The 45,000-nt window shown below is 60.3% G+C and carries 41 protein-coding genes, 1 tRNA gene and 2 rRNA genes (2 of these 44 cut by a window edge); 19 read left to right on the top strand and 25 right to left on the bottom strand.

Features of this window, described 5'->3' with window-relative positions; genetic code table 11:
• Positions 1-107, top strand: the final stretch of a protein-coding gene (locus tag C2U30_RS15255) for a gamma carbonic anhydrase family protein (RefSeq protein ID WP_103244715.1). 433 nt of this gene lie to the left of the window's left edge; 107 of the gene's 540 nt are visible here — the last part of the coding sequence; its start codon lies beyond the left edge, outside the window; it ends in the stop codon at positions 105-107.
• Between the two features lie 77 nt (positions 108-184).
• On the opposite strand, the gene polA is transcribed toward C2U30_RS15255, so the two are convergent.
• Entirely contained in the window at positions 185-2,938 is a 2,754-nt protein-coding gene (polA, locus tag C2U30_RS15250) for a DNA polymerase I (protein ID WP_103244039.1), read from the bottom strand.
• Between the two features lie 401 nt (positions 2,939-3,339).
• Here polA and elbB point away from each other — a divergent pair, with 401 nt between their 5' ends.
• Positions 3,340-3,990 (top strand): isoprenoid biosynthesis glyoxalase ElbB, encoded by a 651-nt coding sequence (gene elbB / locus C2U30_RS15245; protein WP_103244038.1) that lies wholly within the window; start codon positions 3,340-3,342, stop codon positions 3,988-3,990.
• A gap of 72 nt (positions 3,991-4,062) precedes the next feature.
• Here elbB and C2U30_RS22795 read toward each other — a convergent pair whose 3' ends face one another.
• The 4 genes from C2U30_RS22795 to fieF form a co-directional block, all read right to left on the bottom strand.
• Entirely contained in the window at positions 4,063-4,272 is a 210-nt protein-coding gene (locus tag C2U30_RS22795; protein WP_010672454.1) for a cell division protein ZapB, read from the bottom strand.
• Positions 4,273-4,493: 221 nt separating this feature from the next.
• Positions 4,494-5,774, bottom strand: coding sequence for a hypothetical protein (locus tag C2U30_RS15235; protein ID WP_010672453.1), 1,281 nt, complete (start codon positions 5,772-5,774; stop codon positions 4,494-4,496).
• Between the two features lie 21 nt (positions 5,775-5,795).
• Entirely contained in the window at positions 5,796-6,575 is a 780-nt protein-coding gene (cysE, locus tag C2U30_RS15230; RefSeq protein ID WP_010672452.1) for a serine O-acetyltransferase, read from the bottom strand.
• 8 nt (positions 6,576-6,583) lie between these two features.
• A complete protein-coding gene (fieF, locus tag C2U30_RS15225) occupies positions 6,584-7,495 on the bottom strand; it encodes a cation efflux pump FieF (RefSeq protein ID WP_043155671.1) in 912 nt (303 codons plus the stop codon).
• A gap of 87 nt (positions 7,496-7,582) precedes the next feature.
• Here fieF and C2U30_RS15220 point away from each other — a divergent pair, with 87 nt between their 5' ends.
• The 3 genes from C2U30_RS15220 to trmL all read left to right on the top strand — a co-directional run bounded on the left by C2U30_RS15220 (position 7,583) and on the right by trmL (position 10,162).
• On the top strand, positions 7,583-8,275 hold the full coding sequence (locus C2U30_RS15220) for a response regulator (protein ID WP_103244037.1): 693 nt from the start codon (positions 7,583-7,585) through the stop codon (positions 8,273-8,275).
• Positions 8,272-9,627, top strand: a complete 1,356-nt coding sequence (locus C2U30_RS15215) for an ATP-binding protein (RefSeq protein ID WP_103244036.1) — start codon at positions 8,272-8,274, stop codon at positions 9,625-9,627. Before C2U30_RS15220 ends, C2U30_RS15215 begins: the two co-directional genes overlap by 4 nt.
• Positions 9,628-9,697: 70 nt before the next feature.
• Positions 9,698-10,162 carry a tRNA (uridine(34)/cytosine(34)/5-carboxymethylaminomethyluridine(34)-2'-O)-methyltransferase TrmL gene (trmL, locus tag C2U30_RS15210; RefSeq protein ID WP_103244035.1) on the top strand — a complete coding sequence of 155 codons (465 nt, stop codon included), beginning with the start codon at positions 9,698-9,700 and terminating at the stop codon, positions 10,160-10,162.
• A gap of 31 nt (positions 10,163-10,193) precedes the next feature.
• On the opposite strand, the gene dinF is transcribed toward trmL, so the two are convergent.
• The 4 genes from dinF to lexA form a co-directional block, all read right to left on the bottom strand.
• Positions 10,194-11,564 carry an MATE family efflux transporter DinF gene (gene dinF, locus C2U30_RS15205; RefSeq protein ID WP_103244714.1) on the bottom strand — a complete coding sequence of 457 codons (1,371 nt, stop codon included), beginning with the start codon at positions 11,562-11,564 and terminating at the stop codon, positions 10,194-10,196.
• A gap of 14 nt (positions 11,565-11,578) precedes the next feature.
• A complete protein-coding gene (locus tag C2U30_RS15200; protein WP_103244034.1) occupies positions 11,579-12,205 on the bottom strand; it encodes an SCO family protein in 627 nt (208 codons plus the stop codon).
• A gap of 190 nt (positions 12,206-12,395) precedes the next feature.
• A complete protein-coding gene (locus C2U30_RS15195) occupies positions 12,396-12,686 on the bottom strand; it encodes a hypothetical protein (protein ID WP_010672445.1) in 291 nt (96 codons plus the stop codon).
• Between the two features lie 350 nt (positions 12,687-13,036).
• A complete protein-coding gene (lexA, locus tag C2U30_RS15190) occupies positions 13,037-13,663 on the bottom strand; it encodes a transcriptional repressor LexA (protein ID WP_010672444.1) in 627 nt (208 codons plus the stop codon).
• A gap of 204 nt (positions 13,664-13,867) precedes the next feature.
• Here lexA and plsB point away from each other — a divergent pair, with 204 nt between their 5' ends.
• Complete coding sequence (gene plsB / locus C2U30_RS15185; RefSeq protein ID WP_010672443.1) at positions 13,868-16,291, top strand: glycerol-3-phosphate 1-O-acyltransferase PlsB; 2,424 nt, start codon at positions 13,868-13,870, stop codon at positions 16,289-16,291.
• A 44-nt stretch (positions 16,292-16,335) separates the two neighbouring features.
• Here the strand turns inward: plsB and C2U30_RS15180 are convergent, their stop codons facing one another.
• The 3 genes from C2U30_RS15180 to C2U30_RS15170 all read right to left on the bottom strand — a co-directional run bounded on the left by C2U30_RS15180 (position 16,336) and on the right by C2U30_RS15170 (position 19,209).
• On the bottom strand, positions 16,336-17,673 hold the full coding sequence (locus C2U30_RS15180; protein WP_041205253.1) for an IS4-like element ISAeme15 family transposase: 1,338 nt from the start codon (positions 17,671-17,673) through the stop codon (positions 16,336-16,338).
• 124 nt (positions 17,674-17,797) lie between these two features.
• The gene (gene ubiA / locus C2U30_RS15175) at positions 17,798-18,661 is read right to left on the bottom strand and encodes a 4-hydroxybenzoate octaprenyltransferase (RefSeq protein WP_010672442.1); all 864 of its coding nucleotides are present in this window, start codon (positions 18,659-18,661) and stop codon (positions 17,798-17,800) included.
• Positions 18,658-19,209, bottom strand: coding sequence for a chorismate--pyruvate lyase family protein (locus C2U30_RS15170; protein WP_029313450.1), 552 nt, complete (start codon positions 19,207-19,209; stop codon positions 18,658-18,660). Before C2U30_RS15170 ends, ubiA begins: the two co-directional genes overlap by 4 nt.
• A gap of 145 nt (positions 19,210-19,354) precedes the next feature.
• Here C2U30_RS15170 and C2U30_RS15165 point away from each other — a divergent pair, with 145 nt between their 5' ends.
• On the top strand, positions 19,355-19,786 hold the full coding sequence (locus C2U30_RS15165) for a flagellar basal body-associated protein FliL (protein ID WP_103244033.1): 432 nt from the start codon (positions 19,355-19,357) through the stop codon (positions 19,784-19,786).
• A 56-nt stretch (positions 19,787-19,842) separates the two neighbouring features.
• Positions 19,843-20,013, top strand: coding sequence for a hypothetical protein (locus tag C2U30_RS15160; RefSeq protein WP_010672439.1), 171 nt, complete (start codon positions 19,843-19,845; stop codon positions 20,011-20,013).
• A 57-nt stretch (positions 20,014-20,070) separates the two neighbouring features.
• On the opposite strand, the gene C2U30_RS15155 is transcribed toward C2U30_RS15160, so the two are convergent.
• From C2U30_RS15155 to C2U30_RS15145, 3 genes are all read right to left on the bottom strand, one after another.
• Positions 20,071-20,415: a DUF2799 domain-containing protein gene (locus C2U30_RS15155; RefSeq protein WP_080988608.1), complete on the bottom strand. Its 345-nt coding sequence runs from the start codon at positions 20,413-20,415 to the stop codon at positions 20,071-20,073.
• Between the two features lie 162 nt (positions 20,416-20,577).
• Positions 20,578-20,700 (bottom strand): hypothetical protein, encoded by a 123-nt coding sequence (locus tag C2U30_RS23055; protein ID WP_010672437.1) that lies wholly within the window; start codon positions 20,698-20,700, stop codon positions 20,578-20,580.
• Positions 20,701-20,965: 265 nt separating this feature from the next.
• The gene (locus C2U30_RS15145) at positions 20,966-21,988 is read right to left on the bottom strand and encodes a LacI family DNA-binding transcriptional regulator (RefSeq protein ID WP_069651471.1); all 1,023 of its coding nucleotides are present in this window, start codon (positions 21,986-21,988) and stop codon (positions 20,966-20,968) included.
• A gap of 252 nt (positions 21,989-22,240) precedes the next feature.
• Here C2U30_RS15145 and C2U30_RS15140 point away from each other — a divergent pair, with 252 nt between their 5' ends.
• From C2U30_RS15140 to C2U30_RS15125, 4 genes are all read left to right on the top strand, one after another.
• The gene (locus tag C2U30_RS15140) at positions 22,241-22,684 is read left to right on the top strand and encodes a PTS sugar transporter subunit IIA (RefSeq protein ID WP_005307534.1); all 444 of its coding nucleotides are present in this window, start codon (positions 22,241-22,243) and stop codon (positions 22,682-22,684) included.
• 35 nt (positions 22,685-22,719) lie between these two features.
• Complete coding sequence (locus C2U30_RS15135; RefSeq protein WP_042879175.1) at positions 22,720-23,007, top strand: PTS sugar transporter subunit IIB; 288 nt, start codon at positions 22,720-22,722, stop codon at positions 23,005-23,007.
• A gap of 60 nt (positions 23,008-23,067) precedes the next feature.
• The gene (locus tag C2U30_RS15130; protein WP_011704190.1) at positions 23,068-24,324 is read left to right on the top strand and encodes a PTS ascorbate transporter subunit IIC; all 1,257 of its coding nucleotides are present in this window, start codon (positions 23,068-23,070) and stop codon (positions 24,322-24,324) included.
• A gap of 215 nt (positions 24,325-24,539) precedes the next feature.
• Complete coding sequence (locus tag C2U30_RS15125) at positions 24,540-25,604, top strand: glycosyltransferase family 9 protein (protein ID WP_103244032.1); 1,065 nt, start codon at positions 24,540-24,542, stop codon at positions 25,602-25,604.
• On the opposite strand, the gene C2U30_RS15120 is transcribed toward C2U30_RS15125, so the two are convergent.
• From C2U30_RS15120 to rfaD, 5 genes are read right to left on the bottom strand one after another with little or no spacing between them, the layout of a single operon-like run.
• The gene (locus C2U30_RS15120) at positions 25,555-26,634 is read right to left on the bottom strand and encodes a glycosyltransferase family 9 protein (protein WP_103244031.1); all 1,080 of its coding nucleotides are present in this window, start codon (positions 26,632-26,634) and stop codon (positions 25,555-25,557) included. The genes C2U30_RS15125 and C2U30_RS15120 overlap by 50 nt on opposite strands.
• The gene (locus tag C2U30_RS15115) at positions 26,634-27,314 is read right to left on the bottom strand and encodes a glycosyltransferase family 25 protein (protein WP_103244030.1); all 681 of its coding nucleotides are present in this window, start codon (positions 27,312-27,314) and stop codon (positions 26,634-26,636) included. Before C2U30_RS15115 ends, C2U30_RS15120 begins: the two co-directional genes overlap by 1 nt.
• Positions 27,311-28,528, bottom strand: a complete 1,218-nt coding sequence (locus C2U30_RS15110) for an O-antigen ligase family protein (protein WP_103244713.1) — start codon at positions 28,526-28,528, stop codon at positions 27,311-27,313. The genes C2U30_RS15115 and C2U30_RS15110 overlap by 4 nt, the downstream gene beginning before the upstream one ends.
• A 6-nt stretch (positions 28,529-28,534) precedes the next feature.
• Complete coding sequence (locus tag C2U30_RS15105; protein ID WP_103244029.1) at positions 28,535-30,295, bottom strand: polysaccharide deacetylase family protein; 1,761 nt, start codon at positions 30,293-30,295, stop codon at positions 28,535-28,537.
• A 49-nt stretch (positions 30,296-30,344) separates the two neighbouring features.
• Positions 30,345-31,304 (bottom strand): ADP-glyceromanno-heptose 6-epimerase, encoded by a 960-nt coding sequence (rfaD, locus tag C2U30_RS15100; protein ID WP_039041134.1) that lies wholly within the window; start codon positions 31,302-31,304, stop codon positions 30,345-30,347.
• 154 nt (positions 31,305-31,458) lie between these two features.
• Here rfaD and C2U30_RS15095 point away from each other — a divergent pair, with 154 nt between their 5' ends.
• From C2U30_RS15095 to C2U30_RS15075, 5 genes are all read left to right on the top strand, one after another.
• On the top strand, positions 31,459-32,103 hold the full coding sequence (locus tag C2U30_RS15095; RefSeq protein ID WP_103244028.1) for a TetR/AcrR family transcriptional regulator: 645 nt from the start codon (positions 31,459-31,461) through the stop codon (positions 32,101-32,103).
• A 183-nt stretch (positions 32,104-32,286) separates the two neighbouring features.
• Positions 32,287-33,477 carry a glycine C-acetyltransferase gene (locus C2U30_RS15090; RefSeq protein WP_041212107.1) on the top strand — a complete coding sequence of 397 codons (1,191 nt, stop codon included), beginning with the start codon at positions 32,287-32,289 and terminating at the stop codon, positions 33,475-33,477.
• A gap of 89 nt (positions 33,478-33,566) precedes the next feature.
• Positions 33,567-34,592: an L-threonine 3-dehydrogenase gene (gene tdh / locus C2U30_RS15085; protein WP_010672427.1), complete on the top strand. Its 1,026-nt coding sequence runs from the start codon at positions 33,567-33,569 to the stop codon at positions 34,590-34,592.
• Positions 34,593-34,811: 219 nt separating this feature from the next.
• Entirely contained in the window at positions 34,812-35,264 is a 453-nt protein-coding gene (locus C2U30_RS15080) for a c-type cytochrome (protein WP_039041132.1), read from the top strand.
• An 84-nt stretch (positions 35,265-35,348) separates the two neighbouring features.
• A complete protein-coding gene (locus C2U30_RS15075) occupies positions 35,349-37,652 on the top strand; it encodes a putative bifunctional diguanylate cyclase/phosphodiesterase (RefSeq protein ID WP_103244027.1) in 2,304 nt (767 codons plus the stop codon).
• On the opposite strand, the gene rep is transcribed toward C2U30_RS15075, so the two are convergent.
• Entirely contained in the window at positions 37,639-39,651 is a 2,013-nt protein-coding gene (gene rep, locus C2U30_RS15070) for a DNA helicase Rep (protein WP_043155654.1), read from the bottom strand. The two genes, C2U30_RS15075 and rep, sit on opposite strands and share 14 nt — an antisense overlap.
• 152 nt (positions 39,652-39,803) lie before the next feature.
• On the opposite strand from rep, the gene C2U30_RS15065 reads away from it, so the two are divergent.
• Positions 39,804-41,024 carry a cysteine desulfurase gene (locus C2U30_RS15065; RefSeq protein WP_103244026.1) on the top strand — a complete coding sequence of 407 codons (1,221 nt, stop codon included), beginning with the start codon at positions 39,804-39,806 and terminating at the stop codon, positions 41,022-41,024.
• A 13-nt stretch (positions 41,025-41,037) separates the two neighbouring features.
• Entirely contained in the window at positions 41,038-41,472 is a 435-nt protein-coding gene (locus C2U30_RS15060; protein ID WP_199767282.1) for a SufE family protein, read from the top strand.
• Between the two features lie 21 nt (positions 41,473-41,493).
• On the opposite strand, the gene tcdA is transcribed toward C2U30_RS15060, so the two are convergent.
• From tcdA to C2U30_RS15040, 4 genes are all read right to left on the bottom strand, one after another.
• Positions 41,494-42,330 carry a tRNA cyclic N6-threonylcarbamoyladenosine(37) synthase TcdA gene (gene tcdA, locus C2U30_RS15055; RefSeq protein WP_103244024.1) on the bottom strand — a complete coding sequence of 279 codons (837 nt, stop codon included), beginning with the start codon at positions 42,328-42,330 and terminating at the stop codon, positions 41,494-41,496.
• 147 nt (positions 42,331-42,477) lie between these two features.
• A tRNA-Asp gene (locus C2U30_RS15050) sits at positions 42,478-42,554 on the bottom strand.
• Between the two features lie 98 nt (positions 42,555-42,652).
• A 5S ribosomal RNA gene (gene rrf, locus C2U30_RS15045) occupies positions 42,653-42,767 on the bottom strand.
• A gap of 123 nt (positions 42,768-42,890) precedes the next feature.
• Positions 42,891-45,000 (bottom strand): 23S ribosomal RNA (locus C2U30_RS15040) (it continues 779 nt past the right edge of the window).

Here is a 45,000-nt window from a genome sequence, read left to right as displayed (position 1 = left end):
ATCCCGTCAAGCAGGCCCGCCCTCTCAAGCCGGCCGAGATCGCCTTCCTGAAGACTTCGGCCGACAACTATGTGCTGCTCAAGGATGAATACCTGCAAGAGGCCTGACCCTGCAGCCACAAACAGGAAGCCCGGCATGATGCCGGGCTTCTCTTCTTATATAGCTATGTGACCATCAGACAGGATCAGTGGGCCTGATCCCAGTTGTCACCGGTGCCCGCTTCCACGACCAGCGGCACATCCAGTTCGGCCGCACCCGACATCTTCTCCTTGATGAGGGCGATGTACTCTTCCAGCTTCTCTTCGCGGATCTCGAACACCAGTTCATCGTGTACCTGCATCAACATGCGGATCGACTGGTCTTCAATGCCCCGGATCCAGCCATCCACGTTGATCATGGCCCGCTTGATGATGTCGGCAGCCGTACCCTGCATGGGGGCGTTGATGGCGGCCCGTTCGGCCGCCTTGCGCAGGCCCGCGTTGCGGGACTTGATATCCGGCAGATAGAGGCGACGGCCAAACAGGGTTTCGACATAGCCCTGGACGTCCGCCTGCTGGCGGGTACGCTCCATGTACTCCAGCACACCCGGGTAGCGTTCGAAGTAAAGATCCATGTACTTCTGCGCTTCGGCGCGACCGATCCCCAGCTGCTTGGCCAGACCGAAGGCACTCATGCCATAGATGAGACCAAAGTTGATCGCCTTGGCACTGCGGCGCATGTCGCTGGTCACCGCATCGAGCGCGACGCCGAATACCTCGGCGGCGGTCGCCTTGTGGATGTCCTTGCCCTCGGCGAAGGCGGTCAGCAACCCCTTGTCACCGGAGAGGTGGGCCATGATGCGCAGCTCGATCTGGGAGTAATCCGCCGCCACCAGCTTGTAACCGGCGCACGGAATGAAGGCCTGCCGAATACGGCGCCCCTGTTCGTTGCGTACCGGGATGTTCTGCAGGTTGGGATCGGTGGACGAGAGCCGACCGGTCGCCGCTACCGCCTGATGATAGGAGGTGTGCACCCGCCCGGTCTGCGGCTTGATCATCAGCGGCAGCTTGTCGGTGTAGGTGGACTTGAGCTTGGCCAGCCCACGGTGCTCCATCAGCAGTTGCGGCAGCTCATAGGTCTCCGCCAGCTCGGCCAGTACCTCTTCCGCAGTGGATGGCGCTCCCTTGGGGGTCTTTTTGATGATCGGCAGCCCCAGCTTGGTGAAGAGGATTTCACCCAGCTGCTTGGGCGAGGAGAGATTGAACTCCTGCCCGGCCAGCTCGTGGGCCTGCTTCTCCAGCTCTGCCAGACGCACTTCGATCTCCTGGCTCTGCTGATGCAGCAGCTTGGGCTCGATGGTGGTACCGAGTCGCTCCATCCGCGCCAGAACCGGCAGCAGCGGCAATTCGATCTCGCTGAATACCTTGGCAAGTCCCGGCTCGGCAGAGAGCTTGCCCCACAGCGCCTGATGCAGACGCAGGGTGATGTCGGCATCTTCCGCCGCATAAGGAGCAGCCTGCTCCAGTTCGATCTGGTTGAAGGTGAGCTGCTTGACCCCCTTGCCGGCAATGTCCTCGAACGAGATGGTCTCGACGTTCAGATACCTGCGGGCCAGGGAATCCATGTCGTGGCGGCTGGCGGTAGAGTTGAGCACATAGGATTCGAGCATGGTGTCGTAGGCGATACCCTGCAGCTCGATGCCGTGGTTGAGCAGCACGTTGTGATCGTACTTGAGGTTCTGCCCCACCTTGAGACGGGCCGGATCTTCCAGCAGCGGCTTGAGCTTGCCCAGCACCACGGCCTCGGTCAGCTGCACCGGCGCCCCCAGATAGTCGTGGCCGAAGGGCACGTAGGCCGCCTTGCCCGGCTCGATGGCAAAGGAGACGCCAACGACGCGCGCTTCCATATAGTCGAGACTGGTGGTCTCGGTGTCGAAGGCAAACAGCGGCGCCGCCTGCAACCGTGCCAGCCACTCATCGAATTCGGCCTCATCCAGGATGCAGCGATAGTCGGTTTCGATGGCGGCTGCCGGGGCGGCGCCTTCCTCATCACTTTCGGCTTCGCTCTCCTCAGCGCCACCGGACTCCAGCTCTTTGATCAGGTTGCGCAGCTCATACTCGCGATAGACCGCCAGCAGAGCCTCTTTGTCGATGGGGCCAAGCTGCAACTCTTCCAGGCTCTGCTCCAGCGCCACATCGGTCTTGATGGTGGCCAGCACATAGGAAAGGCGCACCTGCTCTTCCTGCTCGCGGAACTTGTCGGCGAACGCCTTGGAGCCACGGAAGCCGAGCGCAGCCACCTTGTCGAGGTTGGCGGCGATCTCGTCGATGCTGCCTATCCCCTGCAACAGAGCCAGTGCGGTCTTCTCGCCGACACCTGTCATGCCGGGAATGTTGTCCACCTTGTCCCCCATCAGCGCCAGGTAATCGATGATGAGCTCGGGCGGTACGCCGAACTTCTCGATCACCCCTTCCCGATCGGTCTTCACATCCTTCATGGTGTCGATCAGGGTGACATGGTCGGAGACCAGCTGCGCCATGTCCTTGTCGCCGGTGCTGATGAGCACAGGCAACTGTTTCTCGGTCGCCTGACGGGCCAGAGTGCCGATCACGTCGTCAGCCTCCACCCCTTCGACCATCAGGAAGGGGAAACCCATCGCCTTGATCATCTGGTGGATAGGGGCGACCTGGCTGCGCAGATCGTCCGGCATGCTGGCGCGTGTTGCCTTGTATTCGGGATAGATGTCGTCACGGAAGGTCTTGCCCTTGGCGTCGAACACCACGGCCACGTGGCAGTCAGGGTACTGCTTGCGAAGGCTGCGCATCATGTTGGCCATGACACGGACGGCGCCGCTAGGCAAGCCGGTCGAGGTGCGCAGATCGGCCTGCTGCGAGGCAAAGAAGGCGCGGTAAAGATATGAAGAGCCGTCGACCAGAATAAGAGGATTGCTAGAGGCCATGAAAATCGTCCTGCCAAGAATAAACAGCCGCTAGGATGCCACAGGGCCCGCACCACACCAAGGGGACTCCCACCATCACCCCGGCGCACCGGTGGGGCACATTGCTGTGGATAACTCTGTGCTCAAAAATGGCACCATTGCATCACGGCCGTGACAAATCTGTGGATTAAAACAAAAAATATCTTTTAAAACATTGCGTTGAGAACATGAAAACTCAACATGACACACTCATCATGATCTCGATCAATGTGGAAAAAAATTCAAGGGGGGTACTGAGGCAGGATCCAAAACGAAACAATCCTAGCACAGGGAGATGACTTGACCAGCGGAGGTCGAACGATAACCATACAAAAGTACAACAATCTACCCTGGCTCACATTTTCAACAACGAGGAGTCTGTCATGAAAAAAGTGGCCGTGATCTTGAGTGGTTGTGGCGTGTTTGACGGCGCCGAAATCCACGAGGCCGTCATCAGCCTGCTGGCGCTGGCCCGTCAGGGAGCATCCGTTCAATGCTTCGCCCCCAATGTCCCTCAGCTTCATGTCATCAATCACCTGACCGGCGAGGTCAGCGAGGGAGAGAACCGCAACGTGCTGGTCGAGGCGGCCCGCATCTGCCGCGGCCAGATCAGAGATGCGGCTGAACTGGATGCAGCCGACTTCGACGCCCTGCTGGTGCCGGGCGGCTTCGGCGCCGCCAAGAACCTGTGTGACTTCGCCATCAAGGGCGCAGAGTGCCGCATCCAGCCGGATGTGCTGAAGGCCTGCCAGAGCTTTGCCAGAGCCGGCAAACCGGCCGCCTACATCTGCATCGCACCGGCCATGATCCCGCTCATCTATGGGGCAGGCACCCTGGCCACCATTGGCAACGACGAGGGCGCCGCCAACGCCATCGAAGCCATGGGTGGCAGTCATCTCGACTGCCCGGTGAGCGAATTCGTGGTGGATCAGGAGCGCAAGGTCATCTCCACCCCTGCCTACATGCTGGCCAACAATATTGTGGAGGCGGCGGACGGCATCGAGAAGACCGTCAAACAGCTACTGGCACTCTGATTGCCCGGCAGACCAAAACAAGCGGGCCGCTCAAGGAGCGGCCCGCTTTCATTCCGGTCAGTCTAGACGGGATCAGATGGCATCGCCCATCTGGTCCATCTTGCCCAGCAGGGCACGCAGACGCTCTTGCCAGGCAACGTGCTCGTTGCGCAGTTGGTGGTTTTCGTCTTGCAGCTTGCTGTTCTGCTCTTTCAGCTCGTCCAGCTCCATCTTCAGCAAGGAGATGTTGTCGACGGCGGATTGTACTTTGGATTCGAGTTGCTCAAGGACTTCTAGTGACATATGCATACCTGTATGTTCAATTGCGATGCCCCACAGAGGGCGATTCAAGCGCGTGGAGCCAGCATACCCTGATGCGCTCGGCACAAACAAGCCAGCACGTTGCAAAATGCGCCCTGCGGCCCGGTATTGCTTAAATATGCGTCGGTTTTTCTCGCAGGCAGCAGGAACCTCGATCCCGGGCGTCCGCCGTGGCATAACCCGCCCTCCTGCCGATGCCGTCATCAGCCATGCAAGGCGATGAAGCCCCCCATCATCAGACAGGCCACGGCGTACATCAGCAGGCCGTAGAGCAGGTTCCAGCGCAGCAGCAGCCCGGCGCTCAGGTTGTAGCGGGACGCCAGCGCCAGATTGGAGCCGGAGAGCGGGCTCGTCCCGGTCGCCAGCCCCCACCCCATGAGGAAGCACATGCCAAGCAGGCTGGGATCCGGTGCCAGCGGCCAGAGCAGCGGCGCCACCCCCGAGATGCTGATGAGAGGATGCACGCCCACTATGGCCACCAGGAAGATCAGCAGCAGGGTCAGGCAGGCTTCCAGCCAGCCGAAGTGGTTGAACAGCGGCAGGCCGTGGCCACTGCCAAAGTCCAGTACTGACAGCGCGCTGTTGATGCCAGCCGCCAGCAGGCCGGCCCCCAGAAACAGCACAAGCTGGCCACCGATAGCCGGGAAGCGCTCCACCACCTGGCGCTTGAGAGCTGCCCCTCGCCCCGCTTGCGGCATGAACAGCAAGGCCAGCAAGGGCGCCACCAGGGCGATCACCGCCAGAATGCTGAGTCCGGGCCAGAAACGGTGGATCACCAGCACCAGCAGTGCCAGGGTCACCGGTAGCCCCAGGGTCTGGAGCCGCAGCGGATAGCCTTCAAAGGTCTCCACACCGAGTCGCTCTACCTGCCAGGCCGTCAGCCCCATGGCCAGCAAGGCCGCCAGTATGCCAAAAGGCAGTATGCTGCCCAGTTGCAGACCCGGTGCATAGGTGAGGGCCACCGCCATGGCGACGAAGAAGGGGGACCAAAACGCAGCCGCACAGAAGATCCGGCTCAGCACCATGACCTGACGCCGCTCCAGCGTCCCGTTGCGCTCCAGCCGATCGCCGATGATGAAGAGCACCGAAAGATTGATGACGGCCCCCAGCAGATTGAGGCTGGCCATGGTGCTCCACAGCCCCTTGCGACCGGACCAGGAGGCGGTGCCTGTCAAGAGGCCGGAGGTAGCCAGATTGAGGGTGCTCACTGCGGCAAACATGGTCAGCATGTTGATGTTCGGCAAGAGCCAGTCACCTGGGCTGAGGCTGGCCCCCCGCCACCAGGAAAAGAGCAGCAGCAGGAGCGCCGCGCCGTAGAGGGCCAGCGCCTGGCGCCGTGCGGCACCCACCAGCCAGGGCCAGGTGAGCAGGGAGGCGGCCCAGGCCGCGATGGCGGCGGGCCAGGGGGAGAAGTCCAGATAAAGGTGCAGCAGGTTGAGCAGCCACATCCCCAGGATCAGAAAGCCTGACCAGCGCTTGACCATACAACGGCCTCGGTCAGGGGATCAGAGGCACTGATCCATGTCCAGGGAAGGTTTGTCGCACTCGGGGCGGCCCACAATCCTGGCGGGCACGCCAGCGACCGTGGTGTGAGGCGGCACCGGGTTGATCACCACGCTGCCGGCACCGATCTTGGCACCGACGCCCACCTCGATGTTGCCGAGCACCTTGGCCCCCGCCCCTATCATCACCCCTTCCCGGATTTTGGGGTGACGATCGCCACTCTCCTTGCCGGTCCCCCCCAGAGTCACACTCTGAAGGATGGAGACGTCGTTCTCGATGACGGCGGTTTCGCCGACCACGATACCGGTGGCATGGTCAAACATGATGCCCTTGCCGATGCGGGCGGCCGGGTGTACATCCACGCCGAACACCACGGAGATCTGGTTTTGCAGATAGAGCGCCAGGGCACGGCGTCCCTGACGCCACAACCAGTTGGCCACCCGATACCCCTGAAGAGCATGGAATCCCTTGAGGTAGAGCAGCGGGGTGGAGAAGAGGTCGACCGCCGGGTCGCGATCCTGCACCGCGCAGATGTCGGCGGCCACTGCGGCCAGCAGCTCGGGCTCGCTGCGCAGGGCCAGCTCGATCACTTCCCGCAAGGCTATGGCAGGCATGGTGGTGCTGTCGAGCTTGTTGGCGAGCTGGAAGCTCAGCGCCGAGCGCAAATCCCGGTGATTGAGAATGGTGGAATGAAAGAAGCTGGCCAGCATGGGCTCCTGGGCCGCCATGCTCTGCGCTTCCTGCTGAATTTTTTGCCAGGTTCTGGCAACCAGATCATCCATGTTGCAGCCTACTGTTGTTCAGGGTGAGTGCTTTGTCGTTCTTTTGTCAGCACCGAGATGGGGTCCATGTGAATGATCACATCCATCCGCTCGAAGGCCTGGCGGACGGCCAGTTCAGCCTCGTCGGCTATCTGATGGGCCCTGACCAGAGGCAGTTGATCATCGAGTTCCAGATGCAACTGCACGAAACGGGTCGGCCCGGATTGGCGGGTACGCAGGTCATGTACGCCATGCACCCCCTCTACGGCGCAGCAGAGGGCCATTATTCTCGCTTGTTCCTCCTCTGGCAACTGACGATCGAGCAGGGCCTGTACCGATTCGTAACCGATATGGACGGCCCCCCACACCAGGAACAGACCGATCAGAATGGCAAACAGGCCGTCGGCCCAGTACCACCCCTGCCCCGCCAGCACCAGTGCTACCAGCACGCCGCCATTGAGCAGCAGGTCGGAACGGTAGTGCAGCATGTCGGCCTTGATGGCCACACTGTTGGTCTTGCGGATGACAAAGCCCTGGAAGCTCACCAGCAACAGGGTCAGCACGATGGAGCCGACGCTGACCCAGATCCCCGCCTCCAGGCGCACCACGGGCACCTGATTCAGCATCGACGAGATGCCGTGCATCACCAGCAGCAGGGCGGACCCCGAGATAAAGGCCGACTGCACCAGACCCGCCAGGGACTCCGCCTTGCCGTGGCCGAAGCGATGCTCTTCGTCGGCAGGTGCCAGCGCATAACGGATGGCCAGCAGATTGATGAGAGAGGCGCTGATGTCCATGAAGGAATCGGTCAGGGATGCCAGCAGGCTGGATGAATCCGTCATCAGCCAAGCGATCAGTTTGCCCAGGATGAGCAGGGTGGCGGTGGTCACAGCGGCCATGCTGGCCAGGGTAACCCAGCGGGAATAGTGTTGGTGGCTCAAAACCGGCTTTCCTCCGACGCGTAAAAACTTATTATACCCTGACCCGGACGTCAGTTTGGCGTGCAAAATCAACAGAGTGACTCCCAGATGAACAAAATACTCCTGGTCGACGACGATCTCGCACTGACCCAGCTGCTCACCGAAATCCTGACCCTGGAGGGGTTTGAGGTCACCGTCGCCGAGGATGGGGAAGAGGGATTGCAGCGACTGGCAGAACAGGCTTTCGACCTGGTGCTGCTGGACGTCATGATGCCCAGACTCAACGGTTTCGCCATGCTGACCCGGCTGCGCAAGACCCACGACACCCCGGTGTTGATGCTGACCGCCCGTGGCGACAGCCAGGATCGGGTCAACGGGCTGGAGGCCGGTGCCGACGACTATCTCGCCAAGCCGTTCGACGACAGGGAACTGCTGGCCCGGGTGCGTGCCATCCTGCGTCGGACCCAGAGCCAGGCTCCCCAGCGCGGAGCCCCGGACGAGCTGAGATTCATGGATCTGGTGCTGCAGCCCGGCCTGCAACAGGCTCGCTGCGACGATCAGTTGCTGGAGCTCACTGCCACCGAGTTCGGCCTGCTGGAGTGCCTGCTGCGCAATCCGGGCCAGATCGTCAGCAAGGGCCTGCTCTCCGAGCAGGTGCTGGGCAAGAAGCTCGAACCTTTCGATCGGGCCATCGACATGCACCTGAGCAACCTGCGCAAGAAGCTGCCGGAGCGGGCTGACGGCCAGCCCCGCTTCAAGACGGTGCGGGGACGAGGCTACCTGTGGCTGGAGCAGGCATGAAATCGGCCCGCACCTTCAACGGTCTTTCCACCCAGATCTTCCTCTGGTTCTGGTTCATCCTGCTGCTGGTCGTGGCTGCGGTGGTGATCCTCCCCACCCTGGACCCCCGCAATATCATCCCGCTGCCGGCCCACGAGGTCACCCGTCTCAACAACAACCTGGCGGCGCTGCAACGGGGCGCGGATCCCGAGCAGGATTTCGATCTGGCCAAGGCCATCGATGCCGCGGGCCTCTTGCCGGTGGACAACATCTATCTACGCGATGCCAAGGGGCAGATGCAGTCCAGCACCCGGCTGAGCAAGTTCGTGATCCGTTTCATGCTCGACTCGGACAACCCGGCCAAGCCCATGCTGGGCAGCGAACACCAGCGCGCCATCGCCGGCCCCTTCCAGATGGTCCATCACGGCCAGACCTATCACGTCTATTTCGGTCTGAACGTCGAAAACTCCTACCTGTTCCTCTTCATCCAGATCCTGGATCACCCCATCCAGATCCTGGGCATCGCCATGCTGGTCAGCACCCCGCTCTGTCTGTTGCTCGCCTGGCGCCTGACCCGCCCCATACTGCAGTTGCAGCAGTCGGTCTCCCAACTCGCCCAGGGCAACCTGGAAATACAGATCCCCAACCTGGGTCGGCGCGACGAGATAGGCCAGCTGGCCGAACATGTCAGTCGCATGGTCGACACCCTCAAGGACATGATCCAGAAGCAGAAGCAGTTGCTCTCCGACATCTCCCACGAGCTGCGCAGCCCCCTGACCCGCATCCAGCTCGCACAGGCGCTGATCCGCCGCAAGCAGGGGGACAGCGCCGAGCTGGCGCGCATCGAAGGGGAGATAGCCCGGCTCGACAAGCTGATAGGGGATCTGCTGGATCTGTCGCGGGTGCAGCAACATGTGGAAGCGCCGGTGACGCTGCCCCTGGCGGAGCTGCTGGAGCCCATCCTGGACGATGCCATGTTCGAGGCAAACCAGAACGGCAAACAGCTCAGGCTCCCTTCCCTGCCCGCCGAATCCCTCACCATGTGGCCGGAGCTGCTGGCGCGCGCCCTGGAAAATCCCCTGCGCAACGCCCTCAAGTATGCCCGCGAGTTCATCAAGGTGGACTGGTACCGGGAGGGACGGGAATGGGTGATGACCATACGGGATGACGGCCCGGGCGTGCCGGTGGAGCAGCAGCCCCGGTTGTTCCTGCCCTTCTTTCGGGTGGACGATGCCCGCAACGCCAAGACCGGGGGCACTGGTCTCGGCCTTGCCATCGCCGCCGAGGCGATCCAGCGTCATGGGGGGACCATCCGGGCCAGCAGCAATCAGCCGACCGGACTGGTCATCACCATCCGTCTGCCCATGCCCTGACCTCCCCCTTTTCATCGGCACGGGTGCTGGGTATGCTGGCGCCCGTTTCGCACCAGCCCAGGATCCTTCCATGCTCGATATCGTGCTCTACCAACCGGAAATCCCCCCCAACACCGGCAACATCATTCGCCTCTGCGCCAATACCGGCTACCGGTTGCACCTGATAGAGCCCCTGGGGTTCGAGTGGGATGACAAACGGGTCAAGCGGGCCGGGCTCGACTATCACGAGTTTGCCGACGTCAAGCGCTGGCCTGACTATGAGGCGTTTCTGACGGCCGTCGCCCCCCAACGGGTCTTTGCCTGCACCACCAAGGGACGCACCGCCCACTCGGCGGCCCGGTTTGCCCCCGGTGACGCCCTGCTGTTCGGGCCCGAGAGCCGAGGCCTGCCCATGGAGATCATCGAGAGCCTGCCATTCGAGCAGCGGCTGCGCATTCCCATGCTGCCCCAGAGCCGCAGCATGAATCTGGCCAACGCCGTCGCGGTGTTCGTCTACGAGAGCTGGCGACAGTTCGACTATTCAGGCTCGCTCTGACCGCTGACGATATTGGCAAGACGGCCAGGATTCAGACTGACTGCGCCGTCCCCTGCCCCGCCAGCAGCCGTCCATCACGCTCCAGTCGCCAGCAGAGCCAGCCCAGCGTCAGGCCACGACCGGCCATCAAGGCACTCATGGCGGCCCACAGGGCCGCCACACCCCATCCCTGGCAGAACCACCAGATGGGAAAGAAGCCGGCAAACACCGCCACCAGCATGCTGTTGCGCATCTCCCGGGCCCGGGTGGCGCCGATAAAGACCCCGTCCAGCAGGAAGCACCAGACCGCCAGCAGCGGCATGGCCACCAGCCAGGGGAGCTGACGTTGCGCCTCGGCGATCACCGCCGGTATGTCGGTAATGTGGCGGATGAGCCAGTGTCCCCCCAGGGCAAACGAGAGGGTGAATGCCAGGGCGATCAGCAGCGCCCAGCCCAGATTGAGGACGATGGCCTCCCGCAGCAGCGGCCTATCACGCCGCCCGATGGCGCGCCCTACCATGGCTTCCACCGCATAGGCAAATCCATCCAGCCCGTAGGAAATCAGCATCAGGAAATTGAGCAGCACCGCATTGGCGGCCACCGCCACATCCCCCAGCCTGGCCCCCTGCAGAGTCATGAACACGAAGCAGAGTTGCAGGCAGAGGGAGCGGATGAAAATATCCCGGTTCAGGGCGAGCAGCCGCAGCAGGGCCGGCCACTGGCGCCAGCGCTGCCAGGCGTTGTGCCACACCCCGGGATCAAGTCGGCGCAGATGCCGGCTCACCAGCCAGAACCCCACCCCGAGCGTGCTGTAATCCGCCAGCAGGGAAGCTGCGGCCACCCCTTTCACCTGCCAGCCCAATCCCAGCACGAACCAGGCATCCAGCACCATGTTGACGAGATTGCCCAGGATCAGCAGCAGCATGGGACTGCGTGCATCCTGCATGCCCAGCAACCACCCCATGATGACCAGATTGCACAAGGCCGCCGGGGCGCTCCAGACCCGCACCGACACATATTGACCGGCATAGGTCTGTACCTCGGAAGAGCCGCCGCCGAGGGCGATGATGGCAGGCAGGAACGGCAACAACAGGAGCAACAGCACCATGCCCAGTCCGATCGCCAAGCCCAGGGCCCGCGCCAGGGTGTCGAGCTGCCCTTCGGCATGGGCTGCACCCTGAGCCTGGGCAGTCAGCCCTGTGGTGGACATGCGCAGGAAGCCAAGCAGCCAGAACAGCAGATTGATGAAGGTCGCACCGACCGACACGCCCCCCAGAAACCAGGCCTGGCCAAGATGACCGATCACCCAGGTGTCCACCAACCCCAGCAAGGGCGTGGTGACGTTGGAGAACACCATGGGCAGGGCCAGGGCGAAGACGGCTCTGTGGCGGCGAGGATCCTTCAGCCAGGCGGGAATCAGCATGGTGCGCGCCGGGATCACTCGCCAGCCAGCCGCACGATGCGCGCGAAGTCGGCCACCATGGCCTGCATGTCCACGTGGAGCACCTCACCCGGTGCCACTTTGGGTCGGAAGGTGGCCACCAGCTTCCCCTCGGGGTTGATCAGCACGATGGAGGCGGAGTGGTCGATCAGGTAGTCCTTGCGATTCCCTTCCACGATGGAATAGACCAGCCCCAGATTGCGGACCAGAGGAAAGAGGGCACTGTGAGGTGCTGTCGCCGCCTTGAACTCGGGCTCGAAGAAGGCGGTATAGCTTTTCAGGCGGGCGCTGTCATCCCGCTGGGGATCCGCCGAGATGAATACCACCTGGCTAGTGGGGGCTATCTTCTTCAACGCCGGATAGACGCTGCGCAGATCCGCCAGCGTGGTCGGACAGACATCCGGGCAGTAGGTGTAGCCGATGAACAGAAAGCTCCAGTGTCCCGTCAGGTTGGCAGGGGTAAAGGGCTGTGCATCCGCATCCGTGAGGGTAAACGGGTTGATGTCTCGCCCCGCCGGGTAGTAATCGGCCTGTTCCGGCACCGCGGGCTGACTCCAGTAATAAGCCGCCGCAATGGCGCCGATGAACAGCAAAAGCAGCAGGTAAAAGCGTGGTTTAACCATATAAAACAAAGCCTTGCTTATGTTAGAAGCCCTAGGGGCAAAACCGGTAGGGGTCATTGTAACCCGCCCGCCCCCGCCGCTGGCTAGTCTTGCATCCCGGCGGGAAAGCGTCTGTGCCATGGATCAGCCGCATCGGCGCCAAAACAAGAGCCCCGCTCTGGCGGGGCTCTTGTCTGTACAGGAAGAGGGATCAGGGCCGCAGCCTGTGCTGCGGCTGGGCACGTCTCAGGGGGACGCGCAGCGGGATGACGGGGGCAGTCCAGGGCTCATCCGGCAATCCGATGTCGTGATGACGGCGAAACAGACGAACCAGGCGGACAATCTTGTCTTTGGGGCACCCAAGCCAGATGGTCCAACCATCTCCCTTGTGATAGACCCAGAGCGCATAGAACCATGTCATCCGACTGCCCTTGATGAATCGGGTGATGGAAGATGCGGGCGCTGCGGCCGGCACCGGATCCCACGGCGAGCTTGAAGCCATACCTGTCCTCCTTGCTCAACAGGTCACGCTGACGGGTCTCTTTGTCCCCAACGACGAACCAACCACGGCAGCGTACTGACTGTACGAGTCCCCAGTCTGAGGCGACTCTCCCTTCTGCGCACCGACCCGGCGATCATGCATCCCTGCCATGGCGTACTGCCCGGTGCGACTCCCCCTTCCCTGATCACCGACCATGACAGGGGCCTTATCAAAGGATATATCCGAAATGCATGTCGTGCGGCGAGACTGTGCGCACAGGAAGGAGAAGCGAAAAGGTGGGGAGGGAGATGCCATCGGCAGATGAAAATGAAGAGGCCTCCCGCAGGAGGCCTCTTCATCGCATCGGATGCTTACATCCAGTCGGCGTTGCGGATCACGCCGACCGCCAGGCCCTCTATGGTGAGGTGCTGACTGGCGAGATCCACCTCGATGGGGGAGAGTTCTTCGTTTTCCGGCAGCAGCCACACCTGGCTGCCCTTGCGCTGGAAGCGCTTGACGGTGACGTCTTCATCGAGACGCGCCACCACCACCTGGCCGTTGCGCACCTCCTGGGTCTTGTGTACCGCCAGCAGGTCCCCGTCCATGATGCCGATGTTCTTCATGCTCATGCCCTGCACCCGCAGCAGGAAGTCTGCCCGCGGGTGGAACAGGGCGGGATCCACCTGGTAGTGGCTCTCGATGTGTTCCTGGGCCAGGATGGGTTCCCCGGCCGCCACCTTGCCAATCAGTGGCAGGCCGTTTTCTTCAGGCTGCACGTCCTCTTCTTCGAGCAGCAGACGAATGCCGCGGGACGTACCCGGCATGATCTCGATGACCCCTTTTTTGGCCAGGGCCTTCAGATGTTCTTCGGCCGCGTTGGCCGACTTGAAGCCAAGCTTCTGGGCAATCTCGGCGCGAGTCGGCGGCATGCCGGTCTCGTTCATGTTCGCCTTGATGAGCTCGAGTACTTCAGCCTGGCGAGGGGTAAGGGGTTTCATAGCATGGGCACCTGTCTTTTTATACAGCACACTGGCAGTATATACAGTGCTGGAGCCAAGGCAAGGCGCAACTGGCATTTGTCGCGACCCGACGCACATTTGTCCCTCCCCCCGCTCTGAAGTGCCGACTCATCGTACCTCTCGGCGACAAGCAGCCGGTGATTTGCTATGCTCACGCCGCATTTTTTTGGAGAGCAGACGCACATGTCCCTTGGACAGAAGATTTCCAGAGCCATCCTGCAATGGCCGGTCAGCGGCTTGGTCAATCACAAGAGCCTGCCGGAAAACCCCATCACCGAGCTCAAGCTGGATCCGGCCAGACCCATCGTCTATGCCCTGAAGACCAGCTCGATCACCGACCTGATGACCCTGCAACAGTGCTGCGAGGATCTCGGCCTGCCCGGCCCCTTCACGCCGCTGGAGCTGAACGGTCAGCTGCTGCCACGCTACGTCTGTCTGGACCGTCCGCCTCCCCTGTTCGGCACGCGCAACAAGCCGCTCCCCTTCCTGCAGGAGTTCCACCAGCTGCTGGACCTGCACAAGCAGGATCCGGCGCTGGACATCCAGGTAGTACCCGTCACCCTGTTCTGGGGCCGCGCCCCGGGCCGGGAAGGCGAGGAGGCCTCCGGCTGGAACATCATCAGCAGCCTGGCGCCAAACCGCCTGAAGAAGGCGCTGATCGTGATCCTGAAAGGGCGCGAGAACCTGGTGCGCTTCTCCCCGCCCCTCTCCCTGCGCTACATGGCGGACAAGCACGGCACCGACGAGGCCATCGCCCACAAGCTGGCGCGGGTGGCCCGCACCCACTTCAGCCGCCAACAGCTGGCCGCCACCGGACCCAAGTTGCCGAACCGCAACCTGCTGTTCAAGCAACTGCTGGATTCGAGCGTGATCCAGCAGGCCATCGAGGAGGAGGCCAGACGGGAAGGGATCAGCCTGGAGAAGGCGCAAAAGCGTGCCCACGGCTACATGGACGAGATCGCCTCCAATTTTTCCTATCGGTTGATCCGCCTCGGCGAAAGCTTCCTCGGCTGGCTGTGGAACAAGCTCTATCGCGGCCTCTCGGTCAACGGAGCAGAGCAGGTGCGTCAGCTGGCCCAGGAAGGGCATGAGATCGTCTACGTCCCCTGCCATCGCAGCCACATGGATTACCTGCTGCTCTCCTACGTCATCTACCACCAGGGCATGGTGCCACCCCACATCGCGGCGGGCATCAACCTCAACTTCTGGCCGGCGGGCCCCATCTTCCGCCACGGCGGCGCCTTCTTCATCCGCCGCACCTTCAAGGGCAATCCGCTCTACAGCACGGTATTCCGGGAGTACCTCAACCTGCTGTTTGCCAAGGGCTACTCGGTGGAGTTCTTCACCGAGGGCGGGCGTTCGCGTACCGGTCGCCTGCTGCCCCCCAAGACCGGCATGCTGGCCATGACCCTGCAGGCCATGATGCGCGGGCTGGACAGGCCGGTCACCCTAGTCCCCGTCTACCTCGGCTACGAGCACGTGATGGAGGTGAATACCTACCACAACGAACTCAAGGGGAGCCGCAAGGAGAAGGAGAGCTTCCTGCAGGTGCTCGGCATCCTGCGCAAGCTGCGCAACTATGGCCGTGGCTTCGTCAATTTCGGCGAACCGCTGACCCTCAACAGCTACCTCGGCGAACACGTGCCCACCTGGAAGGAGAGCATCGGCCGGGAGGAGCGTCCCGAGTGGATGGCCTCCACCGTCAACCAGCTGGCCGAGCTGCTGATGACCCGCATCAACGATGCCGCCGCCGTCAACGGCCTGACCCTGAGTGCCCTGGCCCTGCTGGCCGCCGAGCGCCACGCCCTGACCCGGGACGAACTCCAGGCCCAGCTCAACACCTATCTGGACCTGCTCAAGCAGGTGCCCTACAGCCCGCACAGCACCATGCCGGACGAGGACGCCAGGACCCTGCTGGAGCAGGCCATGGAGCTCAACAAGTTCGAGGTGAGCGAGGACAAGCTGGGCCAGATCATCAGCCTGGACCGCTATCAGGCGATCCTGCTCACCTACTACCGCAACAACATACTGCACCTGTTCGCCATGCCCTCCCTGGTGGCGGCCCTGATCGAGCGGTGTGAGGGGATCTCCCGCAGCGAGATCGTCGCCCGCTGTGTCGACATCTACCCCCTGCTCAAGACCGAACTCTTCCTGCGCTATGAAGAGGACGAGCTGCCTGAACTGATCGATGCCCTGCTGGCCGAGCTGTTGCGCCAGCAACTGGTCGAGGCACGCGACGGCGGCTACTGGGTCAACCCCGGCAACCAGATGCGCCTGCTGCTCTTGGCCGAAAGCATCCAGGAGACCCTGCAGCGCTACGCCATCGTGCTGACCCGCATGCTGGCCCAGCCCCACATCGAGGCGGAGCAGCTGGAAGCGGACGGTCTGATGATGGCGGAACGCCTCGGCACCCTGCACGGCATCAACGCCCCCGAGTTCTTCGACCAGAAGCTGTTCAGCACCCTGATCCACACCCTGCGCAGCGAAGGCTATCTGGATCCGGGCTGCAAACCGGATCTCGGCCGCTTCCAGGCATTGGCCGACAACATAGTGCCGCTGCTCAGCAACAAGATCCGCCGCACCATCCAGGCGGGCAACCGGCTCTGAGGCGTCGACATCCAACAAAAAGGCCGCATCATGCGCAATGCTGTTCACTTAAGCGGAGCCGCATTGCGATTTACCGGAAAACGGGTCTTTGATATCTTCACCGCCCTGGGTCTCGATGGCCTGGGGCGTTTTTCTATGAACATGACGCCTATGCAGCCCCGCAACTCCGCCAACCTCCGTGGCGTATGGGCTGGCGATAACGCGCCCGCCATCACTGCCATCTGGTTCGCGATGAACTGACAGGCAAACTTAAAGCTCACCTCATTGGGCGCTCGCTGATGGGCTACGGCGGCCTGGCTGGCCTCCCGCCTGACCAGATTGTATCCAAGCAGCAATCCCCACAGCTCCTGATAGACCAAGTCCACTTTCTTGCTTCTCAGCGTGATGGCGTTGTGCTGCATCGCGCTTTTGATATCCCGGTATCCCAGCTCGATTTCCCAGCGCTCGTGGTACAGGGTCGCCACCTGAGCTGCACTGAATCGCGCCACGGGCAGGGAGGTAAAGACCGTTTTCTCCTTGCCTGCCACCTCATAGGTCACTGCGCGAACTTGCCAGTGTGTCGGCAACGCCGGGTTTTTCTTGCGAGCCTGAGGCGAGACCGTCATTTGCAACAGACGGTCACCGTCGCCATAGCGCTCAAGTTCCGTGTATACCAGCCCCTTGCGTTCCGGGATGAGCCAGTGACGGTCGGTGTCTTCGGCCTGAATACGCAGCAACAGGTCGGCACCGAAGAAGCCTTTATCCAGCAGGGTCACTGACTTGTCCGGCAATGAGTGAATGAACTCGCTGGCCAGGGGGATTTCCCCTTTGCGGTACGGGCTGATGGCCGCGTTGGCAATGACATGCGAGCGGACATTCATGAGCGTGACCAACCGCAGCATCGGGTAGGGTGTCTGCCGGTTGGTTGAGGTGTTACCCGAGCCGAAATGTGCTCTGAGTTCAGGCATATCCTGGGTTCGGAACAGGGCCCCATCGATGGCAAAGACCTGTAAACCGTGCCAATGGTCTTCAGGATAACGTTCCCGCCCCCACACATCGGCGCACTGTTTGAACAGCCACTCGAGCGGCTGTTTGCCGAGTCGCTGACGGGCCTGAGACAGGGCACTGTCCGCGAGCAAGGCATCATTGGCCAACCCTTCTGCACAGATGTTGAGGCGCCGAGCGACCTCGGAGATGGGCTCATTGCGGAAAAAGGCCATCCCCACGACGAGCCACAAGACCATATCAGAAGGTAAGCGGCGTCGGCGGATAGTGGCCTTTTCAGACAAGGCGGCAGCGGCAGTAATCCATTCGTCGGGAATATGGTCGGCAAAAATGGCCAGCCGAGCCAGCATGTCGCCAGATGCCTCAACAACATCGTTCAGATCGTTTGCAATAGACATAAAAAAATCCGGAACCAGTGATTGGTTCCGGATTGTCCTACAGCAGAAGGATCGGTCAATGGATCCTTAACTGATCAGCATTGCGCATCATGCGGCCTTTTTTTCATCAAGGAAGGGGGGCGGGTTAGAGGTAGTGAACCATCACCCCGAGCAGCACCAGCGCCCCCACGTAGTTGTTGTTGAGGAAGGCCTGGAAGCAGGCTTCCCGCTGCCGCTCCCGGATCAGTCGCTGCTGGTAGACGAACAGCGCCGCCGCCCCCAGCAGTCCCCAGTAATAACCTGACCCCAACCCCATCAGCTGCCCGACCCCCAGCAGGATCAGCAGGGTCGCCAGTTGCAGCGCGCCGATGATCCGCTTGTCGTGACGGCCGAACAGGATGGCGCTCGATTTCAGGCCGAGCTTGAGGTCGTCATCCCTGTCCACCATGGCGTACTCGGTGTCATAGGCGATGGTCCACAGCAGGTTCGCAAGAAACAACAGCCAGGCTTCCGGCGGCAGGGCATTGGCCTGGGCCGCGTAGGCCATGGGAATGGACCAGGAGAAGGCCATGCCGAGCACCAGCTGGGGGATGGGGATGAAGCGCTTCATGAAGGGGTAGCAGACCGCCAACAGCAGACCGGCAAAGGACAGGCTGATGGTGAGCGGGTTCAACGTCAGCACCAGGGCGAACGAGAGAAGCGCCAGCACGGCAAACAGCACCAGCACTTCCCGCTCGGCGACCCGCCCCATGGGCAGCGGTCGCCCGGCGGTGCGTTTCACATGACCGTCGAAGTTGCGATCCGCATAGTCATTGATGACACAGCCGGCGGAGCGCATCAGGAAGACGCCCACCACGAACACGGTCAGGATCCAGGGGTCAGGCAGGCCACCAGCCGCCAGACAGAGCGCCCACAGGGTCGGCCACAGCAGCAGCAGGGTACCGATGGGCTTGTCGATGCGGGCCAACTGCGCATAGGCCAGTCCCCGCTCCTTGGTTAACAGCTTCACTCCAGCTCCTTATCCGATGGCAACGAATGAGACGATAGCGAGGGCAGGAAAAGTTCATGGACCAGCAGTGGCCATTGCCCCAGAAACAGGCGGGAACGACGCCCCCAGACGGTGGCGGCCGGACACCAGGGATTGCTCGCTATCTCGAAACAGGCCAGTTGCAGGTGATCCCGCCGCGCCGGTGCATCACCGAAAATGCGCTCTCCCAGCGGCTGCTCTCCCAGATCCTGCAAACCGCCCCCCTGCAAGGCCGCTTCGGCAAACAGGGTCCAACCCAGGATGGCAGGCCCGCCATCACCGTGCAGGATCACCTCGCGGCACATGCCCACGGGGGCCGACACCGCCACCAGTGCCTGCTCGTCCACCGTCAGCGACACGGCGCGATTGCCGAGCAGTTGCACCGAGAGGTGATGATTGTAACGACGCAGGCGCCGGGTCATGGAATCGGCCTCCAGCAACCAGGGACGCAGCGCCTCGGGCGGTTCGCACTCTGCAGGCGCCCGCCACGGGACGAGCTGGACGAGGGGAACAGTCAACTCGGACTTCACAGCTTCACCATCCGGAGATTTCCGTTGTCAGGTTAAAAACCGGTTTATTATCCGTAAATCAATGGCGAATTGTAAGAACATCCGTGCTTGACGGCCCCGATGGCAGCATCAAAAATGGGGCATCCGTCGCTGCCGAGCCATCCAGATGAAGATCTTCAGAATTCTGCTGCTGTCCCTGGGGTGTACCCTCTTGAATACACAGGCCTTCGCCAATGAGGAAGAGGCCACCGATCCCGCCTCCTCCGCCGTCCAGCCGGGATTCGCCTATCACGCTCTGGATCCGGACATCATCACCAACTACCTTGGCGACGGCAAAACCCTCGGCTATGTACGGGTGACGGTAGAGCTGATGGCCACGGACGCTGCCGACCTCAAGTTGCTGGAGCAGCACGACCCCCTGATCCGCGACGCCATCATCCGGCTGATTGGCAGCAAGACGGGCGCACAGATCAAGTCCCTGGTGAACCGGGAAGAGCTGCGCAAGGAGTGTGAGGCCAAGGTCAACGAACTGCTGATCAAGGAGACGGGCAAGAAGGCGGTCCGCGAGCTCATCTTCACCAAATACCTGTACCAGTAACCACACCGGGAGGGGTCCTGCCCCTCTCACCCGTTGCATTCACTGTCGAGGACGTCATGGGTCACAAGACGCTGTGTGAGTGGCGCCGTCACGAGATCCCCGCCGATCTCAAGACGCTGCGCAAGATTGTGCGCAAACCCAAATTCGTGTGTGGCAAGTGTGCCCGCAGCGCCAATGACAAGGATTACCTGTGCCAGCCGCTGCGGCTGAAACATAAGGAAGGGTAGGTCCCTCTTCTCACGAAGAGATTCACGCAAGATTTCAGAAGAGAGAGGAAGGCTGATTTATTGATCAGTCCAGCCATGGCGACCCTGTTCCAACAGGCGACGGGCCTGCACGTCGTTGGGACAAACGCCGCGATACTCCTCTCCCGACCGTCCTGCCAGATAGAGATGCTCGGGTCGGCAATACCAGGCCAGCCCCTTCTGGCGACCCAGCTCCCAAAGAGCAACGTCCACTTTTTCCCCGCACTGGGTCTGGTGAAATGCCACCCGATCGCCAGCAAAACCGAGCTTGCCGTCCGCCTCTCCCACGTCGCTCCACACCTTCTCGCAAGGGTCGTCGGAGTTGGAAACACAGCCCCCGAGCAGGGCGGCACAAAACATGATGACGAGTGAGCGCATATTCATCCTTGGCGTCGTTGGAATCGTTGTTGAGCCGCTGCCTGCCTCGTACAGCGTCATTTGAGCAGTTCATTCTAACCAGCCCGCCCCGTTCTCACCAAGGGCTGCCCCCCTCGCCACACAAAAAATCGGGCGGGCACCAGGCCCGCCCTCAGGCGTTACAGGGAGTCACTGATCGTCGAGAGGGTCATAGTCCTGCCAGCTCTCGTCATCCAGCTCCTCCAGCTCGTCTTCCCAGGATTCCGGCTCCCAGTCATCATCGAGATCGAAATCAGGCGTCTGCGTACCCATGCTCATTCTCCTTGGATAGTGCACCGGCCTACAAAGTCTATCCAGAATAATGGTGCTCGCCAGTGGTTCCGCTCAGAGCTTGACCAGGGTGCAGCCAGCCACCTGGAGTCATGGCTCCGGTGGCATCCACGCTCTGCTCCAACCCGGTGACAGACCGGGCGAACACGTCGGCTGGCAGTGCCCGCGCAGGGCGACGGTGCACCAACCTGGCCTTCGGTCACAACGCCTTGAACATGCTTGCCTCGCCCTGTCGTGGCATCGCTCGTCAGGTGCTCTGGCGCTTTTGCAATTGAAAATCCAGGGCGAGGCTCATGCCGGCCACCTCCTCGCCCGCCAGTTGGCGCAGGATCAGCTCCGCCGCCTCCCTGCCCATCTGGTGATAGGGGATCCTGACCGAAGTCAGCGCAGGATGACAGGCGCGCGCCACATCCAGATCGTCGAAACCGGCGATGGCGAGCTTGCCCGGCACGCTCAGATGGCGGCGCTGGCATTCGAACAGCACCCCGGCCGCCAGCTCGTCGTTGACGCAGATCAGCGCATCCAGTTCGGGCCAGCGCAGCAGAAACTCCCCCAGCATGGCCGCCCCCGTGCTAAAACTCGGCAGCTCAGAGGTATTGATGATGGCGTCCGGGGAGAGGTAGTTGTCCAGCAGCGCCTTCTGCCAGCCCTGCATGCGCTGCTGCAGCATCCACTGCTCCTGGCGGGCACAGAGAAAGCCGATGTTGCGATGACCGCGCTCGATGAGGTGGCGGGTCAGCTGATAACCGGCATCGAAGTTGGAGACCCCGACGTTCATGTCGATGGGATGGCGCGCCATGGCTCCCACCTCCACCACCGGCAAGCGAGCCGCCTGCAGGCGCTGCCGGATGACCTCCCCGGGATCCCCCCCAAACAACACCACGGCGGCCGGATTGTGCTGCAGGAAATTGCTGAGCAGGCTGGCCTCCTGCTGCCTCAGGTGCTGGGCATCCCCCAGCATGATCTGATAGCCCTCGGCGAGCAGGGTCTGCTGCAGCCCGGCAATCATGTCACCGCAGGCGCGCTCCGCCAGGCTGGGGACGATGACCACTATGGTCTGGGAAGTGGCGGAAGCCAGCGCCCCCGCCGCCCGATTGGGGATATAGCCGAGTTCATCCACCGCCGCCTCGATGCGCTCGCGCATCTTGTCGGACACCAGCTCGGGGGTGCGCAGGGCGCGCGACACCGTCATGGCTCCCACGCCAGCCAACTGGGCCACGTCGTTGAGGGTCACCCGACCCGTGCTGCGGCGTTTTTTCGCTTCTGACATCCTTTCCCTTCCTCGGCATACGGGCATTCACTTTAAGGCAAAAGCGGGGCACTGACTATTTGCTCAAACCGGATTTTACCTTCTTTGAGGCCGATAAGGGGCAGGATGAATCCCTCCTGTGAGAGAAATGATAGCGCTATCACAGATCAATGTTAGCGCTATCTGGTAGCGCTAACTTTCGAGATCAAGCTCACAGTTATCAAGGGGCAAGATCGCTAGATTGGCGCCATCCTATCCAGCCCGGACACTGCCATGCTGACCCAATTGCTGACCGAGGAGGTCATTTCCATCGAAGCGGGCGCCCGCGACTGGCGCCACGCCATCGAGCTGGCCACCGCCCCCCTGCTTGCCAACGGCACCATAGAGCCCTCCTATGTGGCGGCGCTCTATCGCTCCCACGAGGAGCTCGGCCCCTACTACGTGCTGGGCCCGGGCCTGGCCATGCCCCACGCCCGCCCGGAAGACGGCGTCAACCGGTTGGGACTGGCGCTGACCGTACTGAAAGAGGGGGTCAACTTCGGCTCCGAGGGCAACGACCCGGTGCGGCTGCTGGTCACCCTGGCCGCCAGCGACAGCAACTCCCACGTGGAGACCATCGCCCAGCTGGCCGAGCTGTTCATGAATGAAGAAGACGTGGCGGCCATCATGGCGGCCACCAGCAAAGACGACATCCTGCGCATCCTGGCGCGCTACTGATCTGCGCCACGGCGCACCTGACAGAGGAAGAGAGCATGAAAATTCTGGTTGTATGCGGACACGGCCTGGGCACCAGCCTCATGATGGAGATGAGCATCAAGAGCATTCTCAAGGAGCTGGCCGTGACGGCCGAGGTGGATCACCGGGATCTCGCCTCCGCCGGCAGTGAGAGCGCCGAGATCTTTGTCGCCACCCGCGACATCGCCGAACAGCTGGTCAGCATGGGTGTCAACGGTCGGCTGGTATCGCTGGACAACATGGTCGACAAGGCCGCCATGAAAGAAAAACTCGCCATCGCCCTGCGCGAGCTGGGCGCACTCTAACCCCTTTGTGACTGTCTGGGCGGCTGGTGAGCCGCCGCTTCCATCTGCTTGGAGCTGACCATGGAATTTTTCAATTTTCTGATGTTTGACGTGCTGTCGGAGCCGGCCGTGCTGGTTGGCCTCATCGCCCTCATCGGCCTGATCGCCCAGAAGAAACCGGTGACCGAGTGCATCAAGGGCACGGTCAAGACCATCATGGGCTTCGTCATCCTGGGGGCTGGCGCCACCCTGGTGGTGAACTCGCTGGGCGACTTCGCCACCATCTTCCAGCACGCCTTCGGCATCAAGGGGGTCGTCCCCAACAACGAGGCGATCGTCTCCATCGCCCAGCAGTCGTTCGGCAAGGAGATGGCGATGATCATGTTCTTCGCCATGCTGGTGAACATCCTGATCGCCCGGCTCACCCCGTGGAAATTCATCTTCCTGACCGGTCACCACACCCTGTTCATGTCGATGATGGTGGCAGCCATCCTCTCCGCCGGCGGCATGAGCGGCATCCCGCTCATCGCGGTCGGCAGCCTGGTAGTCGGTGTGACCATGGTGCTGTTCCCGGCCCTCGCCCACCCCTACATGAAGCAGATCACCGGCTCCGATGACGTGGCACTCGGCCACTTCTCCACCTGCTCCTACGTGCTGGCCGGCTGGATCGGCGCCAAATTCGGCAACAAGGCCCACAGCAGCGAAGAGGTGCAGGTGCCCAAGAGCCTGCTGTTCCTGCGCGATACCCCGGTGGCCATCTCCTTCACCATGGGCATCATCTTCCTCATCACCTCCGCCTTCGCCGGGCCCGAGTTCGTCGCCAGCGTCGCCAAGGGCAAGCACTGGTTCATGTTCTCCCTGATGCAGTCCATCACCTTCGCCGCCGGGGTCTACGTGATCCTGCAGGGGGTACGGATGGTCATCGCCGAAATCGTGCCGGCCTTCAAGGGGATCTCCGACAAGCTGGTGCCCAACGCCAAGCCGGCGCTGGACTGCCCCATCGTCTTCCCCTACGCCCCCAATGCGGTGCTGATCGGCTTCCTGTCGAGCTTCGCCGCCGGTCTGGTGGGCATGGTGCTGCTCTACCTGCTGGGGCTCACCGTCATCATTCCGGGCGTGGTGCCGCACTTCTTCGTCGGCGCGGCAGCCGGGGTGTTCGGCAATGCCACCGGCGGCCGTCGCGGCGCTCTACTAGGTGCCTTCGCCAACGGCCTGCTGATCACCTTCCTGCCGGTGTTCCTGCTGCCGGTACTGGGAGATCTGGGCTTTGCCAACACCACCTTCAGCGATGCCGACTTCGGTGTGGTGGGGATCCTGCTCGGCCTCATCGTACGCTGATCACTCTTGCTCATCGGGGGCATGGCCAGCGGTGCCATGCCCCCGCTCATCTTCCCGCACTGCCAGCCGGGCCCCACCAGCCCGAACAACGTCGAAAATATGTGCAAACACAGTGCGTTGGATCGGATTTTCACCCCATAGCGGCAGCATCTGACAGGGGAGTGCGATATGCTGATGCGCTGACGTTCAACCCGACCTCGCTCGAGGCCCTTTCCATGAAATACCTGGTAGTACAAACCAAACAGATAGGAGATGTGCTGATCTCCACCGCACTGTGCAACAACCTCAAGCAGCACGACCCTGCCGGGGAAGTTCACTATCTGGTCATGGATTACTGCGCGGGCATGGCAGAGGGAAACCCCAACATCGATCGATTGATCGTCATCGAGAAGGCGCGCCGCAACGAGTGGCGCTATATGAAGGATTTGCTGCTGGGCATTCGCCGCGAACGCTACGATGTGGTGATCAACAGCCAGGGCCAGATGATAGGCCTGCTCACCTGTCTCTTCTCCGGCGCCCGCCTGCGGATCGGCTTCGACTCCTTCCCATGGCGCCTGGGCCACAACCGCATCGTGCGCTTTCGCCATGACACCGAGCATCAGGGCAACAGCACCCTGGTGGACGACCGGTTTTCACTGCTCAAGCCCCTCGGCCTCGCCAGGGAGGATCGCAACTACTACCTCTGGCTCAGCGACGCGGAGAGACAACGGGGGCGCGAGACCCTGCTGGCCGCTGGCGTCGACACGACCCGGCCACTCATCGCCATGGGAGTGAACTCCCTCGGCCATTACAAGCGCTGGCCCATCGACTGCTTCGCCGAGGTGGCGCGCTGGCTGATCGAGCAGCACGACGCCCAGATCCTGATCTACTGCGGGCCGGGGGAAGAGGAGTACAACCGCAGCCTGAAGCCGTTACTGCCAGCAGCGCTGCAGGCCAGCGTGTTTGACCATGTTCAGACCCGCTCGGTACGGGAACTGGTGGGGCTCTTCGCCCATTGCCAGCTGTTTGTCGGCAACGACACTGGCCCACGGCACATGGCGCAGGCCATCGATCTGCCGCTGCTGACCATAGTGGCCCCAGGCGGCGACAAGATCATCGCCAACCCGGTGAACCACCCCCGGTATCAGGCCATCGATATCTTCGACGCCAAGGGGGCGGATTATCAGTTGCCGACCCAGGAGAAGGACTTCTTCGATGAAGCCCTGTTCCGCTCAATTACACCTGAGCTGGTTATTCAGCGGCTAGCGGCTCTGCTTGCTCAGTCACGGACAGCAGACTAGCTAGCGCCTCGCAGACGGCCCGGTCATCGACATTGTTCATGTCGGCATTCAGGCCAGGGGAGTCGCTAAACAGGATCCGGACCCGCGGCGTGCTGGTCGGCAACCACTGGTTGAACGTCTCACCATGGCGCGGATAGATAGCCACCAGCGGCTTCTCCAATCCGACGGCGATATGCACTATGGCGGTGTCCACCGACAGCACAGCCATGCACTGCTGAACACAATAAATAGCATCATCTATGGTTTTTACGCCCTCCAGCAGCATAACATTGCTAGCCGCGCTAGCTCTGAGCATGGCCTCCGCCGCAGCATAAGTTGCGGGTGAAGAGAGCACTCCGAAGCGATAGGCAGCGAACTCGGTTGCCAAGGTCTTCAACAACTCAACCATCTTGGCGTGCGAGAACGACTTGTACTGAGTGCTGCCGAAGGGGTTGATGAGGATGAGGTCATCACAGGCCGAGGTCACATTCCCCTTCTCTGCCACTGGGATCATGTACTTCTGATCTACTTCTTTCGCACCCAGCAGTGACAGCAGATAGCGATATTTATCCTGGAACAGCATGCCCGCCGTCGCCTCGGACAACTTCACATTGACACGTCCGATACTGTCGTCGAGGGAGGCAACATTGGTCGACGAGAGTTTGTGCAGGAGATATAGATCCTTCATCTTCATCCCCTCGGTGAGATGTATCACCAGATCGACATGGGGAATGGCTGACACCATCTTGCCAATAGCACCGTAGCCGGGTCGCTTGTTGATCTCGATGACCTCATCAACCCCGAAACAATCCCGATACAGGCTGGCCAGGGCTGGGGTCGTGATAACCGTCACTTTCTTGTTGCCCGGCAGTTTTTTTAGCTCCCGGAAGAAAAAGGAGGAGATAAAGGAATCCCCCAGCTTGGCATCCCAGCGAACCACCAAAATATGCTTGATATCCCCCTGGATGCCGAGTGGCATCTTCTTGTCAAACAAGAGAATACCCAGGGCTCTGCGCACCCGATCACGTAATAGCTGTAAATAACTGATCACTATCGAACCTCGTCATCGGTCACATGAGGACCATAGTTACGATCATCGATCGTGGTATCGAACAGACCGACATCCATGCAGCAAGGCTCAACACCCGAGGCCGTCAGACCGTTGAGTTGCAAGCGGCCTGTCAGATAATCGGATGGCATCCGAATGGGGTAGGCCTTGCTCAGCAGTTTCTTGGCGCCAGACAGAGTCAAGATATATCCTGCCGTCGATATGATGCCTCGCTTGGAGTTCCGGCTCGGGGAGATATATTTGGCAAGACGATACCCTTCCGGCATCTTCTTCATCCATGGCCAAGACTTCACCTTGCCATGGTACAAGAAAATAATATCTGACTGGCAAGCAGACATGGCCTTCGACACTATGGCCTTGAAGTGGCTGTGCAGATAGATGTCATCCTCCAGCACGACACAGTGCTCTATATTCTTGGCAACCATCATCTCATATATGCGGATATGGCTCATGGCACAGCCAACCTCACCCAAACTCAGATCGTGACCGCAAAACTGTCTGGCCATGAGGAAGTCCACGTTTTTCAACTCATCTTCTGAGAGTTTTTTACCATCAACGGCATCAAAGAAAACAAAATCGACAGCACGGCTGCTCATGTGCTTCTCAATAAAGGCGCGTCGATCATGGCTCCTGGCCAAACTGATCACGAAAACTGGAATCATGATATTTTATTTTCCCTATCATACTTTATTTCTATCGCACACCAGCAGAACACCAAACTCAGCACATATATATACAACGTGTTCTGATGTTCAAAAGGCACATCACTTAATGCACTGATGGCAAAGGATAGAGGAATCACTGCGTATGGAGTCCCCCATCCTTTTCTTTCTATGAAAATTTTCATTGGGTAGAATATGAAAATAATCAGTGCCAATAGACCCACAATTCCTCGAATAATCAGATTCTGCATATACTGGTTATGAGCATGAGCCAATGCAGAATCCAATACTAGGGGTGAGATCAGTCCTTGCGACACCTGCTGTTCTTTGACGGATCTGAACCCATCCGAGCCCACACCTATCAGTGGTGCATCCAAAAAACCTAACCAGGCACTCTTCCAAGCCACAACGCGCAGTCCCCACGAAGACCCGTAAGAACCCACGCTCATTTGATTTATATCTGATGCTGCAGCAGAAATTCTATCTTGAACAAGTGTATTCGTATGATAGATCACACCAAGACACATAATAAACAGTAATGCTATGGCACTATATTTCCATGGTTTGAAAATAGCTTTATACAGTACAAGGTAACTAATAACGACACCCAATGCCAACCAGACACCACGACTTTGTGAAAGATAAAGTGCAAGTATAGAACACCCAAGTGAAATGAGAGAAAACACTTTCACCAATGGATATCCTCTAGATTTAACAAATACGCACCAATTCAGAATGACCAATGTCAGTGCTGCTTGAGAAAACAGGATTGCATTGGTGAAGCCTTCAACTCTGACAATACCATCTAAATGCTGCCAAACACTCAAGGCTCCTAACCCAACACCACCCATCAGGATAGATATAGCCCCCAGAGTCAACAGTATTTTCTTGCGCGGCATAACCAAAGAAAAAACCGCCACATATAATAAATTTCGCATGACTCCGTATTGGTCACCATGAATCATTCTATTCAGCATGATCACGGCACCGTAGAATATGAAGACCCAGATCAGGCGGCGATCGATAAAGAATACATCCTTGTTTCCTCCAACAAAGTAGTTCAACAGGCCAAAGAGACCCGACACCACCAGCAAGTTGGAGAGGATGCTCTGGCCAGGAGGGACCAGAAACAACCCACAGAAGGCAAACATTATGGTTAGTACATAAACAGTGGTCGTTGCTCTATCGAGCAGTTCGTGAGGCTTAATAGACATCAATACTTATTTCCTGAATACATAGTTGCCACGGATCTTGCGCCACAGACCGAACATGTCGGTGCGGGGGAAGATGGCGATCCGGCGGATCTGGAACGGATCCCGGTGCATGGCTCTGGGGCCGCTGTTGGTGGCCACAGCATAGCGATAACCGGCGGCAACGGCCTGGGATTTTGCACTGTCGTTCAGATCCCCGTAAGGATAGGCAAACGAGATCAGGGGATGACCGAGCAACTGCTCCAGCCAGGCCTTGTTGGCCTGGATCTGGTGGGACTGCTCCTCTGGGGGGAGCGTACTCAGGCGGGGGTGAGTCAGGGTATGGCCCCCGATCTCCACATGACCGGAGGCCACCAGCGCCTTGATCTCCTCCGGGGTCATCAGGGTCACCGGGGTATCGGGGTGGGTCGGGTGCTCCACATCCCAGCGATTGTGATCCTCACCGGTCACCACATAGACCACCGCCTTGTAGCCATACTTTTCCAGCAGCGGCAGCATGCGGGTGAGGTTGTCCCGATAGCCGTCGTCCACGGTGATCATCAGGTACTTCTTGCCGTATTGCAGCCGGTGGATGAACCCGTTCTCCGCCAGGTCGGCAAATGTCAGCGTTTCGTAGCCCAGCCACTTCATCAGCTTGAGGTGCTTCTCGAACATGGCGACCGGGAGCCAGGTGCCATGCACTCCCTTTTCGCTCTCGTGCTCGATGAAGCGGTGATACATGATGACCGGCATCTCCCGGCGCAGGGTCTCGACCACGGCATCCTGATAGACGGATTCCAGCCCGGTCACGACGCCTTGCAAATCATACTCTTGCAGGATCCGTTGACGCACTGGGTCTGGCACCACCTTGGAGGCCAGCGCCGAAGGGATCTGCGCCTTCAGCCCGGCAAAGTCGATGGCCAGATCCCTGGGGCCGATGTCGCCGAAGTTGCTGGCGAGGGCCTCGTCCAGATTCTGCTCCGTCACCAGACCGATGGCCCTGGCTTCGCCGATGGCAAACGCCGGACGACCGCACAGCAGCGCCTCCATCGCCACCCGACCGGCACCGATCACCAGATCGCAGCCCGCCATCAGGGCGGGCACATCGTCCACATAACCGACGAAGTCGACCTTGTCCTGAAAACGGGCAAAACGCGCCGACACCTGGGTGCCGCTGACGATGCGCACCCGGCAGGCTTCCAGATCCAGCACCTCGTCCAACAACCGGTAGCAGAGCTCCCCCTTGGGGCCGCTCAGCCGGCCAATGATGGCGATCACCGGTTTGTCGTTGTCCGGTATCGGCACGGGCTGGAACTTGTCGGTCTCGATGCCGTTGCGCAGCACCTGCACCATGGCCGGGTCCACCCCCAGGTTGTCGATGATTTGGCTGGCGATATCCTCGCACACCGCCACCGCCCGATAGCCCAGCGCATGGAATGCCTTGCGGGAGGCGTGTACCGGCTGGCGCCCGTGCACCGTGGTGATCATGGGGGTGCCGGTCAGCTTGCAGGCGACGTAGCTGCTCCAGCCCGAGGCGCGCGAATGGGCGTGCACAAGCTGGATCCTGTGCTTGCGGATCAGATAGATGAGATAGAAGACGTGCCAGAAGCGGCGCAGGATGCTGCGCTTGTTGAAGCGCAACCGAAAGACCGGCCCCAGAGTCGGTTTGGTCAGGGTGTCAGAGACGTAGAAAACCTGGTGGCCACGGCGGGTCAGCTCGTTGCCGACCGTGGTGGCATAGACCTCCGCGCCCGTCACTTCGAGCTGGGAGAGAGCCATCAATATGTTCATGCAAGCGCATCCGATCGACGGGTGGCCAGAGCCACCCGCCAGAGGGGGATCAAGCCCGGTTCAACCAGGCCATGTAATCGGCCACGCCTTCGGCCACAGTCTTGAACTCGCCGTCATAGCCGACGCCGCGCAACTTGGTGAGATCCGCCTGGGTGAAGCTCTGGTAGCGACCCTTGAGGTGATCCGGGAAGGGAATGTACTCGATGGCGCCTTTCTGGTGATGCCTGATCACGGCTTCCGCCACGTTCTGGAACGGTTCAGCCCGGCCGGTGCCGCAGTTGAAGATGCCGGAGTGCTGCGGATTCTGCCAGAACCAGAGGTTCACCTTGCAGACGTCGTCCACGTAGATGAAGTCGCGCATCTGGCCGCCATCCGGGAAGCCGTCACAGCCCTCGAACAGCTTGGGATTGTCACCCTGCTTCACCTGGGTATTGAGGTGGAAGGCCACGGACGCCATGGAGCCCTTGTGCTGCTCGCGGGGACCATAGACGTTGAAGTACTTGAGACCCACCACCTGGGAGTTGATCTCCGGCATCCAGCGACGCACGTACTGATCGAACAACTGCTTGGAGTAGCCGTAGACGTTGAGGGGCTGCTCGAACCTGGGATCTTCGATGAAGTTGTCGTTGCGCCCGCCATAGGTCGCGGCGGAAGAGGCGTAGATGAAGGGGATTTCCCGTTCGATGCAGTAGTGGAACAGATCCTTGGAGTACTCGTAGTTGACCTCCATGATGAACTTGCCGTTCCACTCGGTGGTCGCGGAGCAGGCGCCTTCGTGGAAGATCACCTCGATGCCGTCATCCCACTCCTCGAATTCGTCACCGGAGACGATCCGCGCCTGGAACTCGTCCTTGTCCATGTAGTCGGCGATGGTGAGGTCGACCAGGTTGACGAACTTGGTGCCGTCGGTCAGGTCATCGATGACCACGATATCGGTCCGTCCTTGAGCGTTCAGCTGCTTGACCAGATTGCTGCCGATAAAGCCAGCACCGCCAGTTACTACGATCATGGAGTTTGCCTCGCGTACGTTGTGGCCCCGTGTGACTGCCTGTTAAAGCTGTGTATAGTGGGCCAATTTGAAATTGCCGAAAAGTTTATCACGGGCCGCAAGGGGATTCGACCTCGATGACTTTTCCCCTTCGGGCCCGGCAGAGGGACCAGCGATGAAGACCAGAGACAGGATCATCCACAGCGCCACCGAGCTGTTCAACGATCAGGGCGAGCGCAACATCACCACCAACCACATTGCCGCACACCTTGGCATCAGCCCGGGCAACCTTTACTACCACTTCAGAAACAAAGAAGACATCATCCACTCCATCTTCGATCAGTACGCCCGCCACCTGAGCGACAGCTTCACTCCGATCCGCAGCAGCGCGATCCGGCTGGAGGATCTGATGGGCTACCTGGATGCCATCTTCTATTTGATGTGGCAGTTCCGCTTCTTCTACGCGAATCTGCCGGACATCCTGAGTCGCGACGAGCTGCTGCAGCAGAAATACCTCAAGGCACAGGAGCAGCTCCGTGCCACCGTGGAGACGCTGCTCAGAAGCCTGCGCGAAGGCGGCATCATCGCCGTCAGCGATGAAGACCTGCCGGATCTCGGCCAGACCATCAAGATGGTCGTCACCTGCTGGATCCCGTTCCAGATCGCCCAGGCCCCGGCCACCCGCATCACCAAACCCCTGCTCTACCAGGGGGTCTTGCGGGTGCTGTTTTTGCTGCGCCCCTACGTGCAGCCACAGGTGGCCCCCCAGATACATCAACTGGAGCAACATTATCACCAACTGGCCCAACCAGCCGGGTGAGATCTGTTTCACAATTGTTGATTATCAGCATAAAAATTTGAATTTATACGCAGGGATTACAGTAAAATGTTGCCCATTCTAGGGTCTGTCGGCGTTTCGTCGCGACCGTGACGACGCCGAACCGTGCGGGTTGCACGGCCTGGGATCCTGATAACACAGTCGATACAGCAATGAGGACCGAGGATGTCTAACGGATTCTATCGTCACCTGACCGAACAGCTCGAACAGGTCAAGGCGGAAGGGCTATACAAGCAGGAGCGCATCATCACCTCGGCCCAGCAGGCCCAGATTGCGGTGGGCGGCGAGCAGGTACTGAACTTCTGTGCCAACAACTACCTGGGGTTGGCCAACCACCCCGACCTGATTGCCGCCGCCCATCAGGGGCTCGAGAGCCACGGCTTCGGCATGGCCTCCGTGCGCTTCATCTGTGGTACCCAGGACCAGCACAAGGAGCTGGAGCAGAAGCTGTCCGCCTTCCTCGGCACCGAAGACAGCATCCTCTACTCCTCCTGCTTCGACGCCAACGGCGGTCTGTTCGAGACCCTTTTCGGTGCCGAAGACGCCATCATCTCCGACGCCCTCAACCATGCCTCCATCATCGATGGGGTGCGGTTGTGCAAGGCCAGGCGCTATCGCTACGCCAACAACGACATGGCCGAACTGGAAGCCCAGCTCAAGCAGGCCGATGCCGACGGCGCCCGCTTCAAGCTGATCGCCACCGACGGCGTCTTCTCCATGGATGGCGTCATCGCCGACCTCAAATCCATCTGCGATCTGGCCGACAAGTACGATGCGCTGGTGATGGTGGATGACTCCCACGCCGTCGGCTTCATCGGTGAGAACGGCCGCGGCACCCACGAATACTGCGAGGTGATGGAACGGGTCGACATCATCACCGGTACCCTGGGCAAGGCGCTGGGTGGCGCGTCCGGTGGCTACACATCCGGCAAGAAAGAGGTGATCGACTGGTTGCGTCAGCGCTCCCGTCCCTACCTCTTCTCCAACTCCCTGGCACCCTCCATCGTCTCGGCCACCATCAAGGTGATCGACATGCTGGCCGAGGGTCACGACCTGCGTGCCTGCCTCAAGGAGAACAGTGCCTACTTCCGCGAGCGCATGAGCGCCGCCGGCTTTACCCTGGCCGGTGCCGATCACGCCATCATTCCGGTCATGCTGGGGGATGCCAAACTGGCCGCCGAGATGGCGAGCCGCATGCTGGACGCCGGTATCTATGTGGTGGGCTTCTCCTTCCCCGTGGTACCCAAGGGTCAGGCGCGCATCCGGACCCAGATGTCCGCCGCCCATACCCGGGAGCAACTGGACAAGGCGATCGATGCCTTCATTCGCATCGGTCGCGAGCTCGGTGTGATTTGATCACATGGCTGGCTGATTAAAACGGGGGCCAAGGTTGGGCCCCATTTTATTACCCTCTGTACCCGGCATGGCGCCGTGAGGAATCTGTCATGAAAGCACTCTCCAAACTCAAATCCGAAGTCGGCATCTGGATGACCGATGTCCCGGCTCCCGAGCTCGGCCACAACGATCTGCTCATCAAGATCCGCAAGACCGCCATCTGCGGCACCGACATGCACATCTACAACTGGGACGAGTGGGCCCAGAAGACCATTCCCGTCCCCATGGTGGTAGGGCACGAGTATGTGGGAGAGGTGGTCGCCGTCGGCCAGGAAGTGCGCGGCTTCGCCATCGGCGATCGCGTCTCCGGCGAAGGCCACATCACCTGCGGCCACTGCCGCAACTGCCGTGCCGGTCGCACCCACCTGTGCCGCAACACCATTGGTGTGGGTGTGAACCGCCCGGGATCCTTCGCCGAATACCTGGTGATCCCGGCCTTCAACGCCTTCAAGCTGCCGGACAACATCCCCGATGAGCTGGCCGCCATCTTCGATCCGTTCGGCAACGCCGTGCACACCGCCCTCTCCTTCGACCTGGTGGGTGAAGACGTGCTCATCACCGGCGCAGGCCCCATCGGCATCATGGCTGCTGCCGTCTGCCGTCACGTTGGCGCCCGTCACGTGGTGATCACCGACGTCAACGAATACCGGCTGGAACTGGCCCGCAAGATGGGCGCCACCCGTGCCGTCAACGTGGCCAAGGAGAAGCTCTCCGATGTCATGGAAGATCTCGGCATGACCGAAGGGTTCGATGTGGGGCTGGAGATGTCCGGGGTGCCCAGCGCCTTCCAGGACATGATCGACAAGATGAACCACGGCGGCAAAATCGCCATGCTCGGCATTCCTCCCTCCACCATGGCCATCGACTGGGGCAAGGTGATCTTCAAGGGACTCTTCATCAAGGGGATCTACGGTCGCGAAATGTTCGAAACCTGGTACAAGATGGCAAGCCTCATCCAGTCTGGCCTGGATCTCAGCCCCATCATCACCCACCATTTCCATATCGATGACTTCCAGCAGGGCTTCGAAGCCATGGGCTCGGGCAAGTCCGGCAAGGTGATCCTGAACTGGGATTGAGGACACGCGAGGGGCGCCTGGGCAATCAGCGCGCCCTATTTTGTTCAGCCTCACGAAACCCGGCGCATGCCGGGTTTTTTTATGTGGGATCACCCCTTCCTGCTCTGCCACTTTGTTTGCAGATTGCTTAACACTTCACACACAAGCGTTTAAATGACTGTAACTATTCGGTTATAATCCCGTCGTTTTCTGGGGATAATAAGAGCCTGCTGGGAGTACATGAGCGTGTTGAAAAAACTGAGCTATTTGCTGGCTGCCGGGATGGCGGCCGCCACTCTGTCCGGCGCCGTCCTTGCCGCCGATGACATGTCGACAGAGGCCATCGCCGAGCGTATTGCCCCGGTTGGCCAGGTTTATACCGCCAAGGATCTGGAAGGCATTGCGACCGCGGCGGCGGCGCCTGCAGCAGCCTCCTCCGGCCCACGTGATGGAGAGACCGTGTTCAAGGGTGCCTGCTTCGCCTGCCACGATACCGGTGCCGCCGGCGCCCCCAAGCGAGGTGACAAGGCCGCCTGGGAGCCACGCATCGCCCAGGGCTTCGACACCTTGCGCAAACACGCCATCGAAGGCTTCACCGGCAAGGCTGGCATGATGCCACCGCGGGGGACCTGCGCCACCTGCAGTGACGAAGAGATCGAGAACGCCATTCACTACATGATCGACAAGCTCTAAGTAATTGAAAGGGCTCCTCTTGCAGCCCTTTCAATCCCATCACTTCCGACTACGCTTGAAGGTAAGTTTTTTCGGGAGTGTTGCATGTCAGTTCAGCCCACCACACCGCCAGACTCGCACTCCTTGCTGGCGGTCGTCTCCTCCATCATGGATTTTCCCGCCCCCGGCATTGCCTCCCCCGAGGATTACGCCCGACTGGTCGGTCTGCTGGACACACTCTGCCCTCTGCAACATTTCGCCATGCTGGGGCTGGCCGACGGGGGGCTGAACTGGCGCTACACCTATCAGCTTCCCGACGTGTTCAAGCAACAATTGGGACGGGAAGAACCTCGCCTCACCGAACAGCTCACCCGGCTCGATGAAGGTCAGGGCTGGTGCGTGCAGCCTGTGGAGCATATCGACGTGCAGTGGTTGCTGGCACGCAGCACCCCGGATCAGGCACCCACCCTGAGGCTGCTGCTGGAGTGCCTAGCCAAACGCCTGCACGAAACCCAGACCGGTACCCAGCTGGCGGGGCAGGCCTCCCCTCTCATGCAGCGGGATCCCCAGTGGCAGGAGAAAATCGAGAAGATCGGCCGAGTGATGCGCCTGGCTCACAACCTGCCTCAGCATGCCCTGTTTGCCCAGTTGGAAGCTGTGTTGCGCCAGATGCTCTCGGTCAGCGACATGTTGCTGATCCGGCTGGAAAACCAGCGACTGGAGCGACTCTATCCACCACACCTGACATACGACGATGACATCATTCGGGCCATGTGCCACAGCACCAACAGCGTAGAGCGCCATGAAGAGGGGCTTTACTGGTACAGCCTGCCCCTGCGCCAGCAGCAGCAATATTTTGCCCACCTCATCCTCAACATGACCCGGCCTCTGGAAACCGATGACAGGCTGTTCCTCGATTTCCTGCGCCATCAGCTGACCCTGTTGCTGGAGCTCAAAAGGGTGCGACAGCAACTCGATGAGCTCAACTCGGAGGAGTCCATCAACCAGCGACTCCAACAGCTGCGCCAAACCAACTTGAGGTTGCAGAAACGGCTCAAGCATCATCAGGAGCTGGAGCGGCGGCTCCAGTTCAATGCCCTGCACGACCCGCTGACCCAGTTGCCAAACCGGGCGCTGCTGATGAATCACCTGCATCATGCCATGACCCGCTACCGCCGTTACCAGACAGCCGGCTTCACCCTGATTTTCGTCGATGTGGATCACTTCAAGCAGGTCAATGACGCCCTGGGCCACAGTGCCGGCGATCAGTTGCTGCAGGAGCTGGGCAGCAGGCTGCAAGGCTGCATCCGGCAAAATGACATGGTGGCGAGGCTCGGAGGGGACGAATTCGTCATCTATCTTGACAACAGCCAGCGGGAAGAGGACATCAGCCCCGTGCTCAATGGCCTGATTGGCCGTATCGGCCATCCGTTCCGGCTCCAGGGCAACGAACTGACCATCACCGTCAGTCTGGGGGTCGCCAACGTGACGGAGCAAACGGCCGATGTCAGTGAACTGCTGCACCAGGCAGACCTCGCCATGTACCAGGCCAAGCGCAACGGCCGCAGCCGCATCGTCATGTATTCGGAGGCCTGTACCGAACAGGCGGGGTCACCGGAAGAGCGGCTCTTCAGAGCCTTGCGGGAAGGGCGGATTGTGCCCTACTTCCAGCCGGTGATCAGGCTGTGTGACAGCCGCCTGGTCGGACTGGAGGTGATGGCGCGCTGGATAACGGAGGAAGGGGAGCTCAAGGATGCATTCGACTTCATTCCTCTGGCGGAACAGTGCGGCCTCATTCAGGATCTGGACCGCCAGATCCTCAAGCGCACCTGCCAGCAACTGAAGCTTTGGCAACCCGCCTCCGGGGTCGGTCGTTTCAGGATAGCCATCAACCTCTCCGGCAAGCACCTGGCCAGCCACGAGCAGATCATGCAACTGCTCACCATCATGGAGGAGGAGGGTGTCATCCCCGCATGTTTCATCTTTGAGTTCAACGAACGCGAGCTCTCGCGGCAGAGTGCCGACTCCCTCACTGCCTTGCATGAACTGAGGGCGAAAGGGATCCAGGTCAGCCTGGATGACTTCGGCACCGGCTTCTCTTCCCTCAACGCCCTGTTTCACTTCCCGGTGGATTACATCAAGGTGGACGACAGCTTCACCCATCGCATGTTGAACTCACCCAAGGATCTGGCGCTTATCCGCGCCATGCGGGACATCTGCCAGGACCTCGACTTCACCCTGGTGGTCGAGGGGATCGAAAATCAGCAGCAGTTGCAAAAGCTCATCGAGCTTGGCTGCGCCCTCGGGCAGGGGCGCCACATCTCGCCCCCGCTGCCGGGAGCCGATATTCCCCCTCTGCTGGGTCAGGCTTCTCGAGAGACCAAGCCTTCCGACCTCAATCCTTCTTGAACAGGGCCCGCAGGTTGGCGACACCAACCTGCCCCTTCTGCTGGCGCTCCTCGGCCGTCACCTTCTTCTGGTTTTCCCACTCCAGGTCATCCTGGGGCAGCTCCAGCAGGAAGCGGCTCGGCTCCGGCCGCACCGACTCGCCAAACTGGCGGCGCTCCTTGCAGAGAGTAAAGGTCAGTTCGGTCTGGGCCCGGGTGATCCCCACGTAGGCGAGGCGTCGCTCCTCCTCCACGTTGTCCTCGTCGATGCTGGTCTGGTGGGGCAGCAGCCCCTCCTCCATACCCACCATGTAGACATAGGGAAACTCCAGTCCCTTGGAGGCGTGCAATGTCATCAGCTGCACCTGATCCGCCTCATCCTCCCCTTCGTTACGCTCCATCATGTCCCGCAGGGTGAGCCGGGTAACCACCTGAGCCAGCGTCATCGACTCCTCCAGCTCATCCCCTTCCAGCATCTCGCTGATCCAGCGATAAAGGGTGGAGACGTTTTGCATCCGCATCTCCGCCGCCTTCGGACTGGGGGAGGTCTCATAGAGCCACTCCTCGTAATGGATCTCCTTGATCATGTCCCGTACCGCCTCCACCGGATTGCCGCGCAGCGCCTGATCGCCAAGCCTCACCAGCCAGTTGGTGAAGGCCTGCAGGGCGGATAGACCGCGTCCGGAGAGGTGTTGCTCCAGCCCCAGCTCGAAACTGGCGGCAAACAGGCTCTTGCCACGCTGGTTGGCGTACTGGCCCAGTTTTTCGAGGGTAGTGGGGCCTATCTCGCGGCGCGGCAGGTTGACCACCCGCAGGAAGGCGGTGTCCTCATCCGGGTTAACCAGCAGCTTGAGGTAGGCCATGATGTCCTTGATCTCGGTGCGGGAGAAAAACGAGGTACCGCCGGAGATACGGTAGGGAATGCGGTTGGTCATCAGCGCCTTCTCGAAGATGCGCGACTGATGGTTGCCCCGATAGAGGATCGCGTAATCCTTGAACCGGGTGCGGTTCATGAACTTGTGGCCCATCAGCTCGGCGGCGATACGCTCCGCCTCGTGCTCCTCATTCTTGGCAAACAGCACCTTGAGCTTCACCCCCTCGTCCAGCTCGGAGAAGAGCGCCTTGTCGTAGACGTGGGGGTTGTTGGCGATCAGGATGTTGGCGCACTTGAGGATGCGCCGCTTGGAGCGGTAGTTTTGCTCCAGCTTGATGAGCCGCAGATTGGGGAAATCTTCGTTCAGCAGCACCAGGTTCTGCGGCTTGGCCCCACGCCAGGAGTAGATGGACTGGTCGTCATCCCCCACCACGGTAAAACGGGCCCGCTCGCCGACGATCTGCTTCACCAGCTCGTACTGACTGGTGTTGGTGTCCTGGTATTCATCGACCAGCAGATAGCGGATCTTGTTCTGCCAGCGCTCGCGCACCTCCTGGTTGCTCTTGAGCAACAGGGTCGGCATCACGATGAGGTCGTCGAAATCCAGCGCGTTGTAGGCCACCATCTGGCGGTGGTAGCGCTCGTAGAGCTGGGCCATCAGCACCTCTTCCGGGCCGCGGGCGATGCGCATGGCGCGAGCCGGCAGGATGAGGTCGTTCTTCCAGTTGGAGATCTGGCTGATGAGGGCCGAGAGCTTGTCCTTGTCGTTATCGAGCTCCGCCTCGGTCAGCTCTTTCAGCAGCGCCAGCTGGTCGGTATCGTCGAACAGGGAAAAATTGGCCTTGAGATTCAGGCTCTTGTGCTCGCGGCGGATGATCTCAAGCCCCAGAGTGTGGAAGGTGGAGACCATCAGCCCCCGCGCCTCCTTGCGACCGAGGGTCTGACCGACCCGCTCCTTCATCTCCCGCGCCGCCTTGTTGGTAAAGGTGACCGCCGCTATGTTGCGTGCGTTGTAGCCGCACTGCTGTACCAGATAGGCAATCTTGTTGGTGATGACGCGGGTCTTGCCCGATCCGGCACCCGCCAGCACCAGGCAAGGGCCGGAGACATACTTGACCGCTTCGTTCTGATTGGGGTTGAGCTTCATGGGCCGGATCTCTTGGCTTATGATGAGGGGCGGCATTGTAGCAGAGATCCCGCAGGCAGCCGAAACCGGGCACGGGATCCCGCCACTTCATCTTGTGTTTGCCGGCCATTTTCCGGATCATGACCGACTTTTCCAGACGAGATGAGGGGAGCATGAATCAGCAACAGCACGACCGGCTGCGCGGCCAGTTTCCAGCCTTGGCGCAGGAGGTGAACGGCCACCCTCTGGTCTATCTGGACAACGCCGCCACCACCCAAAAACCGCAAGCCGTGCTGGATGCGATCAATCACTACTATCGGGCCGACAATGCCAACGTGCACCGCGCCGCCCATGCCCTGAGCGGCCGGGCCACACGCGCCTTCGAAGATGCCCGCAAGACGGTTGCCCGCTTTATCAATGCCCCTCGCAGCCACGAAGTGATATGGACCCGTGGCACCACAGAGGCGATCAATCTGGTGGCCCAGAGCTGGGGGATGAACGAGCTGAGGGCGGGGGATGAAATCGTGCTCAGCACCCTCGAGCATCACGCCAATATCGTCCCCTGGCAGCTGGTCGCCCAGCGCACCGGCGCCGTCATCCGGGTCATTCCCCTCGATGAGCGGGGCGATCTCGACATCGCTGCCTATCTGGCCCTGCTGGGACCACGTACCCGGCTGGTGAGCGTGGCTCACGTCTCCAATGCCCTTGGCACCGTCAATCCAGTCAAAGAGATGGTGGCAGCGGCCAAGGCGGTCGGGGCCCTGAGCCTCATCGACGGCGCCCAGGCGGTGGCCCATCTCGAGGTGGATGTGCAGGCTATCGGCTGCGACTTCTACGCCTTCTCCGGCCACAAGCTCTATGGCCCGACCGGGATCGGCGTGCTGTGGGGCCGAACTGAATTGCTGGAGCGGATGCCCCCCTGGCAGGCCGGCGGCGAGATGATAGACAGGGTCAGCTTCAGCGGCACCACCTTCAACACCCTGCCCTTCAAATTCGAGGCAGGCACCCCCCATATTGCCGGCGCCATCGGCCTGGCCGCAGCCATCGGCTTTGTGATGGAGCAGGACAAGGATTCATTGGCCAGCCATGAAGCGGCGCTGACCGACTATCTGGTTGCCGGACTGCAACAGGTGCCAGGGCTGCGTCTGGTCGGCGAACCCGGTCAGCGCGCCGGCGCCATCTCCTTCCTGCTGGAGGATATCCACCCACAGGACGCAGCCACCCTGCTCGACATGCAGGGCATAGCCCTGCGGGTCGGCCATCACTGCGCCATGCCGCTGATGGAATCGCTCGGTATCGGCGGCACGATGCGCGCCTCGCTGGCCTGCTACAACAATCGGGACGATGTCGACGCCCTGCTGGCCGCCCTGCACAAACTCCGTGACTTCTTCTAAGGCAGACAATCCAATGAACAGCCTCGCAACCTACACCCGGATAGGCGTTGAGCCCGACGCAAATAGCATCCGTCAGCAGTTTGCGGCAGCAAACGGCTGGGAGAACCAGTACCGACTCATCATCCAGCTCGGCAAACTGCTGCCTGCACTGCCCGGCGAATGGCAGCAGGAGGCATTTCGCCTCAAGGGGTGTGAAAGCCAGGCTTGGTTGAAAGGGGAGAAAGGTGAGGATGGTAACTGGCACTTTGCTTGCGATTCCGATGCCCGCATCGTGCGCGGTCTGATTGTCATCGTGCTGGCCGCACTCAACCACCAACCCGCAGCGACGATCCACTCCTTCGACATGGAGGACTATTTCACCGAACTGGGGCTTGAGAAACATTTGAGCCCGTCGCGGGGCAACGGGCTCAGAGCTATCGTACTGGCGATCCGGGAGCAGGCGGTCTAACCCGCCTTGTTCAGCGGTCGATTAGGCTTCGCTAATCGACCCGGCGTTTTCATTCCCGGCCTCTTTCTCGGCGCGGGCACCCCGCTCGGCAATCTTCTTCAATACCCGTGACGCGGCAACCAAGCCAAAGGTGGCCGTCACCGGCGTCACGGCACCGAAGCCGGAGGCGCAATCCATCTTCATATTGCCGTCGCTGGCCGCCTTGGCCTGGCAAGTGCCGCCATTACCATCCGGATAACTCAGCTGCTCGGTTGAGAAGACGCACTCCACCCCGAATTTGCGCGCCGGATTCTTGCTGAAGTTGTGCAGCCGCCGCAGGTCGGAGCGCACCTTGGCGGCCAGCGGATCCTGAATGGTCTTGGCCAGATCGGCCACGGTGATCTGGGTCGGGTCCATCTGCCCGCCGGCACCGCCCGCCACGATCACCGGGATCTTGTTGCGCTTGCAGAAGGCAATCAGCGCCACCTTGGCCTTGACCGAGTCGATGGCATCCACCACATAGTCAAACTCCCGCTTGATATGCTCGCCCAGGTTGTCGGCGGTGACGAAGTCATCCACCTCGATCACCTCGCAATCCGGGTTGATGGCACGGATGCGCTCGGCCATCACCTCCGTCTTGAGACGGCCGACCGTGCCCTGCATGGCATGGATCTGGCGATTGGTGTTGGTGATGCAGATATCATCCATGTCGATCAGAGTGATCTGGTTGATGCCGGCCCGAGCCAGCGCCTCGGCCGCCCAGGAGCCGACGCCACCGATCCCGACCACGCAGACTTTCGCCTGGCTGAAGGAGCCAAGGGCACGCTGGCCATAAAGACGGGCAATGCCCCCGAATCGCTGTAGATACTCTGCTTTCATACCACCACCTTGCTTGAGGGCGGCCATTATAGCGGCAACCTCTCTCAGGGGCGATGATCGGATGATAGCGGTGTTGATGAGAGGGAAAAGGAGTGCGGTATCGGAAACGAAAAAAAGCCCAGTCGTTAGACTGGGCTTTTTAAGTAGTGGCGGAGCGGACGGGACTCGAACCCGCGACCCCCGGCGTGACAGGCCGGTATTCTAACCGACTGAACTACCGCTCCGCATTCGGTTAGCTTTCGCTAAATCATTTGCTGCTTGTTTGTGAGGTGTCATCCTCGCAGCCAGTAACGTGATTCTTCACATCACCGTTTAATTGGGTGCCTGGCAGTGTCCTACTCTCGCATGGCGAATGCCACACTACCATCGGCGCTACAGCGTTTCACTTCTGAGTTCGGCATGGGGTCAGGTGGTTCCACTGCGCTATTGCCGCCAGGCAAAATCTTCAATCTTAGAAAGCTGACGTGAATAACGACTTTGCTAGTTGCTGGTCATTATCACTGAATTTGTAAGTAGTTCATGCACTTGCTACAAGGCCAGAAACACTTCTTGGGTGTTGTATGGTTAAGCCTCACGGGTAATTAGTATGGGTTAGCTCAACGTATCGCTACGCTTACACACCCCACCTATCAACGTTGTGGTCTCCAACGGCCCTTTAGGACCCTCAAGGGGTCAGGGATGACTCATCTCAGGGCTCGCTTCCCGCTTAGATGCTTTCAGCGGTTATCGATTCCGAACTTAGCTACCGGGCAGTGCCACTGGCGTGACAACCCGAACACCAGAGGTTCGTTCACTCCGGTCCTCTCGTACTAGGAGCAACTCCCTTCAATCATCCAACGCCCACGGCAGATAGGGACCGAACTGTCTCACGACGTTCTGAACCCAGCTCGCGTACCACTTTAAATGGCGAACAGCCATACCCTTGGGACCGACTTCAGCCCCAGGATGTGATGAGCCGACATCGAGGTGCCAAACACCGCCGTCGATATGAACTCTTGGGCGGTATCAGCCTGTTATCCCCGGAGTACCTTTTATCCGTTGAGCGATGGCCCTTCCATTCAGAACCACCGGATCACTATGACCTACTTTCGTACCTGCTCGACCTGTCCGTCTCGCAGTTAAGCTGGCTTATGCCATTGCACTAACCTCCTGATGTCCGACCAGGATTAGCCAACCTTCGTGCTCCTCCGTTACTCTTTGGGAGGAGACCGCCCCAGTCAAACTACCCACCAGGCACTGTCCGCGAGCCCGATTCAGGGCCCTGCGTTAGAACATCAAACATACAAGGGTGGTATTTCAAGGACGGCTCCAGCGCAACTGGCGTCACGCCTTCAAAGCCTCCCACCTATCCTACACATGTAGGTTCAATGTTCAGTGCCAAGCTGTAGTAAAGGTTCACGGGGTCTTTCCGTCTAGCCGCGGGTACACCGCATCTTCACGGCGAATTCGATTTCACTGAGTCTCGGGTGGAGACAGCATGGCCATGGTTACACCATTCGTGCAGGTCGGAACTTACCCGACAAGGAATTTCGCTACCTTAGGACCGTTATAGTTACGGCCGCCGTTTACCGGGGCTTCGATCAAGAGCTTCGCTTGCGCTAACCCCATCAATTAACCTTCCGGCACCGGGCAGGTGTCACACCCTATACGTCCACTTTCGTGTTTGCAGAGTGCTGTGTTTTTGATAAACAGTCCCAGCCATCTGGTCACTGCGACTCCCGACAGCTCCATCCGCAAGGGACTTCACCATCAAGAGCGAACCTTCTCCCGAAGTTACGGTTCTATTTTGCCTAGTTCCTTCACCCGAGTTCTCTCAAGCGCCTTGGTATTCTCTACCCGACCACCTGTGTCGGTTTGGGGTACGATGACTTGTAATCTGAAGCTTAGAGGCTTTTCCTGGAAGCAGGGCATCAATGGCTTCCGCACCGTGGTGCGTTCGTCTCGTGTCTCAGTGTTGTGTCTCCGGATTTGCCTGGAAACACCACCTACGCACTTTCACCAGGACAACCGTCGCCTGGCCCACCTAGCCTTCTCCGTCCCCCCATCGCAATTACAAGTCGTGCAGGAATATTAACCTGCTTCCCATCGACTACGCCTTTCGGCCTCGCCTTAGGGGTCGACTCACCCTGCCCCGATTAACGTTGGACAGGAACCCTTGGTCTTCCGGCGAGGAGGCTTTTCACCCCCTTTATCGTTACTTACGTCAGCATTCGCACTTCTGATATCTCCAGCATGCCTCTCGACACACCTTCGCAGACTTACAGAACGCTCCCCTACCACTCACGCTTAGCGTGAATCCGCGGCTTCGGTGCCTGGTTTGAGCCCCGTTACATCTTCCGCGCAGGCCGACTCGACTAGTGAGCTATTACGCTTTCTTTAAATGATGGCTGCTTCTAAGCCAACATCCTAGCTGTCTGAGCCTTCCCACATCGTTTCCCACTTAACCAGAACTTTGGGACCTTAGCCGGCGGTCTGGGTTGTTTCCCTCTTCACGACGGACGTTAGCACCCGCCGTGTGTCTCCCGGATAGTACTTACTGGTATTCGGAGTTTGCATGGGGTTGGTAAGTCGGGATGACCCCCTAGCCCAAACAGTGCTCTACCCCCAGTAGTATTCGTCCGAGGCGCTACCTAAATAGCTTTCGGGGAGAACCAGCTATCTCCGAGTTTG

The organism is Aeromonas sp. ASNIH5 (assembly GCF_002902865.1).
Taxonomy (GTDB): Bacteria; Pseudomonadota; Gammaproteobacteria; order Enterobacterales; family Aeromonadaceae; genus Aeromonas; species Aeromonas caviae.
Note: the sequence above shows the minus strand (reverse complement) of the source record. Positions and strands in the feature narration are given on the sequence as shown.

Bases quoted from the DNA above. Each gene is read 5' to 3' on its own strand.
- polA (WP_103244039.1), bottom strand. From the start codon at position 2,938: ATGGCCTCTAGCAATCCTCTTATTCTGGTCGACGGCTCTTCATATCTT.
- elbB (WP_103244038.1), top strand. From the start codon at position 3,340: ATGAAAAAAGTGGCCGTGATCTTGAGTGGTTGTGGCGTGTTTGACGGC.
- C2U30_RS22795 (WP_010672454.1), bottom strand. From the start codon at position 4,272: ATGTCACTAGAAGTCCTTGAGCAACTCGAATCCAAAGTACAATCCGCC.
- C2U30_RS15235 (WP_010672453.1), bottom strand. From the start codon at position 5,774: ATGGTCAAGCGCTGGTCAGGCTTTCTGATCCTGGGGATGTGGCTGCTC.
- cysE (WP_010672452.1), bottom strand. From the start codon at position 6,575: ATGGATGATCTGGTTGCCAGAACCTGGCAAAAAATTCAGCAGGAAGCG.
- C2U30_RS15220 (WP_103244037.1), top strand. From the start codon at position 7,583: ATGAACAAAATACTCCTGGTCGACGACGATCTCGCACTGACCCAGCTG.
- C2U30_RS15215 (WP_103244036.1), top strand. From the start codon at position 8,272: ATGAAATCGGCCCGCACCTTCAACGGTCTTTCCACCCAGATCTTCCTC.
- trmL (WP_103244035.1), top strand. From the start codon at position 9,698: ATGCTCGATATCGTGCTCTACCAACCGGAAATCCCCCCCAACACCGGC.
- dinF (WP_103244714.1), bottom strand. From the start codon at position 11,564: ATGCTGATTCCCGCCTGGCTGAAGGATCCTCGCCGCCACAGAGCCGTC.
- C2U30_RS15200 (WP_103244034.1), bottom strand. From the start codon at position 12,205: ATGGTTAAACCACGCTTTTACCTGCTGCTTTTGCTGTTCATCGGCGCC.
- C2U30_RS15195 (WP_010672445.1), bottom strand. From the start codon at position 12,686: ATGGCTTCAAGCTCGCCGTGGGATCCGGTGCCGGCCGCAGCGCCCGCA.
- lexA (WP_010672444.1), bottom strand. From the start codon at position 13,663: ATGAAACCCCTTACCCCTCGCCAGGCTGAAGTACTCGAGCTCATCAAG.
- plsB (WP_010672443.1), top strand. From the start codon at position 13,868: ATGTCCCTTGGACAGAAGATTTCCAGAGCCATCCTGCAATGGCCGGTC.
- C2U30_RS15180 (WP_041205253.1), bottom strand. From the start codon at position 17,673: ATGTCTATTGCAAACGATCTGAACGATGTTGTTGAGGCATCTGGCGAC.
- C2U30_RS15165 (WP_103244033.1), top strand. From the start codon at position 19,355: ATGAAGATCTTCAGAATTCTGCTGCTGTCCCTGGGGTGTACCCTCTTG.
- C2U30_RS15160 (WP_010672439.1), top strand. From the start codon at position 19,843: ATGGGTCACAAGACGCTGTGTGAGTGGCGCCGTCACGAGATCCCCGCC.
- C2U30_RS15155 (WP_080988608.1), bottom strand. From the start codon at position 20,415: ATGAATATGCGCTCACTCGTCATCATGTTTTGTGCCGCCCTGCTCGGG.
- C2U30_RS23055 (WP_010672437.1), bottom strand. From the start codon at position 20,700: ATGGGTACGCAGACGCCTGATTTCGATCTCGATGATGACTGGGAGCCG.
- C2U30_RS15145 (WP_069651471.1), bottom strand. From the start codon at position 21,988: ATGTCAGAAGCGAAAAAACGCCGCAGCACGGGTCGGGTGACCCTCAAC.
- C2U30_RS15140 (WP_005307534.1), top strand. From the start codon at position 22,241: ATGCTGACCCAATTGCTGACCGAGGAGGTCATTTCCATCGAAGCGGGC.
- C2U30_RS15135 (WP_042879175.1), top strand. From the start codon at position 22,720: ATGAAAATTCTGGTTGTATGCGGACACGGCCTGGGCACCAGCCTCATG.
- C2U30_RS15130 (WP_011704190.1), top strand. From the start codon at position 23,068: ATGGAATTTTTCAATTTTCTGATGTTTGACGTGCTGTCGGAGCCGGCC.
- C2U30_RS15125 (WP_103244032.1), top strand. From the start codon at position 24,540: ATGAAATACCTGGTAGTACAAACCAAACAGATAGGAGATGTGCTGATC.
- C2U30_RS15115 (WP_103244030.1), bottom strand. From the start codon at position 27,314: ATGATTCCAGTTTTCGTGATCAGTTTGGCCAGGAGCCATGATCGACGC.
- C2U30_RS15110 (WP_103244713.1), bottom strand. From the start codon at position 28,528: ATGTCTATTAAGCCTCACGAACTGCTCGATAGAGCAACGACCACTGTT.
- C2U30_RS15105 (WP_103244029.1), bottom strand. From the start codon at position 30,295: ATGAACATATTGATGGCTCTCTCCCAGCTCGAAGTGACGGGCGCGGAG.
- rfaD (WP_039041134.1), bottom strand. From the start codon at position 31,304: ATGATCGTAGTAACTGGCGGTGCTGGCTTTATCGGCAGCAATCTGGTC.
- C2U30_RS15095 (WP_103244028.1), top strand. From the start codon at position 31,459: ATGAAGACCAGAGACAGGATCATCCACAGCGCCACCGAGCTGTTCAAC.
- C2U30_RS15090 (WP_041212107.1), top strand. From the start codon at position 32,287: ATGTCTAACGGATTCTATCGTCACCTGACCGAACAGCTCGAACAGGTC.
- tdh (WP_010672427.1), top strand. From the start codon at position 33,567: ATGAAAGCACTCTCCAAACTCAAATCCGAAGTCGGCATCTGGATGACC.
- C2U30_RS15080 (WP_039041132.1), top strand. From the start codon at position 34,812: ATGAGCGTGTTGAAAAAACTGAGCTATTTGCTGGCTGCCGGGATGGCG.
- C2U30_RS15075 (WP_103244027.1), top strand. From the start codon at position 35,349: ATGTCAGTTCAGCCCACCACACCGCCAGACTCGCACTCCTTGCTGGCG.
- rep (WP_043155654.1), bottom strand. From the start codon at position 39,651: ATGAAGCTCAACCCCAATCAGAACGAAGCGGTCAAGTATGTCTCCGGC.
- C2U30_RS15065 (WP_103244026.1), top strand. From the start codon at position 39,804: ATGAATCAGCAACAGCACGACCGGCTGCGCGGCCAGTTTCCAGCCTTG.
- C2U30_RS15060 (WP_199767282.1), top strand. From the start codon at position 41,038: ATGAACAGCCTCGCAACCTACACCCGGATAGGCGTTGAGCCCGACGCA.
- tcdA (WP_103244024.1), bottom strand. From the start codon at position 42,330: ATGAAAGCAGAGTATCTACAGCGATTCGGGGGCATTGCCCGTCTTTAT.